Source organism: Nocardioides baculatus (assembly GCF_016735675.1).
GTDB classification, from domain to species: Bacteria; Actinomycetota; Actinomycetes; order Propionibacteriales; family Nocardioidaceae; genus Nocardioides; species Nocardioides baculatus.
On record NZ_JAERSG010000007.1, the window covers coordinates 112,745 to 167,808 of the forward strand.

Below are 55,064 nucleotides of genomic sequence, written 5' to 3' on the forward strand. Positions count from 1 at the left end.
CTCGGACGACATCGCGGGGTGTCTCCGAACTGCTCGCGGCGGGTCCTCCAAGCAAGCCGTCGTCCGAGCTGGGAACGGCAAGGTCAGCGTCCGGTGGATGACTCCGCTGGAGTACGCCCGCCTGATGGGGGCCGGCGACTACGACATCAACGGGATCCGTGCGAACCAGGTGCTGTTTGGTTTCGGCGACGCCGTGTGCGTTCCGGTCGTCTCCTGGCTTGCTGAGTCGTACCTTGTCCCGCTTGCGAAGGGTCAACTTGCCGCGAGTGCGGATGATCGTGCCCTGAAGGTTGTTTAGGCGTGGCTAGTACGAGTCGGCCACGCACTGTCGCAGTCAAGAAGAAGCCGAAGAAGAAGGATCTACCTGCCACGCTGGTGCGGGAGTTCAGGGCGCTCTTCGATGAGGCCAAGAAGTTCACCGACGACCAGGGTCGGAAGGTTACGTCGGCAAAGTGGGGTGTCTACGCCTTTTACGACTACGACGGGGAGCCCATCTATGTCGGTCAGACGAAGGAGAGCCTGTCCACTCGGCTGAATCGTCACCTGACCAATCAACGGACGGATGCAGTAGCTATGCGCATCCTCGATGTGTTCGAGGTGGCTGAGCTTGAAGTGTGGCCCCTTTGGGAGTTAGAGGACACGCCCGCGAAGCGGGACAACAAGGAGGCGTTCGCGAAGTCACAGCGGATCTTGGATGCGAACGAGTACGCCGCTTACCTGCAGGCCATTGCCAACAGCAAGTTCGGCGCGATTCTTAACGAGAAGATCCCGCCAGTATCCGAGCCGATCGAGCTTCCGACCCCATACAGATTCCCCTTGATCTCAGATGAGACAAGGGCGGAGCGCGGACATCCGGACGTGAGGATCGCACGGAGGGCCGAGACGATCTCGCGTCTCGCCGCAGTCGCCCACGAGCGGGGTGAGGTCTCCGCCGGCCTCCGTCGCGTCATCGTGATCCAGGCCGTTCGCCTGGCTTACAAGGCAGCAGAGCGATTCAAGTTCGCTGAGGGTGAGGACGCCCCAGATCCGAAGGCAATCTCGGTTGAGGGCTTGATCGGGTCAGTCCTGTACCCCACAGATGACGAGGGGACAGGCGACTAAGGGCCTGAGCTCAGTCCTGTGGCGGGGTGGCCTTTCTCGCCGCACGCAACCGCGCCTTCGTCGCTCGGGACTTCGCGTTGTGGGCCGCACGACATTCATCGCATCGGCATCCCACGTCGTATCTGTAGGAGCTTCCGTGTGCGGACGCGCTGTCGGCGAGGTGACCGGTCTCGCGCACCCTCTGCATGTAACGAGCGTGGTTCAGGCGATGGGCGTCGCGACACTCGTCGCAACGGCACCCGTGATTGCTGTAACCGTTCACAGTGCCGTGTCGCGGGTCGTCCGGCGGAAGCGGTTGCTTGGGCGTCACGGGGCGACATTCTAGGCCGGTCGGGTCAGGCGGCCTGACCCTTGCGCGTCCATCCGCTGGTCGGACGAGTCTCTCCTCGCACGTACCTCACCAACGGCGACAACTTGCCAGGCAGGCCAGCCGGCGATCGGTCGGTGTGTCCACGCTCCACGAGCCACTGGGCCGCCTTGGCGAGCGTCGTCACGCCCTCAGGCTGCTGATCGACCAGAAGGGCTGCTAGAGCGCTGTAGGCAGCAGCAGACGGGTCTAGAACGGTCTTGCTTCTGTCGTCCAGAGCCGGCCATGCGCGACCGCGCTTGTCGTGGATCTGCACCGTTACTTGCTGCCTGATGCTCACGTTCCGCTTTCGATTCTTGGGCCACAACTTGATCTCAGTCAGTTCCTCGAGCACCTTGCGCTGACCCCACATGTCGAGGGTGAGAAAGTGGCGCACATCCTCGCTTCGTAGGTCGCCTCCGGCTGCGAGTTCGGCTGCCTTCTCGATCTGCTCGTCAACCTCGACCAGTTGACCCTTCAGCACTTCGGACGCGGTCTCCAGTTGACCGTCAGTGAGAGTCCCGTTGGCCCATGTGGTCGCCAACATGTTGAGTCGGTCAGTCAGGCGTTGGCGGCGCGTCCAGAGGTCCTGCGGAACGGTCGCGTCGCGCTTGTCCGTGACGGTGCCCGGGAGGGTCAAGGCGACCGCGCTCGCGAACGCGCTTCGCACCAGGTCATCAGCGTCGGCTCGATCGGTGGCAATGTGATCGCCTGCCTGGTTTGTGCACTTGTAGACCTTCGACCCGTTGCTCGATCCAGCCTCTACCTTCCACCCACACTCACCGCAGGTCGCGACCCCGCTGAGCAGGTTGGCGGGCTTGTTCTTCAGAACCTTCTCTCCCTTCGTCCTAGATGGGTCCGTCAGCGTCGCTACGAGAAGGACGAAGGTCTCTTCGCTCAGAATGGCCTCCCACTGCCCCTTGCCGATCTGCACGCCTTTGTAGGTGGCGATCCCAGCGTTCCGCGGGTTGAGCAAGATGCTTCGCACGCTGTTGTGAGTCCATCCGTCCGTGTTCTTTCGGTTCCGCGCAGTGGGTACCTCCAGTGCCTTCCATCGGCGAACGATGCCCCGGAGCGGTGTCCCATTCAGCACGTCTTCGGCTGCCTGTCTAACCAAGGCAGCCTCCTCTTCAACCACCTGACCGTCGAGCGTGTATCCGAAGGCTCGGAAGCCTGTCTTCCACGGCAGCCCCTTGGCTGCTCGCTGCTGGTTTGCGCGCTTCTGACGAGCGCCCTTGCGGCGAACTTCGGCCCCCGCAACAGCAGTGAGGATCTCTGCAATGAGACGTCCCGTATCGGTCGATAGATCGATGTCGCCGCTCACGGTTGCGATAACCAAGTTCTTCTCTTCTGCGAGGGTCAAGAGAGTCTGTAGATCAGCCATCGACCGGGTTAGGCGGTCAATGTGCCACGCGAGGATGACGTCAGCCTCCCCCCGCTCCACTCGGTCAAGGACGCGAAGCCAACCAGGTCGCTTTTTGCCACCGGTAGCTGAGATCGAGATGTCCTGCTCGATGCCGACCACTTCCCAGCGTCGGAGGTCTGCCAACTTCCGGCAGTCCTCCTCTTGGCGCTGATTGGCGATGCCCTCCCCGGTGTCGTCTCGGGAGATACGCGTGTAGATGAGCGCCCTTTTGGGGGCCGGAGAGGTCATGTTTCTCAAAATACCCCAAATGAGCAGTAGATCTTCGCCTTCTATCCCGGCGTGCTCGGCCTGCGCCTCACCACGCCCTGACCTGATCCACCACAGCCAACGAAAGGACCGCACATGCCTCTGCCGATCTCGGGACTGCTCGAACGCCTCGGCGTCCTGCTCGCCACCGACCGCTCGCGCGACGACCGGGGTGACGTGCCCGGCTGGGTGATGGTCACCCTGATGACGGCCATCGTCGTCGCTGCGCTGACGCCGTTCGTCGGTGACGAGCTGCGCAACCTGCTCGTGCGGGCCTTCTCGATGGTGAGCGGCTGAGGCTCTCCCATGTCCCGTCGCGCCCGCGTCGACGAGCGCGGGGCCGCAGTCGTCGACTTCGTGCTGGTGCTGCTGGTCCTGCTGCCGTTGGTGCTCGGCATCCTCCAGCTCGCCCTCGTGCTCCACGTGCGCAACACCCTGGCGTCCGCGGCGTCCGAGGGTGCTCGCTACGCGGCGGTCGGCGGCTCGTCCGCGCCGGCGGGGGAGCAGAAGGTGCAGGAGCTCGTCGACGGTGCCCTGTCGCAGGACTTCGTCCGAACGGTCAGCGTGCAGCCCGCGTCCGTCGGCGGCGCGCCGGGCTACGTCGCGGTGGTGGAGGCCGAGGTCAGCGTCCTCGGCATCGGTGGCACCGGGATGCTCATCCGCGTGACCGGCCACGCCGTCGCCGAGCAGGCGGTGGCCCGGTGAAGGACCGGCACGAGCGCGACGAGCAGGGCTCCGCGCTCATCGAGTTCAGCTGGCTGGCGATCATCCTGATCGTCCCGCTGATCTGGGTCGTGATCTCGGTCTTCGAGGTCCAGCAGGGAGCCTTCGCGACGAGCGCTGCTGCGCGCGCGGCCGGACGGGCGTACGCCCTCGCTCCCGACGACGCCACCGGCGAGGCTCGCGCGATCGCCGCGGTCCAGCAGGTGCTCGCCGACCAGGGCGCGACCGGACAACAGGCGACGGTGACGGTCACCTGCGACGCCCCCGCCGACAACTGCCACGTCGGCACCTCCGTCATCACCGTCACCGTCGACTCCGGTGTCGACCTGCCGTTCTTCCCCGCGATCTTCGACACCGGGTCCGCGTCCTTCTCGCTCGACGCGACGCACACGGTGCCCATCGGGCAGTACGTCGAGAGCGCGCCGGAGGACGAGTGAGCCAGCACGTTCTAAGAAGGCACAGCGAGCAGGGACAGGTGACGCTGCTGATCATCGGATTCGCAGGCATCCTGCTGATGGCGATCGTCGTGGTGGTCGACGCGTCGGCGGCGTACCTCCAGCGGCAGGGGCTCGACAACCTCGCTGACGGTGCCGCGCTCTACGGCGCCGACCTCGGGTCGGCCGCGATCTACGAGCAGGGCCTCGGTGACTCGCGCCTGGTCCAGCAGGAGGAGGCGGTCGAGCAGGCCGTCCGCGACTACCTCGCCCGGGCGGACGCCGGCGCGCGGTTTCCCGGCATCGACGTCGGCGTGCGCGTCGACCCGGCCGGTCGGTCCGTCACCGTGCGGCTCGAGGCGCCGCTCGACCTGCCGCTGACCATCCCGGGCTCACCGAGCAACCCGACGGTGGGCGCGAGCAGCACGGCTGCGGTCACCCTCGTTGTGCGGTGATGGTGGTGCAGCAGCCGCACCACAGCCACCACACAGGGGCCGCGGGTAGCGTCGGGAGGCATGACGCGACTGGGACGCTGGTGTGCGGTCGCGGTGGCCGCGTCCCTGCTCGTCGTGGCGCCCCTGGTCGGACGGTGGCTGCCCGCCGGCAGCGCCGACGCAGGTCCTGAGGAGCTGCTCGCCACAGCGCGGGCGGCGGTGGACCGGCCGTGGTCCGGGTCCGCCGAGACCGAGGGCACCCTGCAGCTGCCCGACGCCGACCGCTTCGGGACCGTCACCGCCCTCTTCGGTGAGCGCACCGACCTGCGGGTCTGGTGGCGCGACCGCGAGCACTGGCGCGTCGACCGCCTCCTCCTCACCGGCGAGACCGACCAGGTGCGCGACGGCGACACGACGGTCGAGTGGAGCTACGAGCGCGGCGAGGCGTCGTACAGCCGCGAGCCCGACCTCCGCCTGCCCCGTCCCGCCGACCTGGTCCCGCCGGTGCTCACCGAGCGGCTGCTGCGCGGCGTCGGCCCCGCCGACGTGACCGTGCTCCCGTCGCGGCGCCTGGCGGGGGAGAGCGCCGCCGGCCTGCGCGTACGCCCACCGTCGCCGCTGTCGAGCATCGACCACGTCGACCTCTGGGTCGGGGAGGACTCCGACCTGCCGCTGCTCGTCGAGGTGTACGCCGACGGCGAGGCGCGACCGTCGTTCACCAGCCGCTTCTCCGACGTCTCCACCGAGCCGCCCGGCGACGACGTGCTCGACTTCGAGCCCACGCCGAGCACCGACGTCGAGCGCGACGACGTCCTCGACATCGCCGACGCCGCCAACCAGTACGCCCCGGTCCGGCCGCCGGCGACGGCCGCCGGGCTGGCGCTCGGGCCCGCGTCCGACGGCGCCGTCGGTGTCTACGGCGAGGGCACCGCCCAGGTCATCGCGATCCCGCTGCGCGACCGCGAGGCCGGCGCGCTCCGCGAGCAGATGGCGATCACCCCGGGCGTCGAGCAGGACTCCGAGCGCACCGTGGTGACGCTCGGACCGCTCGGCGTGCTGCTGACCGGCGCCGACGGCGACGGCGGGTGGCTGCTGGCCGGCACCCTCACCCGCGACGCGCTGGAGCAGGCGGGTCGCGACGTCTCGACCGGGTTCGTCTTCGTCGAGGACCGCCGATGAGCAGCAGCGCGAGCGTGATCCGCACCGACGGGCTCACCAAGAAGTTCGGCCGGGTCACCGCCGTCGACGCGGTGGGCCTCGACGTCCGCGAGGGCGACGTCTACGGGTTCCTCGGCGCCAACGGGTCCGGCAAGACCACCACGGTGCGGATGCTGCTCGGCCTGGTCCTCGCCACCTCCGGCAGCATCGAGGTGCTGGGCGAGCCGATGCCCGCCTCCGGACGCGACGTGCTGACCCGGGTGGGCGCGCTCGTCGAGGGCCCGGCGGCCTACCCCCACCTCTCCGGTCGCGCCAACCTCGCCCTCCTCGACTCCGCCGGCCCCGACGGGCCACGCCGCACCCGCGACCGCAGGATCGAGGAGTCGCTGGAGCGGGTGGGGCTGGCCCAGGTGGACCGGCGGCCGGTGCGGGCGTACTCCCTCGGCATGCGCCAGCGCCTCGGCCTGGCCGGCGCTCTCCTGCGCCGACCGCGGCTACTGGTGCTCGACGAGCCGACCAACGGCCTCGACCCGCAGGGCATCAACGAGATCCGCCGCCTGCTGCTCGAGCTCAACCGCGAGGGCACGACCGTGTTCCTCTCCAGCCACCTGCTCGGCGAGATCGAGCAGCTCTGCACCCGTGTCGGGGTGCTCGACGGCGGCCGGCTGGTGCTCCAGGACGAGATGGACGCCCTGCGCGGGCCGACCGGTCGCACCGAGGTGCGCACCCCCGACCCGGCCCGGGCCCGCGAGGTGCTCGCGTCGATCACCGACGTCGACGTGGAGCCGGCAGACGACGGCCTGCTGGTGCGCGGGCTCGATCCGGCCGACCTCAACGACCGGCTGGTCTCCGCGGGTGTACGGGTCAGCGGCCTCGCGCCCGAGCGACGCCGGCTCGAGGACGTGGTGCTCGCCGCGACCACGTCGGGCACCGACCGCTTCGGCCGTGAGGGGGAGCGCCCGTGATCCGCGCCGAGCTCACCAAGCTGCTCCGCAACCGCCGCACGTGGGGCACCATCGCGATCATCAACGCCCTGCCCACCCTCGTGGCGGTCCTGCTCGCGATCACCGACCTGGGGCCGCGCCCGGGCACGGGGCCGGCCTTCCTCGCCGCGGTGCTCACGGACGGCACGCTCTTCCCGCTGGCGGCGCTCGCGATGGTGCTGCCGCTCTTCCTGCCCATCGCCGTGGCGCTGACGGCCGGAGAGGCGATCGCGGGGGAGGCGCAGCAGGGCACGCTGCGCTACCTGCTCGTCCGCCCGGTCGGGCGCACCCGCCTGCTCGTCGCCAAGCTCGTGGCGGTGATGGCGTTCGTCGTCGTCACCGTGCTGGTCGTCGCCGTCGTGGCGTACGTCGTCGGCGTGGCCCTGCTCGGCGACCAGACGGTGACGGTGACCGGCCCGACGACGAGCGTGTCCGGCACGCCGATGTCGACCCCCGAGCTGGTCGGGCGCACCGCGCTCGCCTTCGGCTACGCGATGCTCTGCATGCTCGGCGTCGCCGCCGTCGCGCTCTTCCTCTCCACCCTCGCGCGCACGCCCCTCGGTGCGGCGATGGGCGCGATGACCCTGCTGGTCGCCTCGACGCTGCTGCTCACCCTCGACGCCGCGCAGGCACTGCACCCCTACCTCCTGACGCGGCACTGGCTGGCCTTCGTCGACCTCTTCCGCGACCCGATCCGGTGGGACGACGTGGTGCGCGGCGTGCTGGTGCAGGGGGCCTACGTCGTGGTGTTCCTGGGTGCCGCGTGGGCGAGCTTCACCACCAAGGACATCACCGACTGAGCTCAGGACCCGCCGCACACCTCGGGGCCCGGCTCGGTGGGCAAACCGGTGCCGATCGCGGCCTCCACCATCGCTGCGATCTCGGGCGCCCGCGGCACGTCGGGGTGGCCGACCTGCAGGCCGGGGCACACGTCCTGGACGGCGTACGCCAGTGCGCCGTCGAGCCGACCCGACGTGGGCGGCACGACGGTCTTGTCGTCCTCGGTCCAGAGCGCCACCCAGGCCGGGCCCTCGGGCGTCTCGTTGCCGGCGTTGAGACCACGCAGCAGGTCGGAGTCGGGGGCGAGCTGTCGGCAGGCCTCGGGACACGTGTCGGAGCCGAAGGACAGGGCCAACGCCGCGAGGTCGGTGCCGTGGTGCGGTGAGGACAGCGTGACGGCCCGTCGCACGGTCGAGCCGCCGCCGAGGTCGGCGACGTAGAGCCGGAGCACCACGCCGCCCGCGGAGTAGCCGACCACGTCCACCGACGGCGCGCCGGTGTCCGCCAGCGCCTCGTCGACCGCGCGGCCCAGGTCGGCGGCTCGCTCGCGGAGGTCGCCGGTCGCGGCACCCGCAGCCGGTACGACGCGCACGTCGCGTCCGTCGGACCGGAGTCGCTCGGCCAGCACCTCCAGCCCGCTCGTCGAGCCGCCGTACCCGGGCACGAGGAGCACCGGGCCCGGCTCGTCCTGCGCGACCGGGTCGACGTCCGGTCCGCGAGTCACCACGACCAGCACGACCGCGCCGACGAGCGCGATCGCCACGAGGGTGACGACGGCGAGCACCAGGCGCCGGCGCGCCGGGGCGAGCGAGGAGAGGACGCGCACAGCCACGTCGACCAGTGTGCCCCGGGTGCCGCGACGGACGGCATGCCCCGGCGCGGGTGGGGTACGGCACGAGCAACCGATGCCGACACGAGGGAGACCCACCATGAGCGACGACCAGGACGGCCGCCGGACAGTCATCGAGCTCGTGGAGCGCGCCGACTCGGCGATGCTCACCACGATGACCGCGGACGGCGACCACGTGAGCCGGCCGATGGCCGTGCAGGAGGCCGAGTTCGACGGGGACCTGTGGTTCTTCACCTACGACGACTCCGCCAAGGCGACCCAGATCGCCCAGCACCCCAAGGTCAACGTGGCGATCGCGAACGAGAAGAAGAGCGAGTGGGTCTCGATCGCCGGTAGCGCGGAGGTCGTCCACGACCGCGCCAAGGCCGAGGAGCTGTGGGCCAAGCCGCTCGAGGCGTGGTTCCCCGACGGTCTCGACACCGACGGCCTCGCGCTGATCAAGGTGCACGCGGACTCCGCGGAGTACTGGGACGCGGCGACGAGCAAGGTGCGACAGCTCATCGGCATGGCGCGCGCCATCAGGAACGACGACCCCGACGAGTTCCCGGCGGAGAACCGCACCGTCGACCTCTGAGGATTGCGGGCATCGTGCTCGTTGCGCGGTGACTGTGGTGCGGCATCCGCACCACAGCCACCGCACAACCCTCAGACCGGTTCGGCGATCGACCGGATGTGCCGCGTGGCGATCTCGATCAGCACCTGGGCAGCGGGGGAGAGCACGGCGCCGCGGCGGTGCACGATCGCCATCACGTCGTACTGCTTCGGGCGCAGCGACACCCAGCCGACGTTGGGTGCGAGGCGGGGGACGAGCTGCTCGGCGGCGGCGCGCGGGATGACCGAGTCGCCGAGCCCTCGGCCGACGAGGTCGACCGAGATCTCCGCCTCCTCGACCTCGATGCGCGTCTGCGGGTTGTGGCCGGCCTCGTGGAGGAAGCGGCGCAGCAGGATCCGGACGGAGTCGCTGGAGCGCCACGTCGTCTCCGGCATGATCAGGGACGCCCTGGCCAGGCGGGCCGCGGTCACCGGTGACCTGAGTCGCGAGGGGTCGGCGGAGATGTAGACGAGCTCGTCGCGGGCGACCGGGGTGACCGTCATCCCTTCGCTCTCGACGCTGGTCGCCGCGATCAGTGCGGCCTCGAGGTGCCCACGCCGCAGCTGCTCCTGTACCTCGTTGGAGTGCTGGCCGATCAGCTCGACCCGCACCCCGGGGTAGCGCTCGAGGACGTCGGCGACGATCTGCGCGCCGGCGTAGAGCCGGGCCGCGCCGAACATCCCGAACCGGATCGTCCCGCTCTCCAGCGACACCGCGCTCTGCACCGCTCGTCGCGCCTCCTCGGACGCGGCGATCGCCTGCTCGGCGTACGGCCGCAGCGTGTCGGCCAGCGTGGTCGGTACGACTCCGCGCCCGACCCGGCGGAAGAGCGGCACACCGAGGGTCTTCTCCAGGGCGCGGACCTGCTCGGACACCGACGGCTGCGCGTAGCCGAGCTCCTCGGCGGCCGCGGTCAATGACCCGTGCTCGTACGTCGCCAGGAAGCAGCGCAGCTGGTGCAGCGAAAGCATAGGAATCTCCTTGGGAAGCCGCTGGAAAGCGAGGCTACCCCTAGAGGCTCGACGTCGAGATGATGGCCGTACGCCAACCGATCCGAGGAGGTCACGATGTTCGACAACAACTGCCAGGTCTGCGCCACGCGAGTGCTCATCTTCGAGAGCCAGGTCTCGTCCGTGGCCAACACCGCCGCCGGCATCGAGGTGCGGTTCACCTGCTGGTGCGGCACCGAGCAGACCCAGGTCACCGGCCGGGTCACCCGCCGGCGCGAGCCCGTCGCCGCCTGAGCCCCTCGAGGTGGGCCGGTGACGATGGTCACCGGCATCACCTACCGGGGTGGACGAATCGTCAACCACCCCTGGGTCGCCGGTAGCGTCGAGCCATGACGGAAACCTGGCCGGGCACGGCGTACCCCCTCGGCGCGACGTTCGACGGCAGCGGCACCAACTTCGCGATCTTCAGCGAGGTGGCGGAGCGCGTGGAGCTGTGCCTGTTCGACCCCGACCCCGACAACGCCGGCCAGTTCGTCGAGACGAAGCTCGAGGTCACCGAGGTCGACGCCTACGTGTGGCACTGCTACATCCCGACCGTGCAGCCGGGGCAGCGCTACGGCTACCGCGTCCACGGCCCGTGGGACCCCGAGAAGGGCCTGCGCTGCAACCCGGCCAAGCTGCTCCTCGACCCCTACGCCAAGGCGACCAGCGGCGAGATCGAGTGGGACCAGTCGCTGTTCTCCTACAACTTCGGTGAGGAGGACTCGAAGAACGAGGACGACTCCGCGGCCCATATGACGCACGGCGTGGTCATCAACCCGTTCTTCGACTGGGAGGGCGACCGCCGCCTCTCCATCCCCTACAACGAGTCCTTCATCTACGAGGCGCACGTCAAGGGCCTCACGCAGCTGCACCCGGACGTGCCGGAGGAGCAGCGCGGGACCTACGCCGGGCTCGCGCACCCGTCGGTCACCGCCCACCTGCAGAAGCTCGGCGTCACCGCGATCGAGCTGATGCCGGTGCACCAGTTCATCCAGGACTCCACGCTGCTCGACCAGGGCCTGCGCAACTACTGGGGCTACAACACCCTCGGCTTCTTCGCGCCCCACGCCGACTACTCCGCCAGCGGCCTCGGCCAGCAGGTGCAGGAGTTCAAGGCGATGGTGAAGGCGATGCACGTTGCCGGCATCGAGGTCATCCTCGACGTGGTTTACAACCACACGGCCGAGGGCAACCACCTCGGCCCGACGCTGAGCTTCAAGGGCATCGACAACGCGGCCTACTACCGCCTCGTCGAGGACGACCAGCGCTACTACATGGACTACACCGGCACGGGCAACACCCTCAACGTGCGCCACCCGCACTCGGTCCAGCTGATCATGGACTCGCTGCGCTACTGGGTGACCGAGATGCACGTCGACGGCTTCCGCTTCGACCTCGCCGCCACGCTCGCCCGCGAGTTCTACGACGTCGACAAGCTCTCCACCTTCTTCGAGATGGTGCAGCAGGACCCGGTCGTCAGCCAGGTGAAGCTGATCGCCGAGCCGTGGGACATCGGCCCCGGCGGCTACCAGGTCGGCGGCTTCCCGCCGCAGTGGACCGAGTGGAACGGCGACTACCGCGACACCGTGCGCGACTTCTGGCGCGGCGAGCCCTCGCTCGGCGACTTCGCCTCGCGCCTCTCGGGCTCCTCGGACCTCTACGAGCACTCCGGCCGGCGCCCGTTCGCCTCCATCAACTTCGTCACCGCCCACGACGGCTTCACGCTGCGCGACCTGGTGTCGTACAACGAGAAGCACAACGAGGCCAACGGTGAGGACAACAACGACGGCGAGAGCCACAACCGCTCGTGGAACCACGGTGTCGAGGGCCCGACCGACGACGCCGAGATCCTCGAGGCGCGCGCTCGCGAGCAGCGCAACTTCATCGCCACGCTCCTGCTCAGCCAGGGCGTGCCGATGCTGCTGCACGGCGACGAGCTCAGCCGCACCCAGGACGGCAACAACAACACGTACGCCCAGGACAGCGAGATCAGCTGGGTCCACTGGGACGACGCCGACAAGCCGCTCATCGAGTTCACCGCCGCGGTCGCCAAGCTGCGTGCCGAGCACCCGACCTTCCACCGCAAGCGCTTCTTCACCGGCAACACGGTGCGCACCGGTGACGGCGAGCGGCTCAACGACATCGTCTGGCTCGACCTCGACGGCGAGCCGATGGAGGACGGTGACTGGGAGGGCGGCAAGGCCATCGGGATGTACCTCAACGGCAACGGCATCGCCGGCAAGGACGCCCGTGGCGCGACCATCACCGACGACCACTTCCTCCTCTACTTCAACGCCGACGGCCCGGCGCAGGTGACCCTGCCGACGGAGGAGTACGCCGCCGCGTGGGACGTCGTCATCGACACCGGCGGCAACGCCGACGCCGACCCGACCTACGAGGCCGGGTCGACCTTCGACCTGACCACCCACACGCTCGTGGTGCTGCGCGAGCACTCCGCGCCGACGGCGACCCCCGACCACTCGGTCGCGGCATCGCTGGCAGCCAGGACGGGTACGGAGACCGCGTGACCGACCCCGCCAGCGCCCGTCGTACGCCGCGCAGCACCTACCGGCTGCAGGTCAGCCAGGACTTCACGCTGCACGAGGCCGCGCGGGTGCTGCCCTACCTCCACGACCTCGGGGTGGACTGGGTCTACCTGTCGCCGCTGCTGGCCTCCGAGCCCGGCAGCACGCACGGCTACGACGTGGTCGCCTTCGACCACATCGACGAGGAGCGCGGCGGCGAGGCAGGGCTGGCGGCGGTCTCGGCCGAGGCGAGGCGCCTCGGCATGGGCGTGCTCGTCGACATCGTGCCCAACCACGTCGGCGTCGCCACCCCGTCCGAGGACCCGTGGTGGTGGGACGTCCTCAAGCTCGGCCGCGAGTCCGAGCACGCCAACGCCTTCGACGTCGACTGGGCCGCCGGCGACGGCCGGATCGTGATCCCGGTCATCGGTGACGACGACGAGGACGCGATCACGGTTGTCCCGTCCGGATCAGGGGGCGAGGTCCGCTACCACGACCAGCGCTTCCCGCTCGCGCCCGGCACGAGCACCCTCGAGGAGCAGCACTACGAGCTGGTCAACTGGCGTACGGCCGACGAGGGGCTCAACTACCGCCGGTTCTTCGCGGTCAACACGCTCGCCGCCGTCCGCGTCGAGGACCCCGAGGTGTTCGCCGAGACGCACGTCGAGATCAAGCGGTGGTTCGACGAGGGCCTCGTCGACGGACTGCGGGTCGACCACCCCGACGGACTCCGCGACCCCCAGCGCTACCTCGACGACCTCGCCGCGCTCACCGGCGGCGCCTACGTGCTGGTCGAGAAGATCCTCGAGCCGGGGGAGGAGCTGCTCGCCAGCTGGGCCACCGCCGGCACGACGGGGTACGACGCCCTCGCCCTGATTGACCGCGTCCTCACCGACCCAGCCGGCGAGGCGCCACTGACGGCCCTCGAGGACCGGCTTCGTGGCGCGCCGGTCGACTGGCACGAGATGGTGCGGACGAACAAGCGAGCGGTCGCCGACGGCATCCTCCACTCCGAGGTCCTGCGGATCACGCGGGAGGTCGGTCGGGTCGCCGAGGAGGCCGACGAAGACTCCGTGGCCGACGCGATCGGCGAGCTCCTCGCCTGCTTCCCGGTCTACCGCTCCTACCTCCCCGAGGGCCGCGACCACCTCGACCAGGCTTTCGCCGCCGCACGATCGAGTCGTCCCGAGCTCGCGACGACCTTCGACCTGCTCGAGCCGGTCCTGAACGACGAGTGGGGCCAGCCGGCCCGGCGCTTCCAGCAGACCTCCGGCATGGTGATGGCCAAGGGCGTCGAGGACTGCTCGTTCTACCAGTGGTCGCGGCTCACCTCGCTCAACGAGGTCGGCGGCGACCCGTCGGTCTTCGCGGTCGGCGTCGACGACTTCCACGACGCGATGGCCGCGCGCCAGCGCGACTGGCCCGACGCGATGGTCACGCTGTCGACCCACGACACCAAGCGCGGCGAGGACGTCCGCGCCCGCATCACCGTCCTCGCGGAGGAGCCCGGTGCGTGGGAGCAGGCGCTCGACGAGCTGCTCCGGCTCGCACCCGTCCCCGACCCGGGCTTCGGGTCGCTGCTGTGGCAGGCCGTCCTCGGTGCGTGGACGCCCGACCACTTGCCCGACCTGCGGGGTCGGCTGCACGGCTACGCCGAGAAGGCGATGCGCGAGGCCGGCGACCGGACGACGTGGACCGAGCCCGACGAGGCGTACGAGGCACAGGTGCACGCCGCCGTCGACGCGGTCTTCGACGACGAGGCCGTCCGCGACGTGCTGCTCGGTCTCGCGAACCGCGTCGACCAGCCCGCGCAGGCCAACTCGCTCGCGGCCAAGCTGCTCGCGATCACCATCCCCGGCGTGCCCGACGTCTACCAGGGCAGCGAGCTCTGGGAGACCGCGCTCGTCGACCCCGACAACCGTCGTCCCGTCGACTTCGACCACCGCGCCGCCGTGCTCGCCGGCACCGCCGAGGACGACGCCGCCGCCAAGCTCCACGTCACCTGCTCGGCCCTGACCCTGCGTCGCGACCGGCCCGAGCTGTTCACCTCCTACATGCCGATCGCTGCGTCCGGTGCGGCCGCCGGCCACGTGGTGGCGTACGACCGAGGTGGCGCGATCACCGTCGTCACCCGCCTGCCCGTCGGCCAGGCCGCGAGCGGCTGGGGCGACACCACGCTCGACCTGCCCGAGGGCCACTGGCACGACGTGCTGACCGGCCTCGACACCGACGGCCGGCTGGCCGATCTCCTCGCGACGCATCCCGTCGCGCTGCTGGTGAGGAAGGACTGACCATGCACGGCCCGTACGACGTCTGGGCACCGCGGCCGGAGCGGGTCCGCCTGCTCGTGGACGGGGAGCCTGTCGAGATGACCCGCGGCGACGACGGCTGGTGGACGCCCTCCGGGCCCGTGCCGACGGACGGCACCGCGGTCGACTACGGCTACCTCCTCGACGACGACCCCGACCCGCGCCCCGACCCGCGCTCGCGTCGGCAGCCCGACGGCGTGCACGGCCTGTCGCGGCGGGACCCGACGACGTACGAGTGGCAGGACGACGCCTGGACCGGGCGCCAGCTCGCCGGGTCGGTGATCTACGAGCTGCACGTCGGCACGTTCACGCCCGACGGCACCCTCGACTCCGCGATCGACAAGCTCGACCACCTCCTCGACATCGGCGTCGACCTCGTCGAGGTGATGCCGGTCAACGCGTTCAACGGCACCCACAACTGGGGATACGACGGCGTCGCCTGGTTCGCCGTGCACGAGCAGTACGGCGGCCCGGACGCCTACCGCCGCTTCGTCGACGCCTGTCACGCGAAGGGCCTCGGTGTCGTGCAGGACGTGGTGCACAACCATTTCGGCCCGTCGGGCAACTACCTCCCGCTGTTCGGCCCCTACCTCAAGCCGGGCCGCAACACGTGGGGCGACCTCATCAACCTCGACGGCGAGGGCTCGGCGCAGGTGCGCCGCTACATCCTCGACAACGTGCGGATGTGGTTCGAGGACTTCCACGTGGACGCGCTGCGGCTCGACGCCGTGCACGCGCTCAGTGACACCTCCGAGGTGCACCTCCTCGAGGAGATGGCGATCGAGACGGCCGCGCTGTCGGCGCACCTGCGCCGGCCGCTGACGCTGATCGCCGAGTCCGACCTCAACGACACCCGGCTCGTGCGCCCGCGCGAGGCCGGTGGCCACGGCCTCGACGCCCAGTGGAGCGACGACTTCCACCACGCGGTGCACGTCGCGCTGAGCGGCGAGACGGCCGGCTACTACGCCGACTTCGAGCCCCTCGAGGCGCTGGCCAAGGTCTGCGAGCGCGGCTTCTTCCACGACGGCACGTACTCGTCGTTCCGCGAGCGCGACCACGGCGCGCCCGTCGACACCGCGACGATGCCGACCTGGCGGCTCGTGGTGACGAACCAGAACCACGACCAGATCGGCAACCGCGCCCGCGGCGACCGGCTCGCCGAGCACCTCGACGACGACCAGCTCGCCTGCGCCGCGCTGCTGACCCTCGCCGGCCCCTTCACCCCGATGCTGTTCATGGGGGAGGAGTGGGCGGCCTCGTCGCCGTTCCAGTTCTTCACCTCCCACCCCGAGCCCGAGCTCGGCAAGGCCACCGCCGACGGCCGGATCGCGGAGTTCGAGCGCATGGGCTGGGACCCGGCCGAGGTGCCGGACCCGCAGGACCCCACCACGTTCACCCGGTCCCAGCTGGACTGGGACGAGCTCGGCCAGGGGCGGCACGCCGTCGTGCTCGACTGCTACCGCCGGCTCGCCCGGCTGCGCCGTGAGCTGCCGCAGCTGACCGACCCGTCGTTCGGCTCCGTGTCCTGCACCGTCGAGGACCGCCTCTTCACGATGCGGCGCGGCGACCTGCTCGTGGTGGTCAACGCCGGTGAGACCGACGTGACGGTCGGGGTGGGGGAGCGGGACGTGCTCTTCGCGACCCCGTCGGGAGTCGAGCTGCGCGACGGCGAGCTCGCCGTCCCGCGGCACGGCGGAACAATTCTCGGACCGGTCACAACTTCTGGCTGACCGCGCGCATCTCCTTTGTGAACCGGCCTTCGGGAGCCGGCCACATACGAAGGAGATCCCATGAACCGCATGACCGCACTGGCCGCCACCGCGGCCGTCGCCGCCTCCTCGCTGGCGCTGATCGCGCCGACCGCGCAGGCCGCACCCGCCAAGGCTCGCACCTACTCGGTGACCGCGACGGCCAACACCGACGTCGCCGTGGCCAAGGAGGACACCGTCAAGGTGCGCGGCCGTGTGAGCCCGAAGGCCCGCGGCGAGAAGGTGATCCTGCAGCAGCGCGTGGGGAACAAGAAGAAGTGGGTCCAGACCGGCAAGGCCAGGATCAAGCGCAACGGCACCTACAAGCTCACCGACAAGCCCACCGCGCCCGGAAGCCGCGAGTACCGCGTGCTCAAGCCCGGCTCGAAGGGGATCAAGAAGGGCTACAGCAAGCCGGTCCAGGTCGAGGTCTACCGCTGGGAGAAGCTCGGCTACCGCACCTTCGCCGGCACCGGGTTCACCGGCACGGGCGTGACGATCGGCACCGAGTACTACAAGGCGAGCCTCGCCACCACCACGCCGGGCACCGCCGCCACCGCGGAGTTCACGCTCGGCCGCAAGTGCACCGCGCTGCGGGCGACGTACGCCCTCACCGACACCTCGCTCAGCGGCTCCAGCGGTGCCGTCACCGTCACCGCCGACGGCAAGCAGCTCGCCGTCCACTCGCTCGCTGTGGGCGCCATCGTCGCCGACGAGGAGCTCGACCTGACCGGCGTCTTCCGCCTGAAGCTCGACGCCTCCACGACTGCGACCCCGGCCGCCACCGCCGCCGTCGCGACGCCGGAGGTGCTCTGCACGCGCTGACGCGCACCTGATCCGCAGTGGCGGGCGCGACCGGGGTCACAGGCCCGGGAGTGCCCGCCGCTGCTCGTTTTCGACACTGCTCACGGCCGAGCCGTACTGTTGCCTCTTGTGGCAGGCATCGACTACGACGCAGAGATCAAGACGCTCCAGGCGACCATGAGCACCATCGGCTCGGTGCTCAACATCGACCGGATGCGCGGCGAGATCGCCGACCTCAGCGAGCAGGTCGCTGCGCCCGACCTCTGGGACGACGTGGACAGCGCCACCCGCATCACCGGCCGCCTCTCCGCGCTGCAGGGCGAGCTCGAGCGCTACACCGGTCTCGAGAGCCGCATCGAGGACCTGGGCCTGATGGTCGAGATGGCGCAGGAGGAGGGCGACGCCGACTCGCTCGCCGACTCCGAGCGCGAGCTCAACCGGATCAAGAAGTCGGTGGAGTCCCTCGAGATCCGCACGCTCCTCGCCGGTGAGTACGACGAGCGCGAGGCGATCGTGACGATCCGCTCGGGCGCCGGTGGCGTCGACGCCGCCGACTTCGCCGAGATGCTCATGCGGATGTACACGCGCTGGGCCGAGCAGCACAAGTACGGCGTCGAGGTCTACGAGGTGTCCTACGCCGAGGAGGCGGGCATCAAGTCCGCCGAGTTCGCGATCCACGCGCCCTACGCCTACGGCACCCTCTCGGTCGAGGCCGGCACCCACCGCCTGGTGCGGATCAGCCCCTTCGACAACCAGGGCCGCCGCCAGACCTCCTTCGCGGCCGTCGAGGTGGTGCCGATGCTCGAGCAGACCGACGAGATCGAGGTCGACGAGAACGAGATCCGCACCGACGTCTTCCGCTCCGGCGGCCCCGGCGGCCAGTCGGTCAACACCACCGACTCCGCGGTCCGGCTCACGCACATCCCGACCGGCATCGTCGTGTCCTGCCAGAACGAGAAGTCGCAGCTGCAGAACAAGGCGTCCGCGATGGTCGTGCTCAAGGCCAAGCTCCTCGCCCGCAAGAAGGCCGAGGAGGCCGCGCTCAAGAAGGACCTCAAGGGCGACGTGCAGGCCAGCTGGGGCGACCAGATGCGCAACTACGTGCTCAACCCCTACCAGGTCGTCAAGGACCTGCGGACCGGCCACGAGTCCGGCAACCCCAGCGCCGTCTTCGACGGCGACCTCGACGACTTCATGGAGGCCGGCATCCGCTGGCGCCGGGGCGCCGACAAGGTCGACGCCTGAGGCCTGCGATGACCTCTTGGGACGACGTCCGCGGCCGGCTCGAGGACGAGCTCCGCACGCTCGACGACGCCTCGTTCGTCGTGGTGGCGGAGCCGGAGCCGCCGCGCCCTCCGGCCCGCGGGCTGCTGCACCGTCGGCCCGCGGCCGCACCGGTCCGCTACGTCCAGGTGAGGCGCGACGGCGAGCACTGCTACGCCGAGTGCGTCGGCGCCACCTCCTTCGGCGGTGACTGGGACGTCGACGACGCCACCCACGCACGGCTGCGCGAGCTCGGCTGGCGCGTGCCCGGCGACGAGGACCCGTCCGGTGTGGAGCCGTCCTACCCGCACTACTGGAAGCTGCTGCCCCGCATCGAGGCCGACCGGGTCGCGTCGCTGTGTGCCGACTCGCTCGCGTTGCTCGGTGCCGACGCGTCGACCCTGCAGTGGCGCAGGGAGAGCTAGCGAGCGGCGCCGGGTCGCCTCAGCCGGCCGGCTCGAGGGCCTCCGGCGGCAGCGCGGTGGTGAAGACGCGGTAGAGGCTGGTGGCCGACACGGGGAGCAGGGCGTCGTCCTCGTCGACCACGAGCAGGCCGTCGGCGGCGTCCGCCACCACCAGGTCGCGGTGCTCACCGGCCCAGTGCACGCGCAGTCGCCACGCCGACGTGGCCCCGACCTCGCGCAGCGCCTCGTGGCGTACGTCGTCGTCCGCGGACAGCAGCCGCGAGGTCGCACCAGCCGGCGCGGGGCGCCGCTCGGCAGCGGTCCCGCGCCGCGGGCCGGTCCGGGTGGTCCGTGCGAGCGCGGCGGCGAGGTGGGCCTGCGGGAGCTCCATCAGCTGGTGCAGCCCGGGGCGTACGGCGAGCACCGCCACGGTGCGCTCGCGGTCCACCGCGAAGCGGTGCTCGAGCACGACGGCCCCGGCGACGCGCACCTCCACCCTGACCAGCGGGTCGCGCAGGGTGTCGAGCGACGGCAGCAGCGCGGCCCGCGCGAGCGTGTCGCGGTCCTCCGCACCGAGGTCGTCGCCCAGCAGGCCCGCGAGCCCGGCATCGTCGACCCGGACCGCCGCACCGTCGAGGGTGATCACGAAGGCTCCCCGTCGCCCGGCTCGGCGGACGACGCGGCCGGCGCGCCGGTGAGCGGCTGCCACCCGGCCGCGACCGCCGCGAGCTCGTCGGCCAGGGCGTCGTAGGACCAGGTCTCCACGGTCGCGGTCAGGGTCCAGCCGCGGTCGCCGTCGGCGACGAACCACTGCTCCATCGTCAGGGCCCGGGCCTTGCCGTCGACGTGGTGTGCCAGGCGTCGACCGCCCGGCTGCCCGTCGACGTCGATGCGCTCGAGGTCGAGGAGGAGGTAGTCGCGCAGCATCGTCGGCAGCACCTCGTCGGAGCCCACCTGCCAGTCGCGGAAGGTGAGGCCGCCAAGGTCGTCGCGGGTGAGCACCAGGTTGGCCCGGAAGCGGTCGGGGCGCTCGAGCTCGAGCGGCTGCACCGCCGTCCACAGCGTGCCGGGGGTCGGTCGAGCCAGCTTGTCCCACCCCTGCGGCACGCCGGGCGGCGAGAACGGGACGTCAGCCACGCGGGCTCCGCTCGCGATACCAGCGAGGCTGGAACGCAGCGGGCACGGGCAGCGGCAGGGCGGCCCAGGCGAGCCAGGTCAGCAGCCCGACGGCGAGCAGCACGACGCCCGGCCACGCGGGCAGGTCGGCCGCCTCGGCCCCTCCGACGAGCGAGCCGCCCACGAGGGCCACGGCGAGCGCGGGCCAGAGGATGAGGACGTTGCGCTGCGCGAAGTCGCGATGGGTCCCGCGCGCCCACCGGCGCGCGTCGGGAGTGCGGCCCAGGCGCTGCCAGGCGTTGAAGCCGGCGAGGGCGAGGCCGCCGAGGAGCATGAGGACGTAGATCATCGTCATCAGTCCCAGAAGCTGATCGCGTCGCCGACGTCGGAGAGCGCGTCCCCGGCGTCGTAGAGCCGGTCGCCGGCCCAGTCGGCTGCCGCGTCGGCGGCGTCGCCGACGGGGTCGAGGATGGCCTGGCCGACCTCGGAGCCGACGAACCCGCCGACGGCCCCACCGACGATGCCGCCCACCACGCCGCCGACGACCGTGCCGACTCCGGGGCAGATCGCCGTACCGATGGCGCCACCGGCCCACGCACCGCCCTGGGCGCCCGCCCACGCACCGGCCGCGGTGGTCGCGCCCATGGTCGCGGCCCGCGTGCCCTGCTCGACGTCGCCCATCGACGGGTCGTCGGCGTCGGCCTGCCACTGGTTCCACCCGGCGCTGACGGCGGTGACCACGGTGCCTGCGCGTCCCGCCCACCTGCCGGCGGTGGCCCAGCCGTTGCGGGTGGCCGCGCTGTAGGGGGTGGCGTGGAAGTTGTCGCTCTTGCCGGCCGCCCAGGCGCGCTGCCAGAAGGTCATCCCGCTCGCGCTGGCGAAACGACCGTTGATCCGCGGCTGGAAGATGCCGTAGCGACCGTTGACCATCCAGCCGATCCCGGCGCCGAGCCCGAGGCCGCCGAGGCCGAAGAGCCACGAGGCGATGTCGTCGCCGTCGGCGAAGTCGGGCGGGAGGAAACCGAGGCGCTGCAGGAGGTCGACCACGAAGCCGTCGCCGGTGGACTTCTTGATCCCGTCGCCGAGGTGCTGGTGCGCCTCCTGCTCCTTGGTCCGGGCGGCGTCGGCGATCTCGACCGCCTCGTTCCACGCCGTGACCACGTCGTTGTGGGCCGTGACCTGATCGGGGGTCGCGTCCGTCGCCGGCGCGGCGGGCCGCACGAGTGACTCCCCGCTGGTGCGGACGCCGCCGGCGACGCCGACGCTGCGCGCCTCGGCCATCTTCGACTCGACTGCGGTGAGCTCCCCGGCGAAGTGGGTGAGTGCCGTCCCGAGCGTCTCGAGGCGGCGGTCGAGCTCGCGCAGGTCCTTGACCGCACCCTCCACGCGGGTCTCGAAGGCGATCCCGGCCCGCCCCTCCCACGTGCTGGCGGTCCGCGCCGCGCGACGCACGTCGTCGACGGCGGTGGTGATCGTGGTGCGAGCGGTGCCGACGTCCGTGGCCGCGGTGCGGCACGACGCCGGGTCGCCGTGGACGACGAGGTCGAGGAGGTCGCTCACGGGACCAGCCCCTGCGCTCGCTGGTGCGACGCGTCGGCGGACGCCCGGTCGGTGGCGCGGACGTCGGCCGCGGTGGTGCGCACGGACTCGGCCATCGAACCGGCCTCCTGAGCGACCGCGGTCACCGCCTCGGCGAGCGAGGCGAGCGCCGTGGCGGCCTCGTCCGTGGACACGCCCGCGTCGGGCCGGGTGCGCAGCGCGGGCGCGGCGTCGGCGAGGTCGGTGCCGGTGGTCTCGAGGATGAGCGCCGCCGAGTCCAGGGCAGCGGGGTCCAGCTGCAGCGTCATGGGATCGATCCTCCCACCCGGGCGTGGTCCCAAACCTCGGCCTCACCCTGCGCTACCCCTGCGCTACCCCTGCGCTCACTCCCAGGGGATGCGCAGCCAGTCGTCCATCACGCGCGCGACGTCGTCGGCCACCCCGGCGGGCATGGCGTCCGCGGCACCCGTCACCCCGGTGACCATCGCGCGGTCGCCGACCGCGTGGAGCCAGAGCGCGCCGTGTCCGTCGTCGCCACCCGAGTCGTACGTCACCAGGGTGACGCCCGCGGCGACGGTCGCGACCGACATCCGGGGGTCGGTGCAGGAGCGCAGCTCGTCCAGCATGCGCTGGACGTTGGCAGGACCCGTGGCCTCGTCCTCGAAGCCACCGATCATCCACGAGACGCCCATCGGTGTCCCTGAGCTCGAGCTGCCGACGTTGCCGGAGTCGACCTGAGCGGACAGGCACGGGATGTTGGGGATGGTCGTCGCAGAGGCCGGCGTCGCGGCCTTCCAGCCCGCGAGCGCTCGGGTGAGGTCGCTGTCCATCACCGGCGGTAGCTGCGGAATCTGGCTCGGGTCGGCGGCGTAGGGATCGCCCGTCGCCGACTCCTGCATCTCGCCCGAGCGCAGGCCGGCGACGACCGCCTCGGCGACTCGGTCGGCGGCGGGGCCGGGGGCCACGCCGGCGCGTCCGGCGAGCTCGAGGGTGATCCGCTCCGCACCGATCCGGGCCGTCCAGACGTCGGTGACGCTGGATCCCTCGTTGGTGGGCGCCTCGGAGTAGTGCCGGACCTCGATCCCGTCGACCGTCGTGGTGGTCGCGCCGCGGCAGGTCGCGTAGGCACGTGCCTGCGCGGTCTCGGCCGTGGTGGTGTCGGCATAGGTGGCGAACATCGCGGTGGCCATGGCGAACTCGCTGCCGACGAACCGCGACATCCCCCACGCGACCTGCGGCGGCTGATCCATCGTGGTGGAGCTCCCGAGGCACTCAGGCACCGAGAAGCTGCCGCCGCCCTTGGGCGAGTTCGGCGCCCACGGCTCCCAGCCAGAGAGCCATCCCTCGGTGGCGGTCTCCAGTGCCGCGGCGTCGAGCGGGGCGGACGCGCCGTTGGCCGCCACCCCGTCGACGCTCGCGGACATCATCCGCGGAACGGCGAGCCCGCCACCCACCACGACGAGGGTGGCGAGCGCGACGGCCCCCACCTTCGTACGACGGCGGGAGCGGGCGGTCGCCATCGCGGCGGCGGCCCCGGGGCCGTGGGTGTGGGCGAGGTCGCGCGTCAGGGAGTCGAACGCGCGGTCGAGCTGGTCGAGGTCAGACATGGGTGGGAGCTCCGTTCGGCTCGTCGGCCTGCTGGTCGGTGAGGAGTGCTGCGAGGGCGGTGCGGCCGCGGGAGAGGCGGGCCTTGACGGTCCCGACCGGGCAGTGCTCGATGCGGGCGACCTCGGCGAGGGGAAGGTCGGCGAGGTGGTGCAGGACGATCGCGCGGCGCTGGGCCTCGGGGATCTCCTGGAGCGCCCGGACGAGTGCGGTCGAGGTCTCGTCGGGCGGGTCGACCACCTGTTCGCGCCGGTTGCGGGCGAACCACGCCGACGCGACCTTGCTGCGCCGCCAGCGGCTCACCGCCAACCGCGTCGCGACCTGGCGCACCCAGGCCGCCGGCTGGTCGTAGCGCGACACCTTCGTCCACTGCGACCACGCCTTCACGTAGGCCTCCTGGGCGACCTCCTCGGCGGCGCCGCGGTCGCCTGTGAGGGCGTACACGACCGCCAGCGTCCGCGGCCACGTGGCGGAGTAGAACTCCGCGAAGTCGCCCTCGGCCCCGTCACGCATGCAGATCCCCTCGTCGTCTCGCTGTCACCACCCAACACGCTGGGGTCCGCGGCACGGTTGCACGCACCCCGCGGGTTTTCGGGAACTCACGCACCCCTCACGTAGCCTCGATGCGTGATTCGCTTCGAGAAGGTCACCAAGACCTATCCCGGCCACCCCCACCCGGCGCTCGACAACATCTCGGTCGACGTCGAGAAGGGGGAGTTCGTCTTCCTCGTCGGCTCGTCGGGCTCCGGGAAGTCGACGTTCCTGCGCCTCGTGCTGCGGGAGTACCGGCCGACCACGGGGCGGGTCTACGTCGCCGGCAAGGAGATCAACCGGCTGGCCAGCTGGAAGGTCCCGCGGCTGCGTCGCGACATCGGCACCGTCTTCCAGGACTTCCGCCTGCTCCCCAACAAGACGGTCACCGAGAACGTCGCCTTCGCGCTCCAGGTCATCGGCAAGTCGCGCAAGGAGATCAAGGACGTGGTCCCCGAGACCCTCGAGCTTGTGGGCCTCACCGGCAAGGGCGACCGGATGCCCGACGAGCTGTCCGGCGGCGAGCAGCAGCGCGTCGCGGTCGCGCGCGCGTTCGTGAACCGGCCGATGATCCTCATCGCCGACGAGCCGACCGGAAACCTCGACCCGACCACCTCGGTCGGCATCATGAAGCTCCTCGACCGCATCAACCGCACCGGGACGACCGTGGTGATGGCCACCCACGACTCCAGCATCGTCGACCAGATGCGCAAGCGCGTCATCGAGCTCGAGAACGGTCACGTCGTACGCGACCAGGCGCAGGGCGTCTACGGCCACCAGGTCTGACCCCGAGCCGGTCCCCGCACACCTCCCCACAGATCGAGAGCCCCTCCTCCATGCAGCTTCGTTACGTCTACACCGAGCTCGGCCAGGGCTTGCGACGCAACCTGTCCATGCACCTCGCGGTGATCCTGACGCTCTTCGTCTCCCTCACCCTCGTCGGCATGGGCGTGCTCTTCCAGCAGCAGGCCACCAAGGCGGCCGACCAGTGGGGCAACCAGCTCCAGATCACGGTGTTCCTGTGCCGCAACGGCGACAGCAACCCGGTCTGCCCGAGCGCGGTGACCGACGCGCAGAAGACCGACATCGAGGCGGTGGTGCAGGACAACCCCGAGGTCGCCGACTACCACTTCGAGTCCAGCGAGACCGCGCTCGGCAAGGCCAAGGAGCTCTACGGCGAGGAGCTGTTCTCCGGCGACAACCCGGCCATCACCGCCGAGGACATGCCGCAGACCATTTGGATCACGCTGGAGGACCCCGAGCAGTTCGAGGGGATCACCTCCGCCGTGCAGGGCCTGGACGGCGTCTCGCGCGTGCAGGACATGCGCAAGGTGATCGCGCCGATCCTCGGCGCCCTGAGCATGCTGCAGTGGGTGGCCCTCGTGACGGCCGCCGTCCTGGTCTTCGCGGCCCTGCTCCTGGTCGCCAACACGATCCGGCTCGCGGCCTTCGCGCGCCGCAAGGAGATCGGCATCATGCGCCTCGTCGGCGCCTCCACCCTCTACATCGCGCTGCCGTTCCTCCTCGAGGCGCTGGTGACCGCGATCATCGGCGTCGTGCTCGCCGGGGGAGCGCTCGCGGCGGTCCAGCAGTTCGGCATCGAGGGCCGTGGCGACGACACCTTGAAGTTCATCCCGTGGATCGGCTGGGACGAGTTCTGGCTCGCCGCGGCGGCCGTCGGGATCCTCGGTCCGCTGCTCACCCTGCTTCCGACACTCGTGCTGACGAGGAAATACCTCAAAGTCTGAGCCGCGGGGGTTAGCGTTCGATCGTTCTCTTCCCCGAACGAAGGCTTTCCGGTGCGTTCCTTCCCCCGTACCGCTCAATCCCGCATGGCCGCAGCACTCGTCGTGGTCATGGCGCTGGGCGTCTCCGCGGCGCACGCCGACGACCTCAAGGACAAGCAGCGCCAGATCGACCGCCAGGTCAAGGGCGCCCGTGCCGACCTCGACGCCTCCAGCTCGCAGCTGCGCAAGGCGGCCGCCCGCCTGGAGGCAGCGCACCAGGAGCTGGACGTCGCCAAGACCCGCCTCGCCACCGCTCGCGGCAAGGTCGAGGTGGCCCAGGAGCGCGACGCCGAGATGCAGGCCGAGCTGGCCCAGGCCGAGGCCGACCTCGTCGAGGCGGAGGCTGCGCTCGACCAGGGGCAGGTCGACCGCGAGGAGCAGCGCCACAAGGTCGCCAACACCATCGCCGACATGTACTCCGAGGGCGACCCCGACCTGATCGCCTTCTCCTCGATGCTCGACGCCGTGTCGGCCGAGGACCTCACCCGCCGCGACGGCGTGCGCGACGTGATCGTGGGCCAGGAGGCACGCGCCTACGACCAGCTCAAGGCCGCCGAGGTGCTGCTCGAGGTGACCGAGGAACAGGTCGCCGACGCCCGCGACGAGGTGGCCGACCAGCGGGAGGCCGCAGCCGAGCACCTCGAGGTCATGCAGGAGCTCGAGACCGAGCAGCAGGCCGCCAAGGACTCCGTGGTCGCCCTGGTGGTCGAGCGGCGCGAGGCGCGGGTCGACGCGCGGGAGGCGCGGGCCGAGGACCTCGTCAAGCTCCGCAAGCACATCAAGCAGCAGGACCGGATCGAGGAGATGCTCCGCAAGCGGGCCGCGCTCCAGCTCGCCCGGGCACGCGCCCGGGCACGTGCCCAGGCCGCCTCGGCCCCCGGCGGTCCGTCCGCCGGCCTGCTCGCCATGCCGGTCGACGGCTACGTCACCTCGCCCTTCGGCTACCGCACGCACCCGATCTACCACTACTGGGGCCTGCACGACGGCGTCGACTTCGGAGGTGGCTGCGGTACGCCGCTGCGCGCTGCGGCACCGGGCAAGGTGATCGCGTCCTACTGGAGCGCCGTCTACGGCAACCGGCTGGTCGTCGACCACGGCGTGCTCGGCGGCAAGGGCATCGCCACGATCTACAACCACGCGAGCGGCTACACCGTCGGCGTGGGCGACCAGGTGGCCGAGGGCCAGGTCCTGGGCTACGAGGGCGACACCGGCTGGTCCACCGGCTGCCACCTCCACTTCACGGTGATGGCCAACGGCCAGGCCGTCGACCCGATGAACTGGTTCTGATGCACGCCTCGGCCTGAACTGGTTGGACACGCTCTGGGACAATGGACCCATGGCGAAGGAGCAGGGCCAGAAGATGGTCGCGCAGAACAAGAAGGCGCGCCACGACTACCACATCGAGGACACCTGGGAGGCCGGCCTCGTCCTGATGGGGACCGAGGTGAAGTCCCTGCGGATGGGGCGTGCGTCCCTCGTCGACGGCTTCGCCGAGATCGACAACGGCGAGGCGTGGCTCCTCGGCGTCCACATCCCGGAGTACAGCCAGGGCACGTGGACCAACCACGCCGCCCGCCGCCGTCGCAAGATGCTGCTCAACCGCGCCGAGATCGACAAGATCGAGCGCAAGATCACCGACAAGGGCTACACGATCATCCCGCTCTCGCTCTACTTCAAGGACGGCCGGGCCAAGGTCGAGATCGCCCTCGCCAAGGGCAAGAAGTCCTACGACAAGCGCCACACGCTCGCCGAGCGGACGGCCAACCGCGAGAAGGTGGAGGCGGTGCAGCGGAGGCTCAAGGGCCACCGGGATTGAGCGCCGTGACTGACTCCGAGTCAGCCCGCGTCCGCGCGTTCACCGACGCGCTCGGCCTCCCGGGCCTCCAGGACGTCCACACCCACTTCCTGCCGCCGCGGGTGATGGCCAAGGTGCGCGCGCAGTTCGACGCCGCCGGTCCGCTGATCGGTCGGGCGTGGCCGCTGCACTACCGCGCCGACGACGACGTCCTCGTCGAGACGCTGCGCTCGTTCGGCGTACGCCGCTTCACCGCGCTGCCCTACGCCCACAAGCCCGACATGGCCGAGTTCCTCAACGACTGGGCCGCCGGCTTCGCGGCGCGGGTGCCCGAGGCCGCGGTGTGCGGCACGTTCTTCCCCGAGCCCGGCGTGACGGCGTACGTCACCTCCCGCACCGAGTCGGTCCAGGTCTGGAAGGTGCATGTGCAGGTCGGCGCGTTCACCGTCACCGACCCGCTGCTCGACGACGCGTGGGGCGTCGTCGCCGAGGCCGGCACGCCGGTCGTGCTGCACGCCGGCAGCGGGCCGGTCCCCACCGAGCACACCGGCCCCGACCCGGTGGCCGCGCTGCTCCGCCGCCACCCGCGGCTGCGACTCGTGATCGCGCACGCGGGCGCGCCGGAGTACGCCGAGTTCCTCGCCTTGGCGGAGACCTTCGAGCGGGTCGCGCTCGACACGACGATGGCCTTCACACCGTTCTTCGACGAGATGGGCGGCGCCTACCCGTCGGAGCTGCTCCCGCGGCTGCGCGACCTCGGGCTCGCCGGGAAGGTCCACCTCGGCAGCGACTTCCCCCACATCCCCTACCCCTACGCCGACCAGGTCGACGCGCTCGCGCGGCTGGAGCTGGGGGAGGAGTGGCTGCGCGCGGTGTGCTGGGACAACACCGTCGCCGTCCTCGGCTGACCGCGCGAGGAAGTGCCCGGTCGGCGCGGCGGTGGTCTGGACATCCGGGAAGAAGTCGAGGCGAAATGCTTGACGGTGGATAAGTAAGTGCGATGAACTAACTAATGTGACTCCGCACACTCCGGTCGGCCGCCCACTGCGGCCCCAGGGCAAGCTCCTCCAGGAAGACGCCCGCCGCCACCACCGCTCGCTGCTGCTCCAGCAGCTCTTCCGCGACGGTCCGGCGAGCCGCGCCGACCTGGCCCGGGCCAGCGCGCTGACCCGCGTCACGGTGTCCGACCTGGTCGGGGAGATGGTCGCCGAGGGCCTGGTCACCGAGCTCGGCGCTCCGGAGGGGTCGCGTGTCGGCAAGCCCCCGATGCTCGTCGGCCTCGCCGCCGACTCGCACCACATCATCGGCCTCGACCTGTCGGAGACCGACTCGATGTCGGGCGCGGTGGTCAACCTCGCCGGCACCGTCCTGGCCCGCCACGAGGTCCACGTCGACGGCGCCGAGGGGGAGCAGGCCGTGGAGCTCGTGCTCCGGCTCGCCACCGAGCTGATCGCGATGACCGACCGGCCGGTGCTCGGCATCGGCGTCGGCAGCCCGGGTGTCGTCGACACGTCCGGCACGGTCATCGACGCCCCCAACCTGGCGTGGACCGACACCCCGCTCGCGGCCCGGCTGGCGGCGGCCCTCGACCTCCCGGTCTTCGTCGCCAACGACGCCAACACCGCGGTCCTCGGCGAGCACACCTTCGGCGAGTCCGGCGACGGCGGCCTGATGGTGGTGCGGGTCGGTACGGGTGTCGGCGCCGGCTTCGTGCTCGGCGGCTCCCTGCTGCACGGCCACCTCGGCGCCGCCGGTGAGATCGGGCACGTCGTGGTCGACCCCGACGGCGAGCGCTGCGCGTGCTCGCGCACCGGCTGCCTCGAGACCGTGCTGGCCGCCCCGCGGCTGCGGCGTACGGTCGCCGCCCCCGGCGTCGACGCGCCCGGCGCCCTGGCCGACGTCGGCCGTCGGCTCGGTGAGGTGCTCGCACCCATCGTGGCCGCCCTCAACCTGCACGAGATCGTGCTGAGCGGCCCCGCGGAGCTGCTCGACGGACCGCTGCTCGACGCAGCCGACCGGACCATCCGCGAGCGGACGATGCCGATCAGCTCCACGGGGCTGGCCGTCCGCACCTCCAAGCTCGGCGAGGACGTCGTGGTCGTGGGAGCGGCCGTGCTCGTGCTCGCTGGAGAGCTGGGCGTCTCGTGAGCGCCCTGACACCCACCGATGAGAGGAACACTGTGGTGCGCAGCAGGAAGTACCGAATGAAGTCACTGACCGGTGTGGCCGTCGCGGCGCTCGCGCTGACCACGTTGGCCGCCTGCGGGAGCGACGACGAGGGAGGGTCCGGGGACGGCGGGGACGGCGGTCCGGAGACGGCCGACATCCGCGTCTGGCTCAACGGCACGGACACCCCGCAGGAGGCGCGCGACTGGCTGAAGGAGACCTTCGAGGAGGACCACCCCGGCTCCACGCTGACGATCGAGCAGCAGGAGTGGGACGGCCTGGTCGAGAAGCTCACGACCGCCCTGTCGAGCGAGTCCGAGACCCCCGACGTGGTCGAGATCGGCAACACCCAGGCGCCGACCTTCACCTCGGCCGGCGCGTTCTCGCCGCTCACCGACGAGCTCGACGACCTCGGCGGCGACGACCTGCTGCCGGGCTTCGTGGAGGGCGCCACGGTCGACGGGGAGACCTACGCCGTCCCCTACTACGCCGGCTCGAAGTACATCTTCTACCGCAAGGACCTCTTCGAGAAGGCGGGCCTCGAGGTGCCCACCACGCTGGACGAGTTCGTCCAGGCGGCGATCACGCTGAAGCAGGAGAACCCCAAGCCGGCGAACTTCTCGGGCTTCTGGTTCCCCGGCCAGGACTGGCGCAACGGCGCCGCCTTCGTCTGGGCCGCCGGCGGCGACCTCGCCACCGACGACGGCGGCGAGTGGACCGGCGCCCTCTCCTCCCCCGAGTCCGTCGCAGGTCTCGAGACGGCGCAGGAGCTCTTCACCCAGGCCTCGGGTGCGCCCAAGGACGGCAACGAGGCCGACCCGTGGACGCCGTTCTGCGCGGGCGAGGTCGGCATGATGTCGACGCCCGGCTGGGTCAAGGGCCTGCTGGAGGACCCGGAGACCGGCTGCCCCGACGGCTTCGCCAAGGAGGTCGGCGTCTTCGCGATGCCCGGCGCCGACGGCTCGCCCGCCCCGGTGCTGCTCGGTGGCTCCGACATCGCGGTCGCCGCGAAGTCCGCCAACCAGGACCTCGCCGAGGAGGCCGTCGCGCTGATGCTCAGCGAGGACTACCAGACGATCATGGCCGGGGCCGGGCTCACGCCCGCCCGCACGTCGCTGGCGTCCCTGCTCGGTGACGACGAGTACGCCGCCGCGACGCAGGAGGCCGCGTCCAACGCCAAGCTCACCCCGGCCGCACCGGGCTGGGCCAACGTCGAGGGCTCGCGCGTCCTGGAGGACCTCTTCAGCGCCATCGCCCAGGGCGGTGACGTCCAGGAGCTCGCGACCAAGGCCGACGAGCAGATGGGCAGCCAGCTCAACGGCTGAGCAGTTCAGCCAGGCAGAGCAGGACCGGCGGGGGCGGCGTGAGTCGCTGCCCCCGCCGCTGCCTGCCCGCAGTCCAGAATCAGACCAGCCCGAGCAGGGGAGGAGGACCACGATGAGAACCACCCCACGCCGTTCTGCTCCCCCGCTGCGCTCCTCCGAAGAACGACGCGGGGACCCCGGAAAGGCCGACACCGCCCGGCGCGGCCGCCGCACCCCGCTGCCGTACGCCCTCGTCCTCCCCGCGGCCCTCGCGCTGGCCCTCGCGCTGGGCTACCCGCTGGTGCGCCAGGTCGTGCTGTCCTTCCAGGACTTCGGGCTCGCGCAGCAGTTCGGCCGCCCGCCCGAGTGGGTCGGCCTCCGGAACTACCGGGACCTCGTCGGCGACGGCTACCTCTGGCGGGTCACGCTCCGCTCGATCGCCTTCTGCCTCGTCAACGCGGCGCTCACGATGCTGGTCGGCGTCGGGCTCGCCCTGCTGATGCGCCACATGGCGCGCGGCGTACGACTGCTCGTGCAGACCGGGCTGCTGCTCGCGTGGGCGATGCCGGTGGTCGCGTCGCTGACGGTGTGGCAGTGGCTCTTCGACACGCAGTACGGCGTGATCAACCACCTGCTCACCCAGCTCGGTCTCGACTACGCCGGCCACCCCTGGCTGCTGAGGCCGCTGTCGTTCTTCTTCGTGGCCACCGTGATCGTGGTCTGGATGAGCGTGCCGTTCGTCGCATTCACGGTGTACGCCGCCCTGACGCAGCTCCCCGAGGAGCTGCTCGAGGCCGCCGAGATCGACGGCGCCGGTGCGTCGTCGCGGTTCCGTCACGTCGTGCTGCCGACGATCCGCCCCGTGCTGCTGGTCGTCGGGCTGCTGCAGGTGATCTGGGACCTGCGCGTCTTCACCCAGATCTTCCTGCTGCAGGAGGCCGGCGGCAGCGCCCGCGACACCAACCTGCTCGGCACCTACATCTACCGGCTCGGCATCGGCGGCGGCGAGTTCGGCATGTCCGCGGCGGTCGCGATGTTCATGCTGGCGTTGACGGTCGTCCTCACCGCCCCCTACGTCCGCACGATGCTCAAGCAGGAGGCCGAGACATGAACACCCCACGACGTTCTTCGCCTCCCCCGCTTCGCTCCTCCGCCGAACAACGCCGCGGGGACCCCGTATGAGCCGCCCGACCCCGCCCGCGCTGCGTGCCGTCGCCAACTCGGTCGGCGTGCTCGCGTTCCTCGTCGCTGCCTTCCCGGTCTACTGGATGGTCAACAGCTCGTTCCTCGACCGCAACGAGATCCGCAACCCGGTGCCGACCTGGGTGCCGTTCGGCGGCGACCTCGACAACTTCCGGACCGTCTTCGCGACCGACCAGTTCGTCAACGCGCTCCGGGTCAGCCTGATGGTGACCGGGCTGACGATCGTCGTCGCGCTGGCCTTCGCGTTCGTCGCGGCCGTCGCGGTGTCGCGCTTCCGCTTCCGCGGCCGGATGTCGTTCATCGTGACCCTGCTGGTGATCCAGATGATCCCGGTCGAGGGACTCTTCATCTCCCAGTACAAGATGCTCGAGGCGGTCGACCTGCTCAACACGGTGGTCGGCCTGACGCTCGTGTACGTCGCCTCGGTGCTGCCCTTCACGATCTGGACGCTGCGCGGCTTCGTCGCCGGCGTCCCCTACGAGCTGGAGGAGGCGGCGATGATGGACGGCTGCTCGCGCCCGCAGGCGTTCTTCCGGGTCACGCTGCCGCTGCTCGCTCCCGGCCTGGTGGCCACCGGGGTCTTCGGCTTCATCCAGGCGTGGAACGAGTTCACCCTCGCCCTGGTCGTGATGACCCGCGAGGACCAGCGCACCCTGCCGCTCTGGCTCTCGACCTTCACCGACGTCAACCGCGGCACCGACTGGGGCGGCATCATGGCCGGCTCCACCCTCATCGCCGTGCCGGTGATCATCTTCTTCCTCGTCGTGCAGGGGCGGATGGTCAGCGGGCTCACGACAGGCGCCGTGAAGGGATGAGCCGATGATCGAAGGCACCGACGTCCGCGCCCTCGCGCTCAGCGTGCTGCTGCCCGGCTTCGCGGGCACCACGCTCCCCGACGACTACCGCGAGCTGCTCGAGCACGGGCTCGGCGGGGTCTGCTACTTCGGCAGCAACACCGCCGACGGCCCCGACGCCCTGGCTGCGCTCAGCAGGGCGATCACGGCCGCCAACCCGCACGCGGTCGTCGCGATCGACGAGGAGGGCGGCGACGTCAGCCGCCTGCACACGCGCGAGCCGAGCCCGGTGCTGGGTGCCGCCGCGCTGGGTGCGGTCGACGACCTCGTGCTCACCGAGGACGTCGGCCGCTGGGTCGGCACCGAGCTCGCCGCCGTCGGCGTCACCCTCGACCTCGCCCCGGACGCCGACGTCAACAGCGACCCCGACAACCCGGTGATCGGCACCCGCAGCTTCGGTGCCGACGCGTCGAGCGTCGCTGCGCACACGGCTGCCTGGACGCGCGGGCTGCAGTCGACCGGTGTCGCCGCCTGCGCGAAGCACTTCCCGGGCCATGGCGACACCTCCACCGACAGCCACCTCGCGCTCCCGCGGATCGAGGTGGACGTCGACACGCTGGTGGCGCGCGAGCTCGTGCCCTTCGCCGCCGCGGTGCGGGCCGGTGTCGCTGCGGTGATGACCTCGCACATCGTCGTACCCGCCCTCGACCCGGACGGGCCCGCGACGCTCAGCCCGCGGGTGCTGGGCGTGCTGCGCGAACGGCTGGGCTTCGACGGGGTCGTCGTGAGCGACGCGCTCGACATGGCCGGTGCCTCCGCGGCCACGGGCGTGCCCGAGGCGGCCGTACGCGCCCTGGCCGCCGGCTGCGACCTCCTCTGCATCGGTCCCGACAAGCCCGCGTCCCTGGTGGTCGACATCAGGGACGCGATCGTGGACGCGGTCGACGCCGGCCGGCTCACGACTGCCCGGCTCACCGAGGCGGCCCGACGCGTACGGGCGATGCGCGTGGTGGGTGCGGACCGGGCCGAGCCCGACCGACGCCGCCAGGTCGAGGCGTCGATCTCCGCGCTCGACGTCGACGGCGACCTGCCCGACCTCACCGGCGCGCTCGTCGTGAGCGTCGAGACCGTCGCCAACATCGCGGTCGGCGCCGTGGCGTGGGGGCTCGAGCCGGACCACCGGGTCGACCCGTCGGCGACCGGCCTGCACGCCGCCGTCGTCGCGGACGGCGTACCCCTCGTCGTGCAGGTGCGCGACGCCCACCGGCGCCCCGACGTGATCGACCTCCTGCGCTCGATCGCGGCCGAGGGCCGTGCGGCCGTGGTCGTCGAGTGGGGCTGGCCGGGGACGTGTGACGTCGGGCTTGCGAGGATCAGCACACGCGGCTCGTCCGGACCGGGCGTGGCCGCGGTGACGGAGCTGTTGCGAGAGGCAGGGTGGGCGCGGTGAGCGCAGGTGCACGGTCCGTCGGCCTCGACATCGGCGGCACCAAGACGCACGGCGTCGTGCTGGCCCAGGACGGGTCGATCCTCGCCCAGGTGCGGAGGTCCACCCGACCCGGCGCCGACGGCGTCGTCGACACCGCTGCACGCGTGTTCGCGGCGCTGGGTCGCGAGGTCGGCGAGGAGCTGACCGGTCCCGTCGGGGTCGGCGTGCCCGGCCTCGTCGACGTCGAGCGCGGGATGCTGCGCCACGCCGTCAACCTCGACGTCAACGGCGACGACCTGCCGCTGCGCGACCTGCTGGCCGAGCGCCTCGGCGTGCCGGTCGTGCTGGAGAACGACGTCAACGCGGCGGCGCTCGCGGCCCGCGCCCTCGTCGACGCGGACGACGTCGTCTACCTCAGCGTCGGCACCGGCCTGGCCGCCGGACTGGTGCTCGACGGCCGCCTGCGGCGCGGCGAGCACGGAGCCGCCGGCGAGATCGGCCACCTGCCCGTCGACCCCGGTGGTGCGACCTGCGGCTGCGGGCAGGTCGGCTGCCTCGAGACCATCGCGTCCGGTCGGGCCCTCGCCGAGGCGTGGCCCACGCCGGACGGCCCGCCTGCCGCCGACCTGTTCGCCGCGGCCGCCGCCGGTGACGTCAAGGCCGTCGCGGTCCGCGACCGGTTCTGCTGGGGCGTCGCGAGCGCGGTCCGCGCCCTCTGCCTGACCATCGACCCCGAGCGGATCGTGCTCGGAGGCGGGGTGGCCGAGGTGGGCGAACCGCTGCGGGAGCAGGTGGTGCTCCAGCTGCGGGCGCTGGGGGAGGGGTCGCCCTTCCTCGCCTCGCTGAGGCTGGCCGACCGGATCAGCATGGTGCCGCTGCACTACCCGGTCGCCGCCGTGGGCGCCGCTCTGGTCGCCGCAGGCTGACTCCGCCAACCGCGCGCTCGCTAGGTTGTGGCCGTGTCCGGTACCTGGATCGACGTCCTGCTCGTCCTCGCCTTCATCCTCGTGGGCGGTGTGTTCGCGGCGACCGAGATCGCGCTGGTCTCGCTGCGCTCCGGCCAGGTGGACCGCCTCGACAACGAGGGCGGCCGCGGGCACGCCGTCGCCTCGCTCGCCCGCGACCCCAACCGGTTCCTGTCCGCGGTGCAGATCGGTGTCACGGTCGCCGGCTTCTTCTCCGCCGCCTTCGGCGCCTCGACGCTGGCGCCGTCGTTCGAGCCCGCCTTCGAGGCGCTGGGCACGCCGGCTCCCGACACGGTCTCGCTGGTCGCGGTCACGCTCGTGGTGTCGTACCTCTCCCTCGTCCTCGGCGAGCTCGTGCCCAAGCGGCTCGCGCTCCAGCGCTCGGTCGGCGTCGCCAAGCTGTTCGCGCCGCCCCTGGGTGGCTTCGCCCGGGTGATGACGCCGGTCATCTGGCTGCTGTCGCTCTCCACCAACCTCCTCGTCCGCCTGCTCGGCGGCAACCCCGACGCCGCCGGTGACGACGTCGACGAGGAGGAGCTGCGGATGATGATCTCGGGCCACGAGGACATCCCCGAGGGCGAGCGCAAGATCGTCGACGACGTCTTCGAGGCGGGCGACCGCTCGATCAGCGAGGTCATGAAGCCGCGGGGTGACGTGGTCTTCCTGAGCGGCGACCTCACGCTCGCGGCGGCGGTCGCGGTGATCGTCGAGCAGCCCTACACGCGCTACCCGGTGACGGGGGAGTCCTTCGACGAGGTCCTCGGCTACCTCCACCTGCGTGACGTCCTCGGCCGGTCCGACGACGAGTCGAGCACGGTCGCCGACCTCGCCCGTGACCTGCCGGTCCTGCCGCGCACCAACCGGGTGCTGCCCTCGATCGAGCAGCTGCGCAGCCTCGGAGCCCACATCGCGCTGGTGGTCGACGAGTACGGCGGCACCGACGGCATCGTCACCCTCGAGGACCTCATGGAGGAGCTCGTCGGCGAGATCCACGACGAGTACGACCGCGACGCCGAGATCGCCGCGTCGGCGGACCCGGCGACGGTCGACGCCGGCCTGACGATCGAGGAGTTCGGCGAGCGGACGGGGGTCGAGCTCGAGGACGGCCCCTACGAGACCGTCGCGGGCTACGTCCTGCACAGGCTGGCGCGGATGGCCGAGCTCGCCGACCGGGTGCCGGTGGGCGACCACGTCCTGGAGGTCGCCGACCTCGACGGCCACCGCATCACGCGCGTACGGCTCCACGCGCCGGTCGTGCCCGCCGAGGAGCCGGCGGAGCCGTCAGACGATGCGTGACCGCCGGCCACTGGTCGCGCTGGTCGCGGCCCTGTTCCTCGCGGCGTGCGGCGGTCCCGACGCCCCCGCGGTGGTCCCGGCCGAGCTGACCCCCGACGGCATCGCCGAGGTGGTCGCCGACCACGTCGAGCGCGAGCCCAAGGACGTCTCCGCGTGGGACGTGATGACCCGCGAGCTCGAGGTCGACGCGCCGGGGGCGGCACTCGAGTACGGCAGCGGCGACTTCCTCGGGGTTGCCGTCGCGCCGACCACCGACAGCCCGCTGGTGTGCGCCGACACCTCGTTCTTCGACGAGTGCGTCGACGTCGAGCACGACGGCACGGACCTGGTGCTGGCGTGGCAGGAGCTCGAGCCCGAGGAGGACCCGGGCGTCGTCTACGTGATCGACCGACGCGACGGCGAGGACGTGGTCGCCCACTACTCGGGCGCCTCCATCGAGGGCGACCCGCGTGAGATCGACCTCGGCATCAGCGTCGACGAGATGGCCGAGATCGTCACGGATGCGCGGCTGACGCTCGGTGGATCGGAATAGCGTTCGGCCGGCGTCGGTTGTGCCGCGTAGAGTGGTCACGCACCACCATTGAAAACACAAGAGGGGCTGATCGGTTTCGACTTGGGACGTTAGTTCCAGGGGAAGCGGGTCGAGAAGCCAGCGTCATCTCGTAAACGATCGCTGGAAACCTATAGTTGCCAACTCTGAGCGCAACGACTTCGCTCTCGCTGCCTGAGCAGTGATCGAAGGGTCTGACCGGGCATCCGTCTCCGTCCCGGACCCAGGCCTCATCTAGGAGACTTGCTGGTCACTCTCTGTCAGGAGGGGTGACCGGGACTCAATCCTGACTGGGCCTGTCGGCGACGTGTCTGTGCGAGCGCCGGGGCCGAGAAAAGCGACATCACTGACTGCACCCGGAGAAGACCTGGATCGACGCTCGAGGACCGGGGTTCGATTCCCCGCAGCTCCACGCGCGCAGCCCTCTTGACGACAGCCGCCCCGACTCCGGTCGGGGCGGCTGTCGTGCTGTCGGCGCGGACGCTCAGCGGGGACCGGTGGCGGTCCAGGGCGTGCTGCGGGCCATGTCGAGCGCCCGCTTGGCCACGAAGGGGTCGGCCTGGTTGTAGAGCCACGGCCGGCCGAACCAGACGAAGCCGTCGACGTACTGTGCGGCGATCGTGCGCTGGGGCTCGGGAAGTCCCCACTGCGGGTCGGCCGGACGAGGAGTCGGCGGGATCCCCAGGGTGACGCAGCGCTTCATGGTCGGCGTGGTGCAGGTGCGAGCGTTGTTGCGCACGTCCTTCTTCGACGCGGGGACCATGTCGGGCCAGCGGGTGGGGCGCCCGGATTTCGCGGTGTCGACGATGAAGTGCTTCTCGCCGTAGCCCGCGGCCTGGAGCAGGCCGAGGATCTCGGCGCCGCGGTCGATGTTCTCCACGGGGCCGTTGTAGTGGGTGGAGTCCAGCGCGAAGCCGCGGGCGTACTGGATCCCGGAGAGCTCGAGGATCTCCGCGCAGCGGAAGGACTCCTGTGCGGTTCCGTTCTCGCACCAGTCGGCCGCACCGGCGTCGATGTAGACGCTGGTGTTCGGCAGGGCGCTCAACGTCTGGGTGGCCCAGGTCAGGAGCTCGGACTTCGCGGCACGGTCCGGGGCGCAGAGCAGGAACGGGCCGTCGGGCTGCATCACCACAAGCATGTGCGCGTCACCGATGCCGGCAGCCAGCTCGGAGATCCAGGTGCGATAGCTCGCGGCCTCGGCCGGCGTGGTCGGTCGCTGGCAGGCCTTGCCCTCCCACGGCTTCATCCGGAAGACCGCCACCTGGGCGAGGGTCTCCGGGTTGCCGGCCTGGGCGGACGCGAGGTAGCTGGTGACCGTAGAACGGATCCTGCGGTCGGGGACGAACGAGCCGTACCACTTCGTGCGCGGGCGGTCGGCGATGGTGGCCAGCGCCTCGCGGGTGGTCCCGGACGAGCGCGTGAAAGGCCGCCACACCTGGTCCTGCGGCCCGCGGTAGACGCCCCACAGGCGCCCCGCCAGCGGGTTCGTCGGGTTCTCGGTGTGCGGCGGCGCGGGCGCGAGCCAGACCGGCAGTGCCTCCGCGCGGGCCCGGGGAGCTCCGACTCGGTGGTCCGACGTCTCCGGCGCTCCGGCGCCGGACGCGGGCACGGCGAGCGGCGCCGCCACCAGGACGGCGGAGGCGAGGACGCGGACGAGCGGTGCGAGGAACATGGTCCGCACATCGTGCGGGAGCCAGGCTGGGTGCCGTGGGCTTTTCGCCATATCCGATGTCTCGGTCGAGCGCATGATCTTCGTTCGACCTGCAAGAACCCTCCGAAGTGACTTGATCCAGGCCGATGGGGCCAAGCACTATAATCGAACACATGATCGACACGCTGGCGGGTCCCGGGGCAGGTGAGGCAGACGCCCTCACCGGCTCTGACCTGCTCGCGGCCCTGCGCGAGAGGCGGGTCGACGAGAACCGTGCCGCTGCCGATCAGCTGGACCTCGCCGCGCGGTGGGCGGACCTGCACCCGCCCGAGTCCATCCACTCCGCGGCCGCGTTCACCGTCCCCGGCACGGACCACGAGGAACCTCTCGCCGGTGAGGGGTGCCCACTGGTGGCGGAGTTCTGCGTCGCCGAGCTCGGCACCGTCCTGGGGATCTCGTCGACCTCCGCGAAGAAGCTGATCGGTCACGCCCTCGAGCTGCGCCACCGGCTGCCGCGGTTGTGGGCGCAGGTCCAGGCTGGATCTGTCCCGGCCTGGCGCGCACGGTCGGTTGCGGAGACGACCATCCACTCGACGCCCGCCCTGACCCGTGAGGCCGCTGGGTTCGTGGACGCCCAGGTCGCCGCGGTCGCGGGTGGGGTCGGTCCCGCGCAGCTCGACCGGCTCGTGGCCGAGACCATCAAGCGCTACGACCTCGCCACCCCCGACCCGGCTGCGGATCCGGAGGACGGCTACCTGTCCGTCGACCCGCGCCACGCGACCCTGCATGACGAGGACGTCCACTTCGCGGGCACCATGCGGTTCGAGGCAGAGCTCGACCTCGCCGACGCCCTGGACCTCGACCGCGAGCTCGCCCACCACGCCGCACAGCAGAAGGCCCTCGGCTCCACCGAGTCCCTCGATGTACGCCGCTCCAAGGCCCTCGGCGACCTCGCCCGCACCCAGACCGCACTCGACCTCGTGACCGGAGACGCCCGGAGTCAGGGCCGAGACCCCGAGGACGGACTCCCAGCCGCCCGCGAGGTCGTGCTCCACGCCCACTTCTCCGCCGAGTCCGTCGGCGAGCAGACCGTCTTCGGTCCCACCGGCCGACTCGAGGAAGGCCAGCGGCTCCTGCTGCTCGACCAGGTCCAGTCCTGGTGCGGCGACAGCCGGACGAAGGTCACCATCAAGCCCGTCATCGACCTCAACGCCGAGCTGGCCGCACCCGGCTACGCGATCCCCGACCGGATCCGCGAACAGGTCATCCTCCGCGACCGCACCTGCGTCTTCCCGTGGTGCACGAGACCGGCCCGCGGCTGCGACGTCGACCACGTCATCGAGTACGACCACCAGGCAGGGGCCGAAGGCAGGTCACAACCCGGCCCCACAAGCCCCCGCAACCTCGCCTGCCTGTGCCGGTTCCACCACCGCCTCAAGACCCACACCGCGTGGCGCTACCGCGTCATTGGACCGGGCTGCTTCGAGTGGACCAGTCCCCACGGCCATCGGTTCCGACGCGACTTCACCGGCACGCGACTGATCGACGAGCCTGAGACACCCCCGCCGCCCGGCATCCCACGACCCCGTCGACGATGACCCCGCCCCGCACCCCCTGATCGAGGTCCGATCAGGGGTCGAGGCGCGCCCCGGTGTGGCAGCGTGCGTCCCGTGACCGTGCTGGCGACCCTGCAGACCACCGACGGCTCCGTGACCGTGAGGCGGGCCGTCCGCGGTGACGTGCCGCGCATCGTCGAGCTCCTCGTCGACGACCCTCTGGGGTTCGCTCGCGAGGGAGGTGACGGCGCCGAGGCGATGGAGCCGTACGTCCTCGCCTTCGAGGCCGTCGACGCGGATCCCGCCCACCTGCTCGTGGTCGCCGAGGACGGCGGTCGGGTGGTGGCGACCCTCCAGCTCAGCTTCCTCCCCGGACTGGCGCGCCGGGGCGCGCTGCGGGCCCAGGTCGAAGGCGTCCGGGTGCACCCCGGCAGGCGCAGCAGCGGCCTGGGGAGCGCCCTGCTCGAGTGGGCGAGGATCGAGGCCGAACGTCGCGGATGCGCGCTCATCCAGCTCACGAGTGACAAGCGGCGCGCGGACGCCCACCGGTTCTACTCGCGGCTCGGCTACGTCCCCTCGCACGAAGGCTTCAAGCTCGGGCTGCCGCGATGAGCGCACCCCTCGACCCGACGTCGCTCCGCATCGCGCCGCTGACGCGCGCTCACGCGGAGGACCTGGCGACGTGGGCCTACGACCCGCCGTACGACGTCTACGACATGGTGGGCGCCGACCCGGACGAGCTGCTCGACCCGGCACTCGGCTTCCACGCCGTGCTGGCCGGCGACGAGCTGATCGGCTTCCGGTCCTTCGGTCCGGACGGCCAGGTCCCCGGCTGGGACTACGACGACTCCGCGCTCGACACGGGCGGTGGCCTGCGCCCGTCGTTGACCGGCCAGGGCCTCGGCCGGGCCGTGATCGCGGCCGGTCTCGACTTCGGCCGCGCGCAGTTCGCGCCTGCGGCGTTCCGGGTGACCGTCGCCGGCTTCAACGCCCGCGCCCGCCGTACGGTCGAGTCGCTCGGCTTCGTGCACGCCGGGTCGTTCGCGGCGGCGCGCGACGGCCGGCCGTTCGACGTGCTCGTGCGCGACGAGGGCCGCGTGCTCGCTACGGGGCGATGACCAGCTCGGAGATGAGGTCGTCGGCCAGGGTGAAGGCGTAGCGGAGATCGGCGACGCCGCCGGGGAAGTCGCCCTCGATGTGGATCACCGCGACCCAGTGCGCGTCGTCGACGCGCTCCCCGCCGACGAGGGTGGACGTGTAGGTGTACTCGCTCCCCGCGTTCTCCAGGAAGTCGAGCACCTCGGCCGTGCCACGGAAGGCGTGGCCGTCGTCGAGGACGACGGCGTCGGGCGTGAACGTGCGGATCGCGACGTCTGCCTCGCGAGCGGTGTGCGCTGCGAGGTAGGCGCGGATGGTGGCCGGCAGGTCGGTGGGCTGGATCTCGGTGGAGGTCGTCATGGCTCCACCGTGGCTGGTCCCGCAGCGGGAGGGTCAAGGACGGGACTCTCTCCCCGGGGGAGGGTGCAGACTGCGGCCATGCTGGCGATCGGTGAGTTCTCCCGCCTCACGCACCTGAGCGTGCGGACGTTGCGCCGCTACCACGACCTGGGCCTGCTGGTGCCTGCGCGCGTCGACCGGTCCACCGGCTACCGGTCCTACACGTCCGACCAGATCCCCACCGCACAGGTCATCCACCGCCTGCGCGAGCTCGACGTGCCCCTCGCGGACGTCCGACGCATCATCGCCTCGACCGACCCCCACAGCCGGTCGACCCTCGTCACCGAGCACCTGGTGCGGCTGGAGGCCGAGCTGGACCGGACCCGTGCCGCAGTCGTGTCGCTGCGTCGCCTGCTCGACCCCGACCCGGTGCCGGTGAGCGTCGAGCTGCGGGCGGTGCCCGAGACGACAGTGGCGGCGATCGAGGACGACATCGAGCTCGACGACGTGATGGCCTGGTACGCCGGAGCGATGGCCGAGCTGGACGCCGCGGTCGGCGACCGGACCGGTCCGCCGGGTGGCGTCTACGACAACGCGCTCTTCGAGGAGGGGAAGGGCCACGTGCTGGTGCACGTGCCGACGGCCGACCCACCTCATCGGGGTCGGGTGCACCCGGTGACCTTGCCGGCGGTCGAGCTGGCCGTCGCGACCCACGTCGGCCCGCACGACGACGCCGATGTCACGTATGGCGAGCTCGGGTCGTGGGTCGTCGCGAACACGCTCGCAGTTGCGGGGCCGGTCCGTGAGACCTACCTGGTCGGGCCGGCCGACGACCCGGACCCGTCCGCCTGGCGCACGGAGATCAGCTGGCCGATCTTCCGCGTGTCCCAGGTCCCGTCGCCCGGACCGGTCAGGCGCTGAAGACGTCCCAGCAGATGTCGTTGCGACGACGCTGGTCGTCGAGGACGAGGTCGCGTACGGCGTCGGGGAGCCGGTCCCGCTGCCACCGGCACTCGGCGTCACGGGTCTCCTCGCGCTGATCGGTCGGCGCGGCGGCGACGGCCGCCTTGATGGCGTACGCCGCCGCGCCGAGGTCGTGCTCGGCCACGTGGGCGACGACGGCCGCCTGACCGGCGGCGTAGGCCGCGAACCGCGGCGCACCGCTCAGGTCGCGGGCCGCACCCATCGCGTGGCCGCCGAGGGCTCGTGTCGCCATCATCGCGGCGTCGCCCGCGGCCCAGGTGCGGGCCGCCTCGATGGCCTGCCGCGGCCGGGAGTCGTCCGGGCGCGAGGCCTCGAAGAGGGGGAGCACGTGCTCGGCGCAGTCCGCCGCCCAGAGGGCGAGGAGCCGGTGGTGCTCGTCGGTGAGCGAGCCGCCACGGCGGATGGTCACGAGGCGCGGGTCGCGGACCTTCGGCAGGATCACCCGTCGACCCGGCGGGCCGCGATCGACAGCCCCCGCGGGTGCAGGATCTCCGCCAGCACCTCGACGCCGTCGACGAGCCGCGGCCCCGGGCGGGCGAAGTGGCCGTCGGCGTCGACGGCCCACACGGGCACGTCGGGGAAGCGGTGGCGGACGGCCTCGGCGAGCGGCGTGCTGCCGTCGAGGTCGAAGCCGCAGGGCGCGCACACGACGAGGTCGGGGTCGGACCCGACGGCCTCGTCCCAGGTGATCCGGCTCGACCGGGTGCCGGCGACGCCGAGCGTGGGCTCGCCTCCGGCGCGGGTGACCATCTCGGGGATCCAGTGGCCGGGGGCGAACGGTGGGTCGGTCCACTCGAGCACGAGGACCCGTGGCCGGGGATGCCCGGCGACGCGCGCCTCGACGGCCGTGAGCCGCTCCTCCAGCGACGCGACGACGGCAGCCGCCTCGGCCTCCCGGTCCGTGCGCCGGCCGACCTCGAGGATCGAGGCCAGGACGTCGTCGAGGGTGTGCGGGTCGGTCGTGACGACCTCGGCGCGGCAGCCGAGGTGCGTGAGCGCCTCGTCGACCGTCGAGACGTCGATCGCGCAGACGGCGCACAGGTCCTGGGTGACCACGAGGTCGGCGTCCAGCTCGGCCAGCGCGCCCGCGTCGAGCCGGTAGAGGTCCTCGCCGGCCGCCATCGCCGCGCCGACGAAGTCGTCGATCTCCTGCGGCGTGAGTCCTTCGGGCATCGCCGAGGTCGACACCACGCGGCGCTCGCGCGCCTGGGCGGGGAAGTCGCACTCGAACGTCACGCCGACCACGTCGTCCCCCGCCCCGACAGCGAACAGGATCTCGGTGGCCGACGGGATCAGGGACACGATGCGCACGTCTGGACCCTAGGCGCTCGACCACCCGTGCCGAAGCCCCGGCGATCCCGTCCTCCCCGAACTACGATGCGCCCGTGACCGTCGGCGCTCGATCTCCCGAGGCGCCAGCAGCCGGCGAGGCCGCCACGGCGCGTGACTCGCACGACCGGACCTTCCGCTCGGACATCCAGGTCCTGCGCGCCGTCGCCGTGCTCCTCGTGGTGGCCTCGCACGTCCTCGGGGTGCCGGAGGGCGGGTTCGTCGGCGTCGACGTGTTCTTCGTGATCTCCGGCTTCCTGATCACGCGCATGCTCCTGGACTCGGCGGGTCGGCCGTGGCGCGAGGTGGTCTCCCACTTCTACGCGCGCCGGGCGCGACGGATCCTGCCCGCGGCGCTCACCACCCTGGCCGTCACGTCCGTGGCGTCCTGGCTGCTCCTCAGCAGGGGCCGCGCCGACAGCATCGCCACCGACGCGGTCTGGGCGGCCCTCTTCGGCGCCAACTGGCACTTCGCCGACATCGGCACCGACTACTTCACGTCCACGGCCCCGCCGTCGCCGCTCCAGCACTACTGGTCGCTGGCCGTCGAGGAGCAGTTCTACGTGGTCTGGCCGCTCCTGCTGGCCGTCGCGTTCGCGGCACTGCGCGCCCGCGGACGTCGTACGGCGACCGGGGTGGCGCTGGCGCTCGCCGGCACCATCGCGGCCACGAGCTTCGTCTGGGCCTGCTGGCAGAGCGCCGATGCGCCGACCGTCGCCTACTTCTCCACCTTCACCCGGGCCTGGGAGATCGCCCTCGGAGCGGTCGTCGCGTGCTCGGCAACGGCGTGCGGACGGCTCCCGCACCGGCTCCGCGACGGCCTCGTCCTCGGCAGCCTCGCTGCGATCGCCCTCGCCGCCTTCGTGATCACGGAGCAGACGACCTTCCCCGGGCCGGGTGCCGCGCTGCCCGTGCTGGCCGCGGCGGTCTTCCTCGCCGCCGGCACCGGCGTACGACGTCCGCTCGACACCCATCGCCTGCTGGCCCGCCGCTCCGTGCTGCACCTCGGCGTGCTGTCGTACTCGATCTACCTCTGGCACTGGCCGGTCCTGATCCTCGCCAGGGAGACGCTCGCGGTCGAGCCCTGGGTGCGCAACGTGGTCGTGCTGGGGCTGACGCTGGTGCTGGCGGAGGTGACCTACCGCCTCGTCGAGCGTCCGTTCCTCGCAGCCGGCAGCCGGACCCGCGTCCCCCGCTGGAGGTGGGGCGCCGTCGCTGTCGCGGCCGCGGTCGTGGCCGCGGCGGCCGTGCCGGGCCCGGGGGCCGGTCCGGACGAGCTGTCGGAGCAGGACCTGCCGGTGCTGGCGGCGCCAGCGGGCTCGACGGACACGGCCGGCGCCATGATCGGCGTCCTCCAGAACCAGCTGGCCGAGGCGCTCGCGACACCGGACTTCCCCGACCTCGTCCCGTCGATCCGCGAGCCGCTCGCCGGCGTGCCCGAGGAGATGACCGACTTCGACGCGAAGTGCCTGAACCCGCCCGACCCCACCGACGCGTCCGCGTGCACCTTCGAGGCGCTGAACCCCAACGGGCGCACCGTCGTCCTGATCGGCGACTCGATCGCCACGTCGTGGCTGCCGGGCATCCGCGCGGCGCTGGGCCCGGAGGGCTTCGCGGTGCACGCCGTGACGTTCTCCAGCTGCCCGCCGGCCCTGGTCGACTTCGCCCTCGACCCCCAGCCCTGGCAGGAGGAGTGCGCGGAGGGTCGTGCCGCCGCCCTCGACCAGCTCGAGGAGCTCCAGCCCGACCTCGTGATCGGCTCGGTGCACCAGGACGCCTTCGGCGGCGTCCGCGTCGAGCCGGGGCAGCCGGACATCCACAGCACCTACGTGCGAGGCCTCCTCGAGGTCGGCGAGCGCGTCCGGGCGGCGGGAGCACGCTTCGTCCTGCTGGGGCCGCCGCCGCACGCGCCCAACCCGCTCGGCTGCGGCGGCCCGCTCCAGCACCCGGTCGACTGCGAGTCGAGCACGCTCGGCAACTTCGACGCGACGACGTACGTCTTCTCCGACGCCGCGCAGCAGGGTGGCTTCGGCTTCGTCAACACCGCGCCCTGGTTCTGCGTCGACACCCGCTGCCCGGCCTTCGCGGGCGGGCGGCTGATCCGCTTCGACGACGCCCACCTCACCCGCCAGTTCTCGACCTACCTCGCGCCGCTCCTGCGCGAGGTGCTCAACCTCGAGCTGATCGCAGCCGGCGAGAGCGAGCAGGCCACGGCCGGTGGATGAGAGGCTGCCGGACGTGAGCTCCTGCATCTTCTGCCAGATCATCGCCGGCGACCTGCCCGCGGAGACGGTGCTCGAGACCGACGACCTGGTGGCGTTCCTCGACACCCGACCGGTGTTCAAGGGTCACGTGCTGCTGGTGCCGCGCGAGCACGTCGACACCCTGCCCGACCTGCCGGCCGCGTTGCGCGACCCGTTCCTCGCCGCGGCACAGCAGATCGCCGTCGCGGTCAAGGACGCGCTCGGCGCGCAGGGGTCGTTCGTGGCGATCAACAACACCGTCAGCCAGTCGGTGCCGCACCTGCACCTGCACGTGGTGCCGCGCACCAAGGGCGACGGGCTGCGCGGGTTCTTCTGGCCACGGACGAAGTACGCCGACGGCGAGGCGGCGTCGTACGCCGAGCAGCTCCGCGTGGCGCTGGCCTGACGGACCAGGCCCGGCTGCTCAGGCCTGACGGCTGCCGATCGCGGTGCGCTCGGTCTGGTCGACGGCGTCGAGGGCGGCCCGGAAGGTCCAGGGCTCGTCGCGTCGCCGCAGGGGATTGCCGGTCGCGCGGGCCCCGATGACGAAGGCCGCGGCGCCGACCCCGATCCCCGCCAGGACGTCGACGAAGAAGTGCCAGCCGAGGTAGATCGTGGCCACCATCGTCAGCGCGAGGAAGGTCCAGGCCGCGGCCCGGATGAGCATCGGCAGGCGCATCGCCTCGACCACCAGGCAGATGGTCAGCATCACGGCGACGTGCAGGGAGGCGAAGGCAGCGATCGTCTGCACCGTGTGGGTGTCCCACGGCCCGCCGAGCACCTCGATCCGGTCGGAGAGCAGCACGTCGCGCACGTCGGTGTTGGGCGTGTGCGGCAGCGACGCGAACCACTGCGGGGAGGAGTACGTCGGTCCGAGCGAGGGCACCGCGTAGTAGAGCGCGGCACCGAGCAGCCAGTCGACCGAGACCGCGGTGACGTACCACGCGCCGTAGGTCGACCGGCGGGTCCACACCAGAGCGACCGCCAGGCTGGCCGGCACCAGGCCGATCCAGATCAGGTAGACGGCCGCCATCAGCCAGTTGGCCCAGGTCGTGCCGAGGACGTCGTGGAGGACCACCGCCGGGTCGTGGCCGAGCCAGACCAGCCGGTCGAGGCGCGCGAGCTCGGGGTCGGCGATCCGGTCGGTGACGAACGGGACGTAGCTCTTGAGGTTGCGGAAGGCGACGTAGGCGACGTACCACGTCACCAGGCCGCTCAGCGTGAACCTGATCTGGTCGCGGTTCCACCGCTCCACGAACACCGCGCGCAGCGACGGCCGGCCGGCGGCCCCGTTGCGACGGGCCAGCAGCAGCCACCGGGTGAGGACGTCGAGCGCCACCGCCGACGCCACGATGACCGGCAGCCGGAACCAGGTCGGCAGGGAGGCGCCGTCGGGGTCGCGCAGGGGCAGGTGGAACGTCCACGCCACCAGCGCGGCTGCCATCGCCATGGCTGCCGCCACGACGGCGGCTGCCCGGAACTCCCCCCGACCCATGGGCCCACCGTAGCGACGGTGGGGCCGAGGGGCATCTTCCTGCACCCGACCTCCACCACTGGTCTGGTCGCGCAACCGATCGGCCCCGTGGTGCGTCTTGACAGGAGACAGAGGGGGACACATGCGACACGCACACATCTCGGGGCTCGTCCCGGCGGCCACTGCGGCCGCGACGGCAGCGCTGCTCGGGCTCACGATCCTCGCCGCACCGGCAGGAGCCCAGCTCCCGGACCGCGACCTGCGCGCCACACCGACCATCCCGCTGACGGGCACCGTCACAGTGGAGCAGCTCGGCCAGGACTCGGTCCTGGCGACCGTCGCGACCTACCGCTCCGGTGCGCCCGAGGCGCCGCTCGACGCGCAGGCGCTGGAGGTGATCACGCCCGGCGGCGCGCGCCACATGGTCTGGTCCACGGTGGTCCGGGCGACCCGACGGGGCGAGCGCACGGGCTACTTCCGCCTCAACGACTGGCGCCCGGAGCTCCACACCGCGCTGCTCCGGTTCACGCACGCCCGCAGCGGCGACACGCTGGTGTCGTACGACGTCGTGACCGGCGAGCAGCGGGAGGTCCCGGCCCCGCTGCGGGCGGCCACCGTCGCGCTGAGCCCCGACGGCTCGGGTGTCCTCTTCACCACCTACCCCCGACCGCGCAGCAGCGGCCGGGTCGGCATCCTCGGCTGGGACGGCGCCACGACGTGGCTGCCGGCCCGCGGCACCGGTGAGGCCATCACCTCCACGGACGGGCGCACCCTCGTGACCGTCGACCGGGAGCGCTGGTGGGTCACCGACCTGCTCGCCCGCACCAGCACGTCCGTCGCCACCCGGGGCTACTGCGCCCCGCGACGCTGGGTCGACGCCGACTCGGTGGTGGCCTCGTGCAGCAAGGGACGGGGCAGCCAGCTGCGCCGGGTCGACCTGGCCGGCACCTCCGGGCCGCTGGGCGTCCGCCACACGATGCGTCCCGCGCGCACCGGCCCGCCGATCATGAGCGACGACGACGTACGCACCGTGCAGGGGCGCGCCTACTACGAGTCCTACGGCGGGTGCGGGGGAGCGGTGCTCACCCGGCGGACCGCCGCGGGCGCGGTCAGGATCGTCCGGGTGCCCGGCGACCGGGGCGCGCTGTCGCTGGTCGGCTCGCGTGGCGACGACCTCCTCATCGCGCACATCGACGACGACTGCGGCTCGCCTGGCGCTCGGAGCGTCCTCAGCCTGTTCGACCCGGTCAGCAGGGACGAGACCCACCTGACGGTGCTCCGACGCACCCAGTCGTGGGACGAGGTCGTCGCGGCCGCCGAGGTCCGGGCGTGGATCTGGTGAGGTTCGGCCCCTGAGGTCCCGACGGCTAGGGTCAGCCGCGGCACACCCCCCGAGCTGAGGAGTCATCGAGATGGGTCGTTTCGACCGCCGCGTCGCCGTCATCACCGGAGCAGCCCGAGGCATCGGCTTCGGCATCGCCCGGCGCTTCGCCAGTGAGGGCGCCTCGATCGCGATCCTCGACCTCGACGAGTCGGCTGCCCAGGAGGCCGCCGGCCGGCTCGAGCTCACCGACGGGGCGCGCGCGATCGGCGTCGGCTGCGACGTCGTCGACTCGGCCGCCGCCGGAGCCGCCGTGCAGCGCGTGGTCGACGAGCTCGGCGGGATCCACATCCTCGTCAACAACGCCGGCGTGACCCGCGACAACCTGCTCTTCAAGATGACCGAGGACGACTGGGACGTCGTCATGGGCGTCCACCTCAAGGGCGTCTTCAACATGACCAAGGCCGCGCAGGTGCACTTCGTGGAGCAGAAGTACGGCAAGATCCTCAACCTCTCCAGCGTCTCCGCCCTCGGCAACCGCGGCCAGGCCAACTACTCCGCCGCGAAGATGGGCATCCAGGGCCTCACCCGCACGCTCGGCATCGAGCTCGGTCCCTTCGGCATCACCGCCAACGCCATCGCCCCGGGCTTCATCGCGACCGAGATGACCGACGCCACCGCCCGCCGGCTCAAGATGGAGCCCGAGGAGCTGCAGCGGCTCAACGCCGAGGCCACGCCCGTCCGACGTGTCGGCCAGCCCGAGGACATCGCCGCGGCGGCTGCCTTCCTGTGCAGCGACGATGCGTCCTTCGTCACAGGCCAGACCCTCTACGTCGACGGTGGTCGCAAGCTCGGGTGAGCGTGAAGTCGAGTGATGCACTCGACTTAATGTGAGGGATTCCACAGGAGCCGGTCCACGGGGGCGCTGGCCACGGTTTGCGCGCCCCGAGGACGTCTGTCACGTTGGTCCGCGGTCGTTCACGACCGCACCGTCCCGGACAACGCCGAGTCCTGCCCGGCCGGGACGACCCCCGAGATCTTCGAGGGCAGGAGTGGGGGACCCACAGGTTCCACTGCCGATCACCATCCGCGTGTCGGCTCGGGGTCAAGTCGTACGTGTCCTCATCGGGGAGGACCTGCGGCCGGGCACTTTCCAGCCCGCACCCGACAGCTCACCTCACAGGCGTGGGAAAGGAATCATCCATGCCTGCGACTCGTACGGCGCGAGCCTCCGCGCTCGCCCTGGCCGGGCTGGGGCTCGCCGCCTCCACCCTGACCGCCCTCCCCGCAACCGCCGCCGAGCAGACCGACGTGCGGACCGACGTGCGGACCCGCACGGTCGCCCAGCGCGTCAGCGCGCGGGTCGTCAGCGCCAAGGACATCGCGATGCGCCAGCGCGGCGACGCGTACGCCTACGGCGCCGCCGGACCGGACCGCTTCGACTGCTCGGGCCTGGTGTTCTACAGCTTCCGCCGTGCCGGGTTCTCCGTGCCGCGTACGTCGGGGGCCCAGGCGGGCTTCACCCGCCGGATCGCGAAGAAGGACATGCGTGCCGGTGACCTGATGTTCTTCTACGGCAGCGGTGGCGTCTACCACGCCGCGATCTTCCTGAAGTGGTCGCACGGCCACGCCGTGATGGTCCACTCGCCGGGCTCGGGCCAGCGGGTCCGGGTGGCCGTCCCGTGGACGTCGAGCTGGTTCGGCGGGACGCTGCGCCGCCGGTGACAGGCCGTTCTTGGTAGGCAGGTCCTGCTGACCTACTGTGTGGCGCGCCTTCCCGGAAGCGGGAGGGCGCGCCTCCACACTTCAAGGCAGCCTGACCTTTCAAGCAGCCCCCGCTCGCAAGGAGTTCGCCCGTGCGTCACCGTTTCACCACCTCCGTCGCCGCGGTCGTCGCGGCCTCCCTCCTGCTGGCCGGTTGCAGCGGCGGGGACGACGAGGAGCCCGCGAGCGCGTCCGCACCGTCGGAGCCGACGTCGTCGGCGACCAGCGAGCCGCCGGAGCCGATGTACTGGCCGCTGACCGGCCTCGAGCGCACCGGGGACGCGCCCAGGCACCCCGTGATCGTGACCAAGGTGGACAACACCTCGTCCAGCGCCCCGCAGGTCGGCCTCGGCTCGGCCGACATGGTCGTGGAGGAGCTCGTCGAGGGTGGTTACACGCGCCTTGCGGCGTTCTACTACTCGAAGGTGCCCGCCGACATCGGGCCCGTCCGGTCGATGCGCGCCAGCGACATCAGCATCGTCCCCGAGGGTGCGACCGTGGTGACCAGCGGTGCGGCCCCGATCACCATCAAGCGGATCAACGGCGCCGGCATCCCGTGGATCACCGAGGGCGCCGCCGGCGTCTACCGCGACAACTCGCGCTCGGCGCCGTACAACCTGTTCGCCAAGCTGCACGACATCTCGAAGCGGCTCAAGGCCAAGGAGGAGCCGCCGGCCTACCTCCCGTGGGGCACCGAGGCCGACCTGCCGAAGGGCGGCAAGGCGAGCACGCTGACCGCCGACTTCGGCGGGCACTCGACGACCTGGGCGTTCCAGAAGGGCGGCTACGTCAACACCGACTCCTACGCCGCGCAGGGCGACCAGTTCCCGGCCGACTCCGTGCTCGTGCTGCGGGTCAAGGTCGGCGACGCCGGCTACAAGGACCCCGCCGGCTACCCGGTGCCGGAGACGAAGTTCGCGGGCAAGGGCGCGGCGATGCTGTTCCACGGCGGCCGCCTCGTGCGCGGCACCTGGACCAAGGACGGCCTGACCGGCGCCATCGAGCTGTCGACGAAGGCCGGCGAGCTGACGGTCCCTGCGGGCCACGTGTGGGTCGAGCTCGTGCCGGCCGTCAACGGCAACGTCACGTTCGCGAAGTGACCCCGCTGGCCGCGCCGCTCTCCAGGAGCTGACGCAGCCCGTCCATGATGAAGCCGATGGCGGCGTCGACCCGGGCGGCCGCTGCCGCCGGGTCGTCGCTCACGGCGACGGACCCGCCGGCCGCCGACATCGCGCCGAAGAAGATGCGCGTGAAGGTGTCGAGCATCTGGTCGTCGAGGGCCCACTCGTCCCCGGCCAGCACGGAGCGCACGATCTCGTCGACGATGGCGTAGGTCGAGCGCTCCTCCTGCTCGCGGAACCGCTCGTGCCCCAGCACCGAGGGGCCGTCGGAGATGACGACCTGGCGGTAGCCCGGCTCCTGCACCGCCTCGAGGAAGGCGTGCAGCCCGGCGCGGGCCTTCTCCCACGGGTCGGAGCGGCCCTCGGTCGCCCGGCCGATGCTCGCCGTCGCGCGCGACTCGATCCGCTCGAAGGCGGCCTCGAAGATCGCCTGCTTGCCGCTGAAGTGGTGGTAGAGCGCGCCCTTGGTGACGTCGGCGCCCGCGACGATCGCGTCGAGCGACGTCGCCGCGTAGCCGTGCTCGGTGAACAGCTGCTCGGCCACGTCCACGAGCGCGCGCTTCGTGGAGTCCGAGTAGCGCTGCCGCCGGGTCCGCATGGGGGCACCCTAGTTCTGATCCCCGTGACCCGACTCACCCGCAGAGGGTTTGAACGACGACTGCGCGGTGGCCATACTCAAAGTACGTACCTTCGGTATGTCACCTGAGGAGACCGCCATGACCTGGACGTCCCACCACCGCCGCGCCGACGTGCTCCGCGACGTGATCCGCGCCGCCGACGAGCGCCTCGACGGACAGCTGCCGCTCGACACCCCCGGCGTCACCGAGACCTTCGGCGACGAGCTGAGCCTGCTCGGCGCACTCCAGCTGCGCTGGCACACCCGCCTGGCCGGCCACGTCGAGCGCCGGCTCAGCGACCAGCCCCTCGACCTCGAGAACGCCGTCGCGCTCGCCTGGCTCGCCGCCGCCGACGACCTGCCCGGGATCCGGGCGGTCCTCGACCACCACGTCGCCCACCCCACCAGCCCCGAGATGGCTCGCGTGATGGCCGTCGCCACCGGCAAGGAGCACGAGATGCTCGCCCTGATGGCGGGCCGCGCCAGCGCCCCCGGTCCCGCGGCCCAGCGGGTCGGCCGCGCGATCGAGCTCGGCGCGCGGACGTCGTACGTCCCCGGGCGCAGGTCGCGCACCCCGTCCCGGTCCGCCGGCACCTCCTCGCTCGTCGGACGGATCAGGGCGGTCCTGGCGGCCTGACCGGTGCCGCCGGGCTCCTCGGTCCTGACATAGTGGACGGCATGCAGCTCGCATCGGGGATGCTGCTGGTCGCGACGCCGGCACTGCAGGACCCCAACTTCGTCGACACGGTCGTGCTGCTGCTCGACGTCAACGACGAGGGTGCGCTGGGCGTCGTGCTCAACCGGCCCTCGCAGGTCCTGGTCGCCGACGTGCTCGAGCCGTGGCGCGAGGTCGTCGCCGAGCCGGAGGTGCTGTTCCGCGGCGGTCCGGTCGGCACCGACGGCGCGCTGGCGGTGGCCCGGCTCCGCGACGCGGGCGACCCGCCGGTCGGCTGGCGTCCAGTGGCCGGGCTGCTGGGCATGGTCGACCTCGACACCCCGACGGAGCTCGTCGACGGGTCGCTGAGCGCGATGCGGGTCTTCGCCGGCTATGCCGGGTGGGGCGCCGACCAGCTCGCCGGCGAGGTCGACGAGGGCAGCTGGTACGTCGTCACCTCGGAGTCCGGCGACGCCTTCCGCGGCGACACGAGCGGCCTGCGGCGTGACGTGATGCGGCGCCAGCCGGGGATGCTCGCCTGGCACGCCAACCGCCCCGTCGACCCCGACCTCAACTGATCCACCGGCGCAACCATCCGGCGCCGAGCGGCGTCTCCGACCCGTGAGGACCCCGATGCGTGCTGTCCTGTCCCTCCTGCTCGCCCTCGCGCTGTCAGGACTGGGGGTCGCGCCGAGCCCCGCCGAGCCGGCGGCGGACCACCGCGCGGAGGTCAACCGCGTCTCCGACACCGTGCTGCCCGGCGAGCGCTTCGACTACCAGCGGGAGAACTGGCGCGTCCGCGAGGCGGAGGGCCTCCCGCGCTGGCTGCACCAGCGGCGCGGCCGCCTCACCGGTACGGCGCCCCGGCTGGGACGGTGGCGGATCGTGCTCGACGAGCGCGGCGTCGGCAAGCAGCGCGGCACGAGCCGTCGTACGGTCCTGGTGGTGCGGTCGGTCACCGAGCGGGCCGCGCCCGGCACTGTCCTCGTCTCGCAGGGACTCGACGGGCGTCCGGCGAACAAGGCGAGCACCCAGGTGACGATCTCCGGGGACGGCAGCACGGTCGTCTTCTCGTCCTTCGCCACCAACCTGGTGCCCGGGACGACGGAGTCCGTCGGTCGGATCTACGCCTGGGACGCCTCCACCCAGCAGGTGTCGCTGCTCCACCCGGAGCCCTGGGCGCGGATCCTGGGGGTCGCTCGCGACGGACGACGCGTGCTGGTGGGCCTCTCGGCAGGAATCTTCCTGCTCGACCGCGCCGACGGCTCCCAGACGCAGGTGACGACGCGGACCGCCACCCGTGCTGCACTGACCGCGGACGGTGAGCGGGTGGTCTACCAGGAGGCGCCGGGGGGCGTGCCGTCCCAGCTGGTGGAGTGGACCCGCGGCACCGGCACGACGCGGACCGTCGTCGCCGACCTCGGGGGCAGTGACCTGGTGGGCGTCTCCTCCGACGGCCGGCTGGCCCTGCTCACGGGCGACAACGAGAGCGAGCTCCTCGACACCACGACCGGAGACGTCCGCGGCGTCGGGCGGCTCGGGGTCGAGGGCGGCTATCCGGAGATGTCGAGCGTGTCCGACGACGGCCGGCTGCTCGCGGTCCACGGGTCGGGTCCGGCGGGCGGGCACGGCCACGGCGGGGACCGGGTCGACGTGGTGCAGGACGGCGGGCTCGGTGGACCACGAGGGCCGAGGCACAACCCGGGTGCCGCGAT

The 55,064-nt window shown here is 71.7% G+C and carries 59 protein-coding genes, 1 other RNA gene and 1 riboswitch (2 of these 61 running past the window's edge); of the genes, 44 read left to right on the forward strand and 16 right to left on the reverse strand.

The window, feature by feature from the left end:
* Both JI751_RS19400 and JI751_RS19405 read left to right on the forward strand, forming a co-directional pair.
* Positions 1–298, forward strand: partial view of a DNA cytosine methyltransferase gene (locus JI751_RS19400; protein ID WP_307814391.1) — the end only. The gene continues 836 nt to the left of window position 1, outside the view; only the last 298 of its 1,134 coding nucleotides appear in the window; its start codon lies beyond the left edge, outside the window; the stop codon is at positions 296–298.
* 2 nt (positions 299–300) lie between these two features.
* Positions 301–1,101, forward strand: coding sequence for a GIY-YIG nuclease family protein (locus JI751_RS19405; protein WP_201940330.1), 801 nt, complete (start codon positions 301–303; stop codon positions 1,099–1,101).
* A gap of 335 nt (positions 1,102–1,436) precedes the next feature.
* On the opposite strand, the gene JI751_RS19410 is transcribed toward JI751_RS19405, so the two are convergent.
* Complete coding sequence (locus tag JI751_RS19410) at positions 1,437–3,101, reverse strand: recombinase family protein (RefSeq protein ID WP_201940333.1); 1,665 nt, start codon at positions 3,099–3,101, stop codon at positions 1,437–1,439.
* Positions 3,102–3,215: 114 nt separating this feature from the next.
* Here JI751_RS19410 and JI751_RS19415 point away from each other — a divergent pair, with 114 nt between their 5' ends.
* Genes JI751_RS19415 through JI751_RS19445 form a run of 7 tightly spaced genes read left to right on the forward strand, consistent with a single transcriptional unit; the run spans position 3,216 to position 7,651 of the window.
* Positions 3,216–3,416 carry a hypothetical protein gene (locus JI751_RS19415; protein WP_201940335.1) on the forward strand — a complete coding sequence of 67 codons (201 nt, stop codon included), beginning with the start codon at positions 3,216–3,218 and terminating at the stop codon, positions 3,414–3,416.
* Positions 3,417–3,425: 9 nt separating this feature from the next.
* A complete protein-coding gene (locus JI751_RS19420; RefSeq protein ID WP_201940337.1) occupies positions 3,426–3,824 on the forward strand; it encodes a TadE/TadG family type IV pilus assembly protein in 399 nt (132 codons plus the stop codon).
* The gene (locus JI751_RS19425; protein ID WP_201940339.1) at positions 3,821–4,279 is read left to right on the forward strand and encodes a hypothetical protein; all 459 of its coding nucleotides are present in this window, start codon (positions 3,821–3,823) and stop codon (positions 4,277–4,279) included. The genes JI751_RS19420 and JI751_RS19425 overlap by 4 nt, the downstream gene beginning before the upstream one ends.
* 38 nt (positions 4,280–4,317) lie before the next feature.
* Complete coding sequence (locus JI751_RS19430) at positions 4,318–4,731, forward strand: pilus assembly protein TadG-related protein (protein WP_307814392.1); 414 nt, start codon at positions 4,318–4,320, stop codon at positions 4,729–4,731.
* A gap of 60 nt (positions 4,732–4,791) precedes the next feature.
* The gene (locus JI751_RS19435; protein WP_201940340.1) at positions 4,792–5,889 is read left to right on the forward strand and encodes a hypothetical protein; all 1,098 of its coding nucleotides are present in this window, start codon (positions 4,792–4,794) and stop codon (positions 5,887–5,889) included.
* A complete protein-coding gene (locus tag JI751_RS19440; RefSeq protein WP_201940341.1) occupies positions 5,886–6,833 on the forward strand; it encodes an ABC transporter ATP-binding protein in 948 nt (315 codons plus the stop codon). The genes JI751_RS19435 and JI751_RS19440 overlap by 4 nt, the downstream gene beginning before the upstream one ends.
* Positions 6,830–7,651: an ABC transporter permease gene (locus JI751_RS19445; protein ID WP_201940342.1), complete on the forward strand. Its 822-nt coding sequence runs from the start codon at positions 6,830–6,832 to the stop codon at positions 7,649–7,651. The genes JI751_RS19440 and JI751_RS19445 overlap by 4 nt, the downstream gene beginning before the upstream one ends.
* A gap of 2 nt (positions 7,652–7,653) precedes the next feature.
* Here the strand turns inward: JI751_RS19445 and JI751_RS19450 are convergent, their stop codons facing one another.
* Positions 7,654–8,463 (reverse strand): lipase family alpha/beta hydrolase, encoded by an 810-nt coding sequence (locus JI751_RS19450; RefSeq protein WP_201940343.1) that lies wholly within the window; start codon positions 8,461–8,463, stop codon positions 7,654–7,656.
* Between the two features lie 97 nt (positions 8,464–8,560).
* Here JI751_RS19450 and JI751_RS19455 point away from each other — a divergent pair, with 97 nt between their 5' ends.
* Entirely contained in the window at positions 8,561–9,055 is a 495-nt protein-coding gene (locus tag JI751_RS19455) for a pyridoxamine 5'-phosphate oxidase family protein (protein ID WP_201940344.1), read from the forward strand.
* 71 nt (positions 9,056–9,126) lie between these two features.
* On the opposite strand, the gene JI751_RS19460 is transcribed toward JI751_RS19455, so the two are convergent.
* Positions 9,127–10,044: a LysR family transcriptional regulator gene (locus JI751_RS19460; RefSeq protein ID WP_201940345.1), complete on the reverse strand. Its 918-nt coding sequence runs from the start codon at positions 10,042–10,044 to the stop codon at positions 9,127–9,129.
* Between the two features lie 96 nt (positions 10,045–10,140).
* Between JI751_RS19460 and JI751_RS19465 the strand changes: the two genes are divergently transcribed.
* The 7 genes from JI751_RS19465 to JI751_RS19495 all read left to right on the forward strand — a co-directional run bounded on the left by JI751_RS19465 (position 10,141) and on the right by JI751_RS19495 (position 19,139).
* On the forward strand, positions 10,141–10,317 hold the full coding sequence (locus JI751_RS19465; RefSeq protein WP_201940347.1) for a hypothetical protein: 177 nt from the start codon (positions 10,141–10,143) through the stop codon (positions 10,315–10,317).
* Between the two features lie 95 nt (positions 10,318–10,412).
* Positions 10,413–12,593: a glycogen debranching protein GlgX gene (gene glgX, locus JI751_RS19470; protein WP_201940348.1), complete on the forward strand. Its 2,181-nt coding sequence runs from the start codon at positions 10,413–10,415 to the stop codon at positions 12,591–12,593.
* A complete protein-coding gene (treY, locus tag JI751_RS19475; RefSeq protein ID WP_201940350.1) occupies positions 12,590–14,881 on the forward strand; it encodes a malto-oligosyltrehalose synthase in 2,292 nt (763 codons plus the stop codon). The genes glgX and treY overlap by 4 nt, the downstream gene beginning before the upstream one ends.
* A gap of 2 nt (positions 14,882–14,883) precedes the next feature.
* Entirely contained in the window at positions 14,884–16,629 is a 1,746-nt protein-coding gene (treZ, locus tag JI751_RS19480; protein WP_201940352.1) for a malto-oligosyltrehalose trehalohydrolase, read from the forward strand.
* Positions 16,630–16,689: 60 nt separating this feature from the next.
* Positions 16,690–17,472 carry a hypothetical protein gene (locus tag JI751_RS19485; protein WP_201940354.1) on the forward strand — a complete coding sequence of 261 codons (783 nt, stop codon included), beginning with the start codon at positions 16,690–16,692 and terminating at the stop codon, positions 17,470–17,472.
* A 108-nt stretch (positions 17,473–17,580) separates the two neighbouring features.
* Positions 17,581–18,696 carry a peptide chain release factor 2 gene (gene prfB / locus JI751_RS19490; RefSeq protein ID WP_201940356.1) on the forward strand — a complete coding sequence of 372 codons (1,116 nt, stop codon included), beginning with the start codon at positions 17,581–17,583 and terminating at the stop codon, positions 18,694–18,696.
* An 8-nt stretch (positions 18,697–18,704) separates the two neighbouring features.
* Positions 18,705–19,139, forward strand: coding sequence for a TY-Chap domain-containing protein (locus JI751_RS19495; RefSeq protein WP_201940358.1), 435 nt, complete (start codon positions 18,705–18,707; stop codon positions 19,137–19,139).
* A gap of 19 nt (positions 19,140–19,158) precedes the next feature.
* Here JI751_RS19495 and JI751_RS19500 read toward each other — a convergent pair whose 3' ends face one another.
* The 7 genes from JI751_RS19500 to JI751_RS19530 all read right to left on the reverse strand — a co-directional run bounded on the left by JI751_RS19500 (position 19,159) and on the right by JI751_RS19530 (position 23,891).
* Positions 19,159–19,764, reverse strand: a complete 606-nt coding sequence (locus JI751_RS19500) for a hypothetical protein (protein WP_201940360.1) — start codon at positions 19,762–19,764, stop codon at positions 19,159–19,161.
* Positions 19,761–20,255 (reverse strand): hypothetical protein, encoded by a 495-nt coding sequence (locus JI751_RS19505; RefSeq protein ID WP_201940362.1) that lies wholly within the window; start codon positions 20,253–20,255, stop codon positions 19,761–19,763. Before JI751_RS19505 ends, JI751_RS19500 begins: the two co-directional genes overlap by 4 nt.
* On the reverse strand, positions 20,248–20,589 hold the full coding sequence (locus JI751_RS19510; protein WP_201940364.1) for a hypothetical protein: 342 nt from the start codon (positions 20,587–20,589) through the stop codon (positions 20,248–20,250). The genes JI751_RS19505 and JI751_RS19510 overlap by 8 nt, the downstream gene beginning before the upstream one ends.
* Entirely contained in the window at positions 20,589–21,794 is a 1,206-nt protein-coding gene (locus JI751_RS19515; protein WP_201940366.1) for a WXG100 family type VII secretion target, read from the reverse strand. The genes JI751_RS19510 and JI751_RS19515 overlap by 1 nt, the downstream gene beginning before the upstream one ends.
* A complete protein-coding gene (locus JI751_RS19520) occupies positions 21,791–22,081 on the reverse strand; it encodes a hypothetical protein (RefSeq protein WP_201940368.1) in 291 nt (96 codons plus the stop codon). The genes JI751_RS19515 and JI751_RS19520 overlap by 4 nt, the downstream gene beginning before the upstream one ends.
* A 75-nt stretch (positions 22,082–22,156) precedes the next feature.
* Complete coding sequence (locus JI751_RS19525; RefSeq protein WP_201940370.1) at positions 22,157–23,380, reverse strand: hypothetical protein; 1,224 nt, start codon at positions 23,378–23,380, stop codon at positions 22,157–22,159.
* A complete protein-coding gene (locus JI751_RS19530; protein WP_201940372.1) occupies positions 23,373–23,891 on the reverse strand; it encodes a SigE family RNA polymerase sigma factor in 519 nt (172 codons plus the stop codon). The genes JI751_RS19525 and JI751_RS19530 overlap by 8 nt, the downstream gene beginning before the upstream one ends.
* Positions 23,892–24,005: 114 nt before the next feature.
* Here JI751_RS19530 and ftsE point away from each other — a divergent pair, with 114 nt between their 5' ends.
* The 14 genes from ftsE to ssrA all read left to right on the forward strand — a co-directional run bounded on the left by ftsE (position 24,006) and on the right by ssrA (position 37,613).
* Complete coding sequence (gene ftsE / locus JI751_RS19535; RefSeq protein ID WP_201940373.1) at positions 24,006–24,695, forward strand: cell division ATP-binding protein FtsE; 690 nt, start codon at positions 24,006–24,008, stop codon at positions 24,693–24,695.
* A gap of 50 nt (positions 24,696–24,745) precedes the next feature.
* Entirely contained in the window at positions 24,746–25,657 is a 912-nt protein-coding gene (ftsX, locus tag JI751_RS19540; RefSeq protein WP_201940376.1) for a permease-like cell division protein FtsX, read from the forward strand.
* 84 nt (positions 25,658–25,741) lie between these two features.
* Positions 25,742–26,983 carry a murein hydrolase activator EnvC family protein gene (locus JI751_RS19545; RefSeq protein ID WP_201940378.1) on the forward strand — a complete coding sequence of 414 codons (1,242 nt, stop codon included), beginning with the start codon at positions 25,742–25,744 and terminating at the stop codon, positions 26,981–26,983.
* Positions 26,984–27,032: 49 nt separating this feature from the next.
* Positions 27,033–27,512: an SsrA-binding protein SmpB gene (gene smpB / locus JI751_RS19550; protein WP_201940388.1), complete on the forward strand. Its 480-nt coding sequence runs from the start codon at positions 27,033–27,035 to the stop codon at positions 27,510–27,512.
* Positions 27,513–27,517: 5 nt separating this feature from the next.
* A complete protein-coding gene (locus JI751_RS19555) occupies positions 27,518–28,399 on the forward strand; it encodes an amidohydrolase family protein (protein WP_307814395.1) in 882 nt (293 codons plus the stop codon).
* A gap of 106 nt (positions 28,400–28,505) precedes the next feature.
* Entirely contained in the window at positions 28,506–29,639 is a 1,134-nt protein-coding gene (locus JI751_RS19560) for an ROK family transcriptional regulator (protein ID WP_201940393.1), read from the forward strand.
* Positions 29,640–29,695: 56 nt separating this feature from the next.
* The gene (locus JI751_RS19565) at positions 29,696–30,982 is read left to right on the forward strand and encodes an extracellular solute-binding protein (RefSeq protein ID WP_201940395.1); all 1,287 of its coding nucleotides are present in this window, start codon (positions 29,696–29,698) and stop codon (positions 30,980–30,982) included.
* Between the two features lie 112 nt (positions 30,983–31,094).
* Positions 31,095–32,072 carry a carbohydrate ABC transporter permease gene (locus JI751_RS19570; protein WP_201940396.1) on the forward strand — a complete coding sequence of 326 codons (978 nt, stop codon included), beginning with the start codon at positions 31,095–31,097 and terminating at the stop codon, positions 32,070–32,072.
* 67 nt (positions 32,073–32,139) lie between these two features.
* On the forward strand, positions 32,140–32,979 hold the full coding sequence (locus tag JI751_RS19575; protein WP_201940398.1) for a carbohydrate ABC transporter permease: 840 nt from the start codon (positions 32,140–32,142) through the stop codon (positions 32,977–32,979).
* Positions 32,980–32,983: 4 nt separating this feature from the next.
* Positions 32,984–34,408 (forward strand): glycoside hydrolase family 3 protein, encoded by a 1,425-nt coding sequence (locus tag JI751_RS19580; protein ID WP_201940400.1) that lies wholly within the window; start codon positions 32,984–32,986, stop codon positions 34,406–34,408.
* Positions 34,405–35,313, forward strand: a complete 909-nt coding sequence (locus JI751_RS19585; RefSeq protein ID WP_307814396.1) for an ROK family protein — start codon at positions 34,405–34,407, stop codon at positions 35,311–35,313. Before JI751_RS19580 ends, JI751_RS19585 begins: the two co-directional genes overlap by 4 nt.
* A 33-nt stretch (positions 35,314–35,346) precedes the next feature.
* Positions 35,347–36,648: a hemolysin family protein gene (locus JI751_RS19590; RefSeq protein WP_201940404.1), complete on the forward strand. Its 1,302-nt coding sequence runs from the start codon at positions 35,347–35,349 to the stop codon at positions 36,646–36,648.
* Positions 36,641–37,180, forward strand: coding sequence for a hypothetical protein (locus JI751_RS19595; RefSeq protein ID WP_201940406.1), 540 nt, complete (start codon positions 36,641–36,643; stop codon positions 37,178–37,180). The genes JI751_RS19590 and JI751_RS19595 overlap by 8 nt, the downstream gene beginning before the upstream one ends.
* Positions 37,181–37,242: 62 nt before the next feature.
* Positions 37,243–37,613, forward strand: a transfer-messenger RNA (tmRNA) gene (gene ssrA, locus JI751_RS19600).
* Positions 37,614–37,682: 69 nt separating this feature from the next.
* Here the strand turns inward: ssrA and JI751_RS19605 are convergent.
* Positions 37,683–38,870 carry a glycoside hydrolase family 6 protein gene (locus tag JI751_RS19605; RefSeq protein WP_201940407.1) on the reverse strand — a complete coding sequence of 396 codons (1,188 nt, stop codon included), beginning with the start codon at positions 38,868–38,870 and terminating at the stop codon, positions 37,683–37,685.
* Between the two features lie 152 nt (positions 38,871–39,022).
* Here JI751_RS19605 and JI751_RS19610 point away from each other — a divergent pair, with 152 nt between their 5' ends.
* The 3 genes from JI751_RS19610 to JI751_RS19620 all read left to right on the forward strand — a co-directional run bounded on the left by JI751_RS19610 (position 39,023) and on the right by JI751_RS19620 (position 41,523).
* The gene (locus tag JI751_RS19610; RefSeq protein WP_201940408.1) at positions 39,023–40,447 is read left to right on the forward strand and encodes an HNH endonuclease signature motif containing protein; all 1,425 of its coding nucleotides are present in this window, start codon (positions 39,023–39,025) and stop codon (positions 40,445–40,447) included.
* 72 nt (positions 40,448–40,519) lie between these two features.
* Positions 40,520–41,017, forward strand: coding sequence for a GNAT family N-acetyltransferase (locus JI751_RS19615; RefSeq protein WP_307814397.1), 498 nt, complete (start codon positions 40,520–40,522; stop codon positions 41,015–41,017).
* Complete coding sequence (locus tag JI751_RS19620; protein ID WP_201940409.1) at positions 41,014–41,523, forward strand: GNAT family N-acetyltransferase; 510 nt, start codon at positions 41,014–41,016, stop codon at positions 41,521–41,523. The genes JI751_RS19615 and JI751_RS19620 overlap by 4 nt, the downstream gene beginning before the upstream one ends.
* Here JI751_RS19620 and JI751_RS19625 read toward each other — a convergent pair.
* Complete coding sequence (locus tag JI751_RS19625) at positions 41,510–41,863, reverse strand: nuclear transport factor 2 family protein (protein WP_201940410.1); 354 nt, start codon at positions 41,861–41,863, stop codon at positions 41,510–41,512. The genes JI751_RS19620 and JI751_RS19625 overlap by 14 nt on opposite strands.
* 78 nt (positions 41,864–41,941) lie before the next feature.
* Here JI751_RS19625 and JI751_RS19630 point away from each other — a divergent pair, with 78 nt between their 5' ends.
* The gene (locus JI751_RS19630) at positions 41,942–42,763 is read left to right on the forward strand and encodes a MerR family transcriptional regulator (RefSeq protein WP_201940411.1); all 822 of its coding nucleotides are present in this window, start codon (positions 41,942–41,944) and stop codon (positions 42,761–42,763) included.
* On the opposite strand, the gene JI751_RS19635 is transcribed toward JI751_RS19630, so the two are convergent.
* Positions 42,753–43,268, reverse strand: a complete 516-nt coding sequence (locus JI751_RS19635) for a putative immunity protein (protein ID WP_201940413.1) — start codon at positions 43,266–43,268, stop codon at positions 42,753–42,755. The two genes, JI751_RS19630 and JI751_RS19635, sit on opposite strands and share 11 nt — an antisense overlap.
* Positions 43,265–44,137: a cobalamin-binding protein gene (locus JI751_RS19640; RefSeq protein ID WP_201940414.1), complete on the reverse strand. Its 873-nt coding sequence runs from the start codon at positions 44,135–44,137 to the stop codon at positions 43,265–43,267. Before JI751_RS19640 ends, JI751_RS19635 begins: the two co-directional genes overlap by 4 nt.
* A 74-nt stretch (positions 44,138–44,211) precedes the next feature.
* Here JI751_RS19640 and JI751_RS19645 point away from each other — a divergent pair, with 74 nt between their 5' ends.
* Together JI751_RS19645 and JI751_RS19650 are read left to right on the forward strand one after the other, a co-directional pair.
* A complete protein-coding gene (locus tag JI751_RS19645; protein ID WP_201940415.1) occupies positions 44,212–46,380 on the forward strand; it encodes an acyltransferase family protein in 2,169 nt (722 codons plus the stop codon).
* 13 nt (positions 46,381–46,393) lie between these two features.
* On the forward strand, positions 46,394–46,804 hold the full coding sequence (locus tag JI751_RS19650) for an HIT family protein (RefSeq protein ID WP_201940416.1): 411 nt from the start codon (positions 46,394–46,396) through the stop codon (positions 46,802–46,804).
* Between the two features lie 18 nt (positions 46,805–46,822).
* Here the strand turns inward: JI751_RS19650 and JI751_RS19655 are convergent, their stop codons facing one another.
* Positions 46,823–47,893, reverse strand: coding sequence for a phosphatase PAP2 family protein (locus tag JI751_RS19655; protein WP_201940417.1), 1,071 nt, complete (start codon positions 47,891–47,893; stop codon positions 46,823–46,825).
* 121 nt (positions 47,894–48,014) lie between these two features.
* Here JI751_RS19655 and JI751_RS19660 point away from each other — a divergent pair, with 121 nt between their 5' ends.
* The 4 genes from JI751_RS19660 (at position 48,015) to JI751_RS19675 (ending at position 52,057) form a co-directional block, all read left to right on the forward strand.
* A complete protein-coding gene (locus tag JI751_RS19660; RefSeq protein ID WP_201940418.1) occupies positions 48,015–49,214 on the forward strand; it encodes a TolB-like translocation protein in 1,200 nt (399 codons plus the stop codon).
* A 70-nt stretch (positions 49,215–49,284) separates the two neighbouring features.
* Positions 49,285–50,052 carry an SDR family NAD(P)-dependent oxidoreductase gene (locus JI751_RS19665; protein WP_201940420.1) on the forward strand — a complete coding sequence of 256 codons (768 nt, stop codon included), beginning with the start codon at positions 49,285–49,287 and terminating at the stop codon, positions 50,050–50,052.
* Between the two features lie 133 nt (positions 50,053–50,185).
* Positions 50,186–50,394: riboswitch (cyclic di-AMP (ydaO/yuaA leader) on the forward strand.
* Positions 50,395–50,396: 2 nt separating this feature from the next.
* Positions 50,397–50,918, forward strand: a complete 522-nt coding sequence (locus JI751_RS19670; protein ID WP_201940422.1) for a C40 family peptidase — start codon at positions 50,397–50,399, stop codon at positions 50,916–50,918.
* Positions 50,919–51,049: 131 nt separating this feature from the next.
* On the forward strand, positions 51,050–52,057 hold the full coding sequence (locus tag JI751_RS19675) for a DUF3048 domain-containing protein (RefSeq protein ID WP_201940424.1): 1,008 nt from the start codon (positions 51,050–51,052) through the stop codon (positions 52,055–52,057).
* Here the strand turns inward: JI751_RS19675 and JI751_RS19680 are convergent.
* A complete protein-coding gene (locus JI751_RS19680; RefSeq protein WP_201940426.1) occupies positions 52,041–52,676 on the reverse strand; it encodes a TetR/AcrR family transcriptional regulator in 636 nt (211 codons plus the stop codon). The genes JI751_RS19675 and JI751_RS19680 overlap by 17 nt on opposite strands.
* A 118-nt stretch (positions 52,677–52,794) precedes the next feature.
* Between JI751_RS19680 and JI751_RS19685 the strand changes: the two genes are divergently transcribed.
* The 3 genes in view from JI751_RS19685 to JI751_RS19695 are tightly spaced (at most 55 nt apart) and all read left to right on the forward strand, a layout consistent with a single transcriptional unit that may run on beyond the window.
* Positions 52,795–53,331: a hypothetical protein gene (locus JI751_RS19685; RefSeq protein ID WP_201940428.1), complete on the forward strand. Its 537-nt coding sequence runs from the start codon at positions 52,795–52,797 to the stop codon at positions 53,329–53,331.
* Positions 53,332–53,372: 41 nt separating this feature from the next.
* Positions 53,373–53,927, forward strand: a complete 555-nt coding sequence (locus tag JI751_RS19690) for a YqgE/AlgH family protein (protein WP_201940429.1) — start codon at positions 53,373–53,375, stop codon at positions 53,925–53,927.
* Between the two features lie 55 nt (positions 53,928–53,982).
* Positions 53,983–55,064: the 5' portion of a WD40 repeat domain-containing protein gene (locus JI751_RS19695; RefSeq protein ID WP_201940431.1), read on the forward strand. Its footprint extends 235 nt past the window's final position; 1,082 of the gene's 1,317 nt are visible here — the first part of the coding sequence; the start codon lies at positions 53,983–53,985; the stop codon falls past the right edge of the window.

What these genes read in the sequence shown, in the direction of transcription:
- JI751_RS19410 (WP_201940333.1), bottom strand. Translation starts at nt 3,101, where the DNA reads ATGACCTCTCCGGCCCCCAAAAGGGCGCTCATCTACACGCGTATCTCC.
- JI751_RS19415 (WP_201940335.1), top strand. Translation starts at nt 3,216, where the DNA reads ATGCCTCTGCCGATCTCGGGACTGCTCGAACGCCTCGGCGTCCTGCTC.
- JI751_RS19420 (WP_201940337.1), top strand. Translation starts at nt 3,426, where the DNA reads ATGTCCCGTCGCGCCCGCGTCGACGAGCGCGGGGCCGCAGTCGTCGAC.
- JI751_RS19435 (WP_201940340.1), top strand. Translation starts at nt 4,792, where the DNA reads ATGACGCGACTGGGACGCTGGTGTGCGGTCGCGGTGGCCGCGTCCCTG.
- JI751_RS19440 (WP_201940341.1), top strand. Translation starts at nt 5,886, where the DNA reads ATGAGCAGCAGCGCGAGCGTGATCCGCACCGACGGGCTCACCAAGAAG.
- JI751_RS19455 (WP_201940344.1), top strand. Translation starts at nt 8,561, where the DNA reads ATGAGCGACGACCAGGACGGCCGCCGGACAGTCATCGAGCTCGTGGAG.
- JI751_RS19460 (WP_201940345.1), bottom strand. Translation starts at nt 10,044, where the DNA reads ATGCTTTCGCTGCACCAGCTGCGCTGCTTCCTGGCGACGTACGAGCAC.
- JI751_RS19465 (WP_201940347.1), top strand. Translation starts at nt 10,141, where the DNA reads ATGTTCGACAACAACTGCCAGGTCTGCGCCACGCGAGTGCTCATCTTC.
- glgX (WP_201940348.1), top strand. Translation starts at nt 10,413, where the DNA reads ATGACGGAAACCTGGCCGGGCACGGCGTACCCCCTCGGCGCGACGTTC.
- treZ (WP_201940352.1), top strand. Translation starts at nt 14,884, where the DNA reads ATGCACGGCCCGTACGACGTCTGGGCACCGCGGCCGGAGCGGGTCCGC.
- JI751_RS19485 (WP_201940354.1), top strand. Translation starts at nt 16,690, where the DNA reads ATGAACCGCATGACCGCACTGGCCGCCACCGCGGCCGTCGCCGCCTCC.
- JI751_RS19495 (WP_201940358.1), top strand. Translation starts at nt 18,705, where the DNA reads ATGACCTCTTGGGACGACGTCCGCGGCCGGCTCGAGGACGAGCTCCGC.
- JI751_RS19510 (WP_201940364.1), bottom strand. Translation starts at nt 20,589, where the DNA reads ATGACGATGATCTACGTCCTCATGCTCCTCGGCGGCCTCGCCCTCGCC.
- JI751_RS19520 (WP_201940368.1), bottom strand. Translation starts at nt 22,081, where the DNA reads ATGACGCTGCAGCTGGACCCCGCTGCCCTGGACTCGGCGGCGCTCATC.
- JI751_RS19525 (WP_201940370.1), bottom strand. Translation starts at nt 23,380, where the DNA reads ATGTCTGACCTCGACCAGCTCGACCGCGCGTTCGACTCCCTGACGCGC.
- JI751_RS19530 (WP_201940372.1), bottom strand. Translation starts at nt 23,891, where the DNA reads ATGCGTGACGGGGCCGAGGGCGACTTCGCGGAGTTCTACTCCGCCACG.
- ftsX (WP_201940376.1), top strand. Translation starts at nt 24,746, where the DNA reads ATGCAGCTTCGTTACGTCTACACCGAGCTCGGCCAGGGCTTGCGACGC.
- JI751_RS19545 (WP_201940378.1), top strand. Translation starts at nt 25,742, where the DNA reads ATGGCCGCAGCACTCGTCGTGGTCATGGCGCTGGGCGTCTCCGCGGCG.
- smpB (WP_201940388.1), top strand. Translation starts at nt 27,033, where the DNA reads ATGGCGAAGGAGCAGGGCCAGAAGATGGTCGCGCAGAACAAGAAGGCG.
- JI751_RS19565 (WP_201940395.1), top strand. Translation starts at nt 29,696, where the DNA reads ATGAAGTCACTGACCGGTGTGGCCGTCGCGGCGCTCGCGCTGACCACG.
- JI751_RS19570 (WP_201940396.1), top strand. Translation starts at nt 31,095, where the DNA reads ATGAGAACCACCCCACGCCGTTCTGCTCCCCCGCTGCGCTCCTCCGAA.
- JI751_RS19575 (WP_201940398.1), top strand. Translation starts at nt 32,140, where the DNA reads ATGAGCCGCCCGACCCCGCCCGCGCTGCGTGCCGTCGCCAACTCGGTC.
- JI751_RS19580 (WP_201940400.1), top strand. Translation starts at nt 32,984, where the DNA reads ATGATCGAAGGCACCGACGTCCGCGCCCTCGCGCTCAGCGTGCTGCTG.
- JI751_RS19595 (WP_201940406.1), top strand. Translation starts at nt 36,641, where the DNA reads ATGCGTGACCGCCGGCCACTGGTCGCGCTGGTCGCGGCCCTGTTCCTC.
- JI751_RS19605 (WP_201940407.1), bottom strand. Translation starts at nt 38,870, where the DNA reads ATGTTCCTCGCACCGCTCGTCCGCGTCCTCGCCTCCGCCGTCCTGGTG.
- JI751_RS19610 (WP_201940408.1), top strand. Translation starts at nt 39,023, where the DNA reads ATGATCGACACGCTGGCGGGTCCCGGGGCAGGTGAGGCAGACGCCCTC.
- JI751_RS19620 (WP_201940409.1), top strand. Translation starts at nt 41,014, where the DNA reads ATGAGCGCACCCCTCGACCCGACGTCGCTCCGCATCGCGCCGCTGACG.
- JI751_RS19625 (WP_201940410.1), bottom strand. Translation starts at nt 41,863, where the DNA reads ATGACGACCTCCACCGAGATCCAGCCCACCGACCTGCCGGCCACCATC.
- JI751_RS19630 (WP_201940411.1), top strand. Translation starts at nt 41,942, where the DNA reads ATGCTGGCGATCGGTGAGTTCTCCCGCCTCACGCACCTGAGCGTGCGG.
- JI751_RS19655 (WP_201940417.1), bottom strand. Translation starts at nt 47,893, where the DNA reads ATGGGTCGGGGGGAGTTCCGGGCAGCCGCCGTCGTGGCGGCAGCCATG.
- JI751_RS19660 (WP_201940418.1), top strand. Translation starts at nt 48,015, where the DNA reads ATGCGACACGCACACATCTCGGGGCTCGTCCCGGCGGCCACTGCGGCC.
- JI751_RS19665 (WP_201940420.1), top strand. Translation starts at nt 49,285, where the DNA reads ATGGGTCGTTTCGACCGCCGCGTCGCCGTCATCACCGGAGCAGCCCGA.
- JI751_RS19670 (WP_201940422.1), top strand. Translation starts at nt 50,397, where the DNA reads ATGCCTGCGACTCGTACGGCGCGAGCCTCCGCGCTCGCCCTGGCCGGG.
- JI751_RS19680 (WP_201940426.1), bottom strand. Translation starts at nt 52,676, where the DNA reads ATGCGGACCCGGCGGCAGCGCTACTCGGACTCCACGAAGCGCGCGCTC.
- JI751_RS19685 (WP_201940428.1), top strand. Translation starts at nt 52,795, where the DNA reads ATGACCTGGACGTCCCACCACCGCCGCGCCGACGTGCTCCGCGACGTG.
- JI751_RS19690 (WP_201940429.1), top strand. Translation starts at nt 53,373, where the DNA reads ATGCAGCTCGCATCGGGGATGCTGCTGGTCGCGACGCCGGCACTGCAG.